The sequence below is a fragment of the Massiliimicrobium timonense genome (assembly GCF_002160865.1).
Taxonomy (GTDB): Bacteria; Bacillota_I; Bacilli_A; order Erysipelotrichales; family Coprobacillaceae; genus Allocoprobacillus.
Genome location: NZ_NFLJ01000002.1, coordinates 1 through 57671, shown reverse-complemented (window position 1 = coordinate 57671; position 57671 = coordinate 1). Strand labels below are relative to the sequence as shown.

54 protein-coding genes (1 of these 54 running past the window's edge) are annotated in these 57671 nt (G+C 31.5%); 22 read left to right on the top strand and 32 right to left on the bottom strand.

Features of this window, described 5'->3' with window-relative positions:
* On the top strand, positions 1 to 259 hold the 3' end of the coding sequence (locus tag B5E75_RS01030; protein WP_087356962.1) for a helix-turn-helix domain-containing protein. It extends 461 nt beyond the left edge of the window; 259 of the gene's 720 nt are visible here — the last part of the coding sequence; its start codon lies beyond the left edge, outside the window; the stop codon is at positions 257 to 259.
* A 16-nt stretch (positions 260 to 275) separates the two neighbouring features.
* Here the strand turns inward: B5E75_RS01030 and proS are convergent, their stop codons facing one another.
* The 5 genes from proS to B5E75_RS01005 form a co-directional block, all read right to left on the bottom strand.
* On the bottom strand, positions 276 to 1712 hold the full coding sequence (gene proS, locus B5E75_RS01025; RefSeq protein ID WP_087356961.1) for a proline--tRNA ligase: 1437 nt from the start codon (positions 1710 to 1712) through the stop codon (positions 276 to 278).
* A gap of 62 nt (positions 1713 to 1774) precedes the next feature.
* On the bottom strand, positions 1775 to 1975 hold the full coding sequence (locus B5E75_RS01020; RefSeq protein ID WP_087356960.1) for a DUF4177 domain-containing protein: 201 nt from the start codon (positions 1973 to 1975) through the stop codon (positions 1775 to 1777).
* A gap of 8 nt (positions 1976 to 1983) precedes the next feature.
* Positions 1984 to 5055, bottom strand: coding sequence for an AAA family ATPase (locus tag B5E75_RS01015; RefSeq protein ID WP_087356959.1), 3072 nt, complete (start codon positions 5053 to 5055; stop codon positions 1984 to 1986).
* Entirely contained in the window at positions 5042 to 6169 is a 1128-nt protein-coding gene (locus tag B5E75_RS01010) for an exonuclease SbcCD subunit D (RefSeq protein ID WP_087356958.1), read from the bottom strand. The genes B5E75_RS01015 and B5E75_RS01010 overlap by 14 nt, the downstream gene beginning before the upstream one ends.
* Before the next feature lie 50 nt (positions 6170 to 6219).
* Entirely contained in the window at positions 6220 to 6615 is a 396-nt protein-coding gene (locus B5E75_RS01005) for a GNAT family N-acetyltransferase (RefSeq protein WP_087356957.1), read from the bottom strand.
* 249 nt (positions 6616 to 6864) lie between these two features.
* On the opposite strand from B5E75_RS01005, the gene B5E75_RS01000 reads away from it, so the two are divergent.
* Complete coding sequence (locus B5E75_RS01000; RefSeq protein ID WP_087356956.1) at positions 6865 to 8178, top strand: hemolysin family protein; 1314 nt, start codon at positions 6865 to 6867, stop codon at positions 8176 to 8178.
* A 24-nt stretch (positions 8179 to 8202) separates the two neighbouring features.
* Here the strand turns inward: B5E75_RS01000 and B5E75_RS00995 are convergent, their stop codons facing one another.
* The gene (locus B5E75_RS00995) at positions 8203 to 8634 is read right to left on the bottom strand and encodes a hypothetical protein (RefSeq protein ID WP_087356955.1); all 432 of its coding nucleotides are present in this window, start codon (positions 8632 to 8634) and stop codon (positions 8203 to 8205) included.
* Positions 8635 to 8802: 168 nt separating this feature from the next.
* On the opposite strand from B5E75_RS00995, the gene B5E75_RS00990 reads away from it, so the two are divergent.
* Together B5E75_RS00990 and B5E75_RS00985 are read left to right on the top strand one after the other, a co-directional pair.
* Positions 8803 to 9516, top strand: coding sequence for a LytR/AlgR family response regulator transcription factor (locus B5E75_RS00990; protein WP_087356954.1), 714 nt, complete (start codon positions 8803 to 8805; stop codon positions 9514 to 9516).
* 2 nt (positions 9517 to 9518) lie between these two features.
* The gene (locus tag B5E75_RS00985; protein WP_087356953.1) at positions 9519 to 10796 is read left to right on the top strand and encodes a GHKL domain-containing protein; all 1278 of its coding nucleotides are present in this window, start codon (positions 9519 to 9521) and stop codon (positions 10794 to 10796) included.
* Positions 10797 to 10817: 21 nt separating this feature from the next.
* Here the strand turns inward: B5E75_RS00985 and B5E75_RS00980 are convergent, their stop codons facing one another.
* Together B5E75_RS00980 and B5E75_RS00975 are read right to left on the bottom strand one after the other, a co-directional pair.
* Positions 10818 to 11534, bottom strand: a complete 717-nt coding sequence (locus B5E75_RS00980; RefSeq protein ID WP_087356952.1) for a LytR/AlgR family response regulator transcription factor — start codon at positions 11532 to 11534, stop codon at positions 10818 to 10820.
* Positions 11531 to 12286 carry a LytR/AlgR family response regulator transcription factor gene (locus B5E75_RS00975; protein ID WP_087356951.1) on the bottom strand — a complete coding sequence of 252 codons (756 nt, stop codon included), beginning with the start codon at positions 12284 to 12286 and terminating at the stop codon, positions 11531 to 11533. The genes B5E75_RS00980 and B5E75_RS00975 overlap by 4 nt, the downstream gene beginning before the upstream one ends.
* Before the next feature lie 211 nt (positions 12287 to 12497).
* Here B5E75_RS00975 and B5E75_RS00970 point away from each other — a divergent pair, with 211 nt between their 5' ends.
* Positions 12498 to 12737: a helix-turn-helix domain-containing protein gene (locus B5E75_RS00970; protein WP_087356950.1), complete on the top strand. Its 240-nt coding sequence runs from the start codon at positions 12498 to 12500 to the stop codon at positions 12735 to 12737.
* A 342-nt stretch (positions 12738 to 13079) separates the two neighbouring features.
* Here the strand turns inward: B5E75_RS00970 and B5E75_RS00965 are convergent, their stop codons facing one another.
* From B5E75_RS00965 to B5E75_RS00930, 8 genes are all read right to left on the bottom strand, one after another.
* A complete protein-coding gene (locus B5E75_RS00965; protein WP_087356949.1) occupies positions 13080 to 13550 on the bottom strand; it encodes a LytTR family DNA-binding domain-containing protein in 471 nt (156 codons plus the stop codon).
* 195 nt (positions 13551 to 13745) lie between these two features.
* Positions 13746 to 16952, bottom strand: coding sequence for a DEAD/DEAH box helicase (locus tag B5E75_RS00960; RefSeq protein WP_087356948.1), 3207 nt, complete (start codon positions 16950 to 16952; stop codon positions 13746 to 13748).
* A gap of 73 nt (positions 16953 to 17025) precedes the next feature.
* Positions 17026 to 18945, bottom strand: coding sequence for a penicillin-binding transpeptidase domain-containing protein (locus B5E75_RS00955; RefSeq protein ID WP_087356947.1), 1920 nt, complete (start codon positions 18943 to 18945; stop codon positions 17026 to 17028).
* A 64-nt stretch (positions 18946 to 19009) separates the two neighbouring features.
* On the bottom strand, positions 19010 to 21163 hold the full coding sequence (locus tag B5E75_RS00950; RefSeq protein ID WP_087356946.1) for a penicillin-binding protein: 2154 nt from the start codon (positions 21161 to 21163) through the stop codon (positions 19010 to 19012).
* Positions 21163 to 21462, bottom strand: coding sequence for a hypothetical protein (locus tag B5E75_RS00945; RefSeq protein WP_087356945.1), 300 nt, complete (start codon positions 21460 to 21462; stop codon positions 21163 to 21165). Before B5E75_RS00945 ends, B5E75_RS00950 begins: the two co-directional genes overlap by 1 nt.
* Complete coding sequence (gene rsmH, locus B5E75_RS00940) at positions 21452 to 22396, bottom strand: 16S rRNA (cytosine(1402)-N(4))-methyltransferase RsmH (RefSeq protein ID WP_087356944.1); 945 nt, start codon at positions 22394 to 22396, stop codon at positions 21452 to 21454. Before rsmH ends, B5E75_RS00945 begins: the two co-directional genes overlap by 11 nt.
* Positions 22397 to 22405: 9 nt before the next feature.
* Positions 22406 to 22834 (bottom strand): division/cell wall cluster transcriptional repressor MraZ, encoded by a 429-nt coding sequence (mraZ, locus tag B5E75_RS00935; protein ID WP_087356943.1) that lies wholly within the window; start codon positions 22832 to 22834, stop codon positions 22406 to 22408.
* Positions 22835 to 23010: 176 nt separating this feature from the next.
* The gene (locus B5E75_RS00930) at positions 23011 to 24357 is read right to left on the bottom strand and encodes an MATE family efflux transporter (RefSeq protein WP_087356942.1); all 1347 of its coding nucleotides are present in this window, start codon (positions 24355 to 24357) and stop codon (positions 23011 to 23013) included.
* Between the two features lie 100 nt (positions 24358 to 24457).
* Here B5E75_RS00930 and B5E75_RS00925 point away from each other — a divergent pair, with 100 nt between their 5' ends.
* Positions 24458 to 25318 (top strand): PfkB family carbohydrate kinase, encoded by an 861-nt coding sequence (locus tag B5E75_RS00925; RefSeq protein ID WP_087356941.1) that lies wholly within the window; start codon positions 24458 to 24460, stop codon positions 25316 to 25318.
* A gap of 22 nt (positions 25319 to 25340) precedes the next feature.
* Here the strand turns inward: B5E75_RS00925 and B5E75_RS00920 are convergent, their stop codons facing one another.
* Positions 25341 to 26285, bottom strand: coding sequence for an L-lactate dehydrogenase (locus B5E75_RS00920; RefSeq protein ID WP_087356940.1), 945 nt, complete (start codon positions 26283 to 26285; stop codon positions 25341 to 25343).
* Between the two features lie 62 nt (positions 26286 to 26347).
* Positions 26348 to 27442 carry a MerR family transcriptional regulator gene (locus B5E75_RS00915; RefSeq protein WP_087356939.1) on the bottom strand — a complete coding sequence of 365 codons (1095 nt, stop codon included), beginning with the start codon at positions 27440 to 27442 and terminating at the stop codon, positions 26348 to 26350.
* Between the two features lie 175 nt (positions 27443 to 27617).
* On the opposite strand from B5E75_RS00915, the gene B5E75_RS00910 reads away from it, so the two are divergent.
* Positions 27618 to 29066 carry a L,D-transpeptidase family protein gene (locus B5E75_RS00910; RefSeq protein WP_087356938.1) on the top strand — a complete coding sequence of 483 codons (1449 nt, stop codon included), beginning with the start codon at positions 27618 to 27620 and terminating at the stop codon, positions 29064 to 29066.
* Positions 29067 to 29349: 283 nt separating this feature from the next.
* Here the strand turns inward: B5E75_RS00910 and B5E75_RS14495 are convergent, their stop codons facing one another.
* The 4 genes from B5E75_RS14495 to B5E75_RS00890 are packed head-to-tail and all read right to left on the bottom strand — an operon-like array spanning position 29350 to position 32255.
* The gene (locus B5E75_RS14495) at positions 29350 to 29502 is read right to left on the bottom strand and encodes a hypothetical protein (RefSeq protein ID WP_162607611.1); all 153 of its coding nucleotides are present in this window, start codon (positions 29500 to 29502) and stop codon (positions 29350 to 29352) included.
* A 3-nt stretch (positions 29503 to 29505) separates the two neighbouring features.
* Positions 29506 to 30828: a M18 family aminopeptidase gene (locus B5E75_RS00900; protein WP_087356936.1), complete on the bottom strand. Its 1323-nt coding sequence runs from the start codon at positions 30826 to 30828 to the stop codon at positions 29506 to 29508.
* Between the two features lie 39 nt (positions 30829 to 30867).
* The gene (locus B5E75_RS00895; protein ID WP_087356935.1) at positions 30868 to 31572 is read right to left on the bottom strand and encodes a restriction endonuclease; all 705 of its coding nucleotides are present in this window, start codon (positions 31570 to 31572) and stop codon (positions 30868 to 30870) included.
* Entirely contained in the window at positions 31569 to 32255 is a 687-nt protein-coding gene (locus B5E75_RS00890) for a TIM44-like domain-containing protein (protein ID WP_162607610.1), read from the bottom strand. The genes B5E75_RS00895 and B5E75_RS00890 overlap by 4 nt, the downstream gene beginning before the upstream one ends.
* A gap of 75 nt (positions 32256 to 32330) precedes the next feature.
* On the opposite strand from B5E75_RS00890, the gene B5E75_RS00885 reads away from it, so the two are divergent.
* A complete protein-coding gene (locus B5E75_RS00885) occupies positions 32331 to 34061 on the top strand; it encodes an ABC-F family ATP-binding cassette domain-containing protein (protein WP_087356933.1) in 1731 nt (576 codons plus the stop codon).
* On the opposite strand, the gene B5E75_RS14690 is transcribed toward B5E75_RS00885, so the two are convergent.
* From B5E75_RS14690 to B5E75_RS00840, 10 genes are all read right to left on the bottom strand, one after another.
* Positions 34058 to 34210 (bottom strand): hypothetical protein, encoded by a 153-nt coding sequence (locus B5E75_RS14690; RefSeq protein ID WP_164483528.1) that lies wholly within the window; start codon positions 34208 to 34210, stop codon positions 34058 to 34060. The two genes, B5E75_RS00885 and B5E75_RS14690, sit on opposite strands and share 4 nt — an antisense overlap.
* 9 nt (positions 34211 to 34219) lie before the next feature.
* On the bottom strand, positions 34220 to 36568 hold the full coding sequence (locus tag B5E75_RS00880) for a homocysteine S-methyltransferase family protein (RefSeq protein WP_087356932.1): 2349 nt from the start codon (positions 36566 to 36568) through the stop codon (positions 34220 to 34222).
* Positions 36550 to 37179, bottom strand: a complete 630-nt coding sequence (locus B5E75_RS00875) for a vitamin B12 dependent-methionine synthase activation domain-containing protein (RefSeq protein ID WP_087356931.1) — start codon at positions 37177 to 37179, stop codon at positions 36550 to 36552. The genes B5E75_RS00880 and B5E75_RS00875 overlap by 19 nt, the downstream gene beginning before the upstream one ends.
* Entirely contained in the window at positions 37172 to 38056 is an 885-nt protein-coding gene (gene metF / locus B5E75_RS00870; RefSeq protein ID WP_087356930.1) for a methylenetetrahydrofolate reductase [NAD(P)H], read from the bottom strand. The genes B5E75_RS00875 and metF overlap by 8 nt, the downstream gene beginning before the upstream one ends.
* Before the next feature lie 48 nt (positions 38057 to 38104).
* Positions 38105 to 38866 carry a C39 family peptidase gene (locus tag B5E75_RS00865; RefSeq protein WP_087356929.1) on the bottom strand — a complete coding sequence of 254 codons (762 nt, stop codon included), beginning with the start codon at positions 38864 to 38866 and terminating at the stop codon, positions 38105 to 38107.
* A gap of 70 nt (positions 38867 to 38936) precedes the next feature.
* The gene (locus tag B5E75_RS00860) at positions 38937 to 40034 is read right to left on the bottom strand and encodes a sensor histidine kinase (RefSeq protein WP_087356928.1); all 1098 of its coding nucleotides are present in this window, start codon (positions 40032 to 40034) and stop codon (positions 38937 to 38939) included.
* A complete protein-coding gene (vanR, locus tag B5E75_RS00855; protein ID WP_087356927.1) occupies positions 40027 to 40707 on the bottom strand; it encodes a VanR-ABDEGLN family response regulator transcription factor in 681 nt (226 codons plus the stop codon). Before vanR ends, B5E75_RS00860 begins: the two co-directional genes overlap by 8 nt.
* A gap of 88 nt (positions 40708 to 40795) precedes the next feature.
* Positions 40796 to 42190 (bottom strand): anti-sigma-I factor RsgI family protein, encoded by a 1395-nt coding sequence (locus B5E75_RS00850; RefSeq protein WP_087356926.1) that lies wholly within the window; start codon positions 42188 to 42190, stop codon positions 40796 to 40798.
* On the bottom strand, positions 42183 to 42698 hold the full coding sequence (locus B5E75_RS00845; RefSeq protein ID WP_087356925.1) for an RNA polymerase sigma factor: 516 nt from the start codon (positions 42696 to 42698) through the stop codon (positions 42183 to 42185). The genes B5E75_RS00850 and B5E75_RS00845 overlap by 8 nt, the downstream gene beginning before the upstream one ends.
* 82 nt (positions 42699 to 42780) lie before the next feature.
* Complete coding sequence (locus tag B5E75_RS00840) at positions 42781 to 43464, bottom strand: hypothetical protein (RefSeq protein ID WP_087356924.1); 684 nt, start codon at positions 43462 to 43464, stop codon at positions 42781 to 42783.
* 153 nt (positions 43465 to 43617) lie between these two features.
* Here B5E75_RS00840 and B5E75_RS00835 point away from each other — a divergent pair, with 153 nt between their 5' ends.
* The 14 genes from B5E75_RS00835 (at position 43618) to tet(44) (ending at position 57618) form a co-directional block, all read left to right on the top strand.
* Positions 43618 to 43971, top strand: a complete 354-nt coding sequence (locus B5E75_RS00835) for a helix-turn-helix domain-containing protein (protein ID WP_087356923.1) — start codon at positions 43618 to 43620, stop codon at positions 43969 to 43971.
* 259 nt (positions 43972 to 44230) lie between these two features.
* Positions 44231 to 44923 (top strand): iron-sulfur cluster assembly scaffold protein, encoded by a 693-nt coding sequence (locus tag B5E75_RS00830; RefSeq protein ID WP_087356922.1) that lies wholly within the window; start codon positions 44231 to 44233, stop codon positions 44921 to 44923.
* A 13-nt stretch (positions 44924 to 44936) separates the two neighbouring features.
* A complete protein-coding gene (locus B5E75_RS00825; RefSeq protein WP_087356921.1) occupies positions 44937 to 45935 on the top strand; it encodes a GGGtGRT protein in 999 nt (332 codons plus the stop codon).
* Positions 45936 to 46472: 537 nt separating this feature from the next.
* Entirely contained in the window at positions 46473 to 47294 is an 822-nt protein-coding gene (locus B5E75_RS00820; RefSeq protein ID WP_087356920.1) for a ParA family protein, read from the top strand.
* Positions 47295 to 47307: 13 nt separating this feature from the next.
* Positions 47308 to 48249: a ParB/RepB/Spo0J family partition protein gene (locus B5E75_RS00815; RefSeq protein ID WP_087305056.1), complete on the top strand. Its 942-nt coding sequence runs from the start codon at positions 47308 to 47310 to the stop codon at positions 48247 to 48249.
* Between the two features lie 262 nt (positions 48250 to 48511).
* A complete protein-coding gene (locus tag B5E75_RS14910) occupies positions 48512 to 48646 on the top strand; it encodes a hypothetical protein (protein WP_255376276.1) in 135 nt (44 codons plus the stop codon).
* A gap of 161 nt (positions 48647 to 48807) precedes the next feature.
* Positions 48808 to 52278, top strand: coding sequence for a SpaA isopeptide-forming pilin-related protein (locus B5E75_RS00810; protein ID WP_206413948.1), 3471 nt, complete (start codon positions 48808 to 48810; stop codon positions 52276 to 52278).
* Complete coding sequence (locus tag B5E75_RS14905; RefSeq protein ID WP_255456800.1) at positions 52271 to 52396, top strand: hypothetical protein; 126 nt, start codon at positions 52271 to 52273, stop codon at positions 52394 to 52396. The genes B5E75_RS00810 and B5E75_RS14905 overlap by 8 nt, the downstream gene beginning before the upstream one ends.
* A 75-nt stretch (positions 52397 to 52471) precedes the next feature.
* Positions 52472 to 53104 carry a hypothetical protein gene (locus tag B5E75_RS00805; RefSeq protein ID WP_087356919.1) on the top strand — a complete coding sequence of 211 codons (633 nt, stop codon included), beginning with the start codon at positions 52472 to 52474 and terminating at the stop codon, positions 53102 to 53104.
* Positions 53088 to 53813 (top strand): hypothetical protein, encoded by a 726-nt coding sequence (locus tag B5E75_RS00800; protein ID WP_087305058.1) that lies wholly within the window; start codon positions 53088 to 53090, stop codon positions 53811 to 53813. The genes B5E75_RS00805 and B5E75_RS00800 overlap by 17 nt, the downstream gene beginning before the upstream one ends.
* Positions 53803 to 54531: an LPD28 domain-containing protein gene (locus B5E75_RS00795; protein ID WP_087305059.1), complete on the top strand. Its 729-nt coding sequence runs from the start codon at positions 53803 to 53805 to the stop codon at positions 54529 to 54531. The genes B5E75_RS00800 and B5E75_RS00795 overlap by 11 nt, the downstream gene beginning before the upstream one ends.
* Before the next feature lie 224 nt (positions 54532 to 54755).
* Complete coding sequence (locus B5E75_RS00790) at positions 54756 to 55106, top strand: VOC family protein (protein WP_087302310.1); 351 nt, start codon at positions 54756 to 54758, stop codon at positions 55104 to 55106.
* Between the two features lie 12 nt (positions 55107 to 55118).
* The gene (locus B5E75_RS00785) at positions 55119 to 55646 is read left to right on the top strand and encodes a PadR family transcriptional regulator (protein ID WP_087356918.1); all 528 of its coding nucleotides are present in this window, start codon (positions 55119 to 55121) and stop codon (positions 55644 to 55646) included.
* Positions 55647 to 55695: 49 nt separating this feature from the next.
* Entirely contained in the window at positions 55696 to 57618 is a 1923-nt protein-coding gene (gene tet(44), locus B5E75_RS00780; RefSeq protein WP_087302314.1) for a tetracycline resistance ribosomal protection protein Tet(44), read from the top strand.
* Positions 57619 to 57671: the final 53 nt, after the last annotated feature.

The following is a 57671-nucleotide window of genomic DNA, read 5'->3' as shown; positions in this document are numbered from 1 at the left end:
AAATCGATTCCAAAATATCAAAAACTATCCTATGAATAAACTCATTCATATAGAACTGGTCACTTACAATCTTATATTTATCCCAATAATTTTAATTATAGGGGGTTTTATGCTTTATTTATGGACCAGTGTTCAAGGGAGTGCATTTGTTATTGCATTCTGTGGTCTATTTTTAAATATGACAGTCTTTCATCATTGTTATGTCATGAAAGGTCATAAGTATATCGATCAATTATGGTTACATAAAGAAAACAGTTGATTTTCATCAACTGTTTTTAATATGCTCTTGCAAAATAAACAATATGTTTCGCTTTCTTTCCACAAATTGGGCAAACACCATCAACATGAGCTTGTGTATCAATACAACGAGATGTTGCTGCAGTATCTTCTTTGATTTTCACTTCACAAGCTTCATCTCCACACCATGCCATTTTCACATAACCACCTTTAGAATCTAAAACTTCTTTAAATTCTTCATATGTTTCAACATCAGTAATGTGTTCATCCCTAAACTTCAAAGCTTTTTGATACATTTCATCATGGACTTCATCTAATAATGTAGCTAATTTTTCTGGTAAAGTTTCATCCAATGCTAAAGTTAATTTTTCACCATTGACACGTTTTGCCACAACACATTGACCATTTTGTAAATCTCTAGGACCAATTTCTAAACGTAATGGAATTCCACGCATTTCAGCTTCAGAGAACTTCCATCCTGGCGATTTATCACTGGCATCCACTTTGACACGAATACCTTGTGCCTGTAATTGATTTTGCAGTTCATAAGCCTTATCTAAGATACCTTCTTTTTGTTGCTGGATTGGAATAATCATCACTTGTGTTGGAGCCACTCTTGGTGGTAAAACAAGTCCATTATCATCACCATGAACCATAATAATCGCTCCTAGTAATCTTGTAGAAACTCCCCATGATGTCTGATGAACATATTTTAACTGATTATCTTTATCCAGGAACTTCATATCAAAAGCTTTCGCAAATCCATCACCAAAATAATGTGATGTTCCAGATTGCAATGCTTTTCCATCATGCATTAAAGCTTCAATCGTATATGTTTCTTCGGCTCCTGCAAACTTTTCTCTTTCCGTCTTTTTACCTGTCACCATTGGTATGGCTAATAATTCTCTGGCTGTTGTTTCATAAATATCCAGCATACGCATCGTTTCTTCTCTGGCTTCATCAGCCGTTGCATGAATTGTATGTCCTTCCTGCCATAAGAATTCTGAACCTCTTAAAAATGGGCGTGTTGTTTTTTCCCAACGTACAACAGAACACCATTGATTATATAACTTAGGTAAATCACGATAAGAATTCACAATTTTAGCGTAGTGTTCACAAAATAATGTTTCAGATGTTGGACGAATCACCAATTTTTCTTCCAGTTCATCTAATCCACCACGTGTGACAACAGCACATTCAGGAGCGAATCCTTCCACATGATCTGCTTCTTTTTGTAGTAAAGATTCAGGGATCAACATCGGCATATAAACATTTTCGTGTCCTGTTTCTTTAAATTTTTTGTCCATGTAGGCTTGAATCATTTCCCATAAAGCATAACCATATGGTCGATAAATGATAAACCCTTTGACACTTGAATAATCCATTAATTCAGCTTTACGACATACATCTGTATACCACTGTGCAAAGTTTTCATCTCTTGATGTAATCGCATCATTTTTTACTTTATTTGCCATTTTTCTATACCCCTTCTTTAATATTTACCTTACTATTATACAAGAATTTTACCAAAAAGCAATTATGACTTTTCTTTTTCAAAAATCAGCTCTATTTCTTCAATATATCCATTTCCTCTTTGTAAAACAGGCACAAAACCAACATAACGCCATCCATCATTGGCATATTTATCTATAACATCACGCATATTCTCAAAACGATATTCTGTAATTCCTATTCCAGACACTTTTGTTGTCATACGATGATATTTGTATATAAACATATTTTCAGCTACCCTCTTTCTATATGTAGTGTACTTCCTTGATTTGTTTTTTCCACAATGATCTGTGTTTCAATTCTTTCTTTTAATTCATCAACATGTGAAATAATACCTATTGTCTTATGATCATTTTTTAAGTCCATTAAAACAGATAATGCCTGATCAATGGATTCATGATCTAAAGTTCCAAATCCTTCATCAATAAACAAAGTGTTTAATTCAATTCCTCCAGCATAATTTTGAATCATTGAAGATAAACCTAAAGCCAATGATAAAGCCGCTTTAAAAGATTCTCCACCTGATAAAGACTGAATATCACGCATCACGCCTGTTTCATAATCCAAAACACTCAAATCCAGTCCCTGCTGTTTGACACCTTTAACATCTTTTTTACGATACAAGGCAAAACGTCCCTGTGTCATCTTCATCAACTCAATATTGGCATATTCTAATATCTGTTCAAAATAAGTCGATAATACATATCTTTCAAAAGACATACGTAAAGGATTCTTTCCAACTGTCTGATCATATAAATCTTGGTAGAGTGTATACTTTTCAAAAATATCCTGATTGTTTAGATAATCTTTTTCTAACTGTTTTAAGATTTTATCGTTTTGTTGAAAAACATATAAAGTTTCATGATACTTTGTATAAGCCTGATCACGTTTTAATAATAAATCATCTAATTGTTGTTTTTCTTGAGCCAGATCATATAACTGATAATCTTTTGTTTTTTCTTCTAAAAGTGTTTTTTGTTTGTCTAAAGCTTCTAACTGTATAAAATAATTTTGATATGCCTGTTTTTGACTTTCAATATCTTTTATATGTTCTTGATAATAGAGATATTGTTTTTCATCTTCAAAACAATCTTGAATAAACTGCTGATATAATAATTGAGCTTTGTCTTTTTCTTCTTTTAATAATTGAAGCTGTTGTGTGATTTGAGTGAACTGATGTGTATAAATAGAAAGATTTTCTTGGCATTGATGATATTGATTCTCTATTGTTTCAATGTGTTTTTCTAATTGTTTGAAGTCTTTTTGTTGTTGTGTTAAAACAGATGAAATATCTTGATGTTGATCAAAATGATAGTCTTTCTCCAATTGAAGATATTGTTGTTGTAATAAAGATATACTTTTTTCTTTATCCATTAATTGTTGTTGCATATCTTGTAAGTATTGATTTTGTTGTTTTAATAAAAGTGTATCCTGTTCTAAACTACGTTGAATCTTCTTTAAATAAATCACATCATTATACTTTTTCTGATATGTTTTTTCCTGTTCTTCAATAACTTGCACAATATCTGATAATAAATGAATAAAGACTTCTTTTGATAATTCCTCTTGAATATTGAGCTGTTTTTTCAACATTTCAATACGTGTCTGCATCGTTGTCACACGTTCATTTTGTTGATAAACTTCCTGATAAGCTTCCTGCTGTTCAATATTCTTCGCTTCAACCTGTTGTGAGAGTTGTTCTAATTCACGAGAAGAAAGGACCTGTTTTTCAAGTTCTGCCAGATGAGGATGATGGGTAGAACCACAGACAGGACAAGGTTCATTGTCTTTAAGGTGGCTAGCTAAAATACCCGCCTGTTGACGACGAAATAATTCATCTTCATGACGATAACACTGTAAAATCTTTTCATATTCAGCTTGTTTTTGTTGATAGATAACTGATAAATCATAGTGGTGATCTTGTAAAGATTTCCATTCATCATAGAACTGGCTTAATTCATGAATCATGACTCTTTTTTGATTGATTTCTTTAACATTTTTTTCATTCTGTTCTAATTCCAGTTCCAGACGTGGTAAACGATTGACATTGTCCTGATCACGCCCAATACGATTTTCCATTTTTTCATATCGCACCTGTAAATCATGATAATCATTTTGTAAAGCTTGATATTGTTTGTATTGTTGTTGATAAATTGTTCGTTGTTTTTGATATAACTGATATTGTTCTAAGGCTTTTTTGGTATTGTCTATATCTATGAATAATTGATCTTTTTGGTGTTTATCTTCATCTAATTTTTGATATTCTTTTTTTAATAAAGAGAATTGTTGTTGTAAAGAGGAAAGTTTGTGTTCAACCTCCTGTTTTTGGAAACAGGCTTGTTGATAAGATGTTTGACTTTGTTTGTATTGATGAATACAAGATTGATGATTTTTGATATGTTCTATTTTTTCAAAATCCTTTTCCAGCAACAACATTTTTTCTTTTTGAGCTTGTAGTTGATGATATTGTTTCATCACTTCTTCTAATTCTAATAATTGTTGATTGTGTTCTTGTTTTTGATAGTATTGTTGAGAAAACTTATCATATTCATTTTTGGCTTTATGATAGTTGTGTTTATCTAAATCAAGCTGTTCATTAATTTTTTGATTTTCTATTTGGGCATCTTGAATATAAGAAGGGTGAAATTCTTGATGTTGTTGTATAAAATCAGATGATAACTGCAACATGGAAAAACGAGAAGATAAATCCTGATTCGACATCATAAATTCATCTTTATAGTGTTTTACCTTGTCTTTTAATAGATTTTCAAAGATAACAAGTGGTTCACTATGAAAAACATGACGTAAAACACGTTCTCTTTCTTCACTACTGGCATAAATCAGTTTTGTAAACTCTCCTTGAGCAATCATTACAATTTGTTTAAATTGACGCACATCCACTCCCAACAATTCTTTAATCTTTGCATTGACTTCTTTAATTCCTTCAATAATCTGTTGACCATCATCAAAATAGGCTTGAGCCATTTTGGGCGTTTTATAACCTTCACGATAATATGTTGGTGAACGTTTCACTGTATAACGATGCTGATGCAATTCAAATGTCAATTCCACATATGTTTCTTCTTTTGCATCAGCAAAATCACTACGAAAATAGGAAGTTTGTCGATGAGAACCACTGGCTTCTCCATACAATGCAAAAGTCATCGCATCAAAAAGTGTTGTTTTTCCTGATCCCGTAGGTCCACTAATTAAATACAAGCCATGATCTTGCATATTTTCAAAATCAACAACTGTTAAATTCTTATAAGCCATAAAAGCATTCATCGTCAATTTAATAATCTTCACTCTTTTCACCTGCCTTTTCTAATAACTCCTGCACAACATTCTTTGCTAAATTGGATAACTCCTGATTTTTCACATCATGATAAAACTGTTGAAATAAAGATAATGTATCCATTTGTTCAATAGATTGCATAGGACGAAAAGTGGATTGTTTGGCATCCTTCATTAAATATTGATAAGTCAATTGTAAAAGATGAGGATAAAGGACACGCAACTGTTCAATCGCATGAGGAATAATCTTTTGATCTAACAGTTCAAATGATAAATAATCGTCCTTTTTTTCAATAAAATTGACATCCATCAATTCAGCAAATGTTCCTTGATATTTTTGTAAAGTCTGAGATGGATGCAATGAAAAGGTTGTGATTTCCATTGTATCTGTATCCACCACAACAACAGACTTCTTTTGCTTGACTTCATCAAAAGAATAGCACATCAAAGAACCACTATAACGCATCGTTTCACGTTTGACCTTTTGAGGAGCATGAAGATGCCCTAAAGCTACATAATCAAAATCATCAAATAAAGAAGCATCAATAATTTCACTACCACCCACACTTAATGGCACTTCTGATTCACTGGTTATGCTTGAATGTCCAACAAATTGATGTGTAACAAGAATATTTTGATAATCATGGTCAAGACTTTGCTTGGAGAGATAATAAGCCAAAGCTTCTTGATAAGTATGAATCTCCTGATCAGGATATAACATTCTCACTTGTGATGGTTTAACAAAAGGCAACAGATAAAATCTGACATTCTCTTTTTCAACATACACCATCTTTTCTTTTAAATAAGTTTCAATATGTAATCCATTTTTCACCAATAAAGAACTAGCGAAATGTAAACGGTCAGAGCTATCATGATTTCCACTAATCATCAAAACTTCAATATGATAAGTCAATAAGGCTTTCGTTAAAAATTCATCCAACAAATTCACTGCTTCTTGACTAGGAATCAAACGATCATAAATATCTCCCGCAATAACCAATAAACGAATATTTCTTTGGTCCATCTCATCTAATAATTCAAACAACAATTCACGTTGAATAGATAGTAAGGAACACTGATGAATGACTTTCCCTAAATGTAAATCTCCAATATGTACAAACTTCACAAAACACCCTCCTTTTTTCTATTATAACGAAATCAATACAAACAATGAACTTAAACTTCCCATAAAAAAATCATTTTTTCCTTTTCATCTTGGTGAAAGAAACGACGTTGACTTTTAGGAATTGTTTTTGTTTCAAGATACTTTGCATGAAGCTTTTGAATCGTTTTAAGTGATGCCTGATTAGATGGATCACATGTTAAAATCACTTGATGAAAATCACGTTCTTTTTGTAAAAGTAAACAAGCCTGATAAGCATAGTGATGTCCTCTATATGCTTCTTCAATATGATAACCAATATGTCCATCAAAATAATGTTCCTGCAATGACCCTTCTCTAAAAGTGATTCTACCAACTTCCTTATCATCTACCATAATTCCATAAATATAATAAGGTGTAAACCCATCTGGTAAATCATGACTGACATATTCTAATAACTGTAAATACATACATCTTTTTCTCCTTTTTTACATACTCTTATCATAACAATATTGACAGTTACGTGCAATATGATAAAATAGAACACATAAAAGGGAGTAGTTAGCATCATTTTTATGATGTTATATAATCGACATCACGCTAAGTTTATTAGCCGGTTTTATATATGAAATAACGAGACTTTTATTGCAGTGTTGTGGTAGTTGTCTTTTTTTATATCACAAACATATAGAGCCAAAAAATAAAAGGAGAGTGAAGTTATGGACTCTATACCCTCGCAATTATTATTGCAGATTATTTTAATTTTATTGAATGCATTCTTTGCAGCAACAGAAATTGCTGTCTTATCATTAAACAAGACACAATTAGAGAAAAAAGCTGAAGGTGGAGAAAAAACAGCCAAACGTTTATTAATTCTTCTACAAGAACCTTCTGGATTCTTATCAACCATTCAAATTGGAATTACGTTAGCTGGATTTTTAGGAAGTGCCTTTGCGGCTGATAACTTTTCAGAGTATCTTGTTCAATGGGTATCACAGGATTTAGGAATCACAAGTATTCCATTAAATGTTCTTGATACATTATCAGTCATTATCATTACGATTATTTTATCTTATTTTACTTTAATCTTTGGTGAATTAGTTCCTAAAAGAATCGCAATGCAAAAACCATATGAAGTATCTAAAATCTCATGTGGAACAGTTTTAATGATTGCAAAAATTATGAACCCTGTTGTTAAATTTTTATCCTTTTCAACCAATGCTGTTTTAAAACTATTACACTTAAAAACAGAAGCTGAAGAAGATAACATTACCGAAGAAGAAATCCTGACAATGATTGAACTCGGTGAAAAACGTGGTGTTCTCAACGAAGACGAAAGCGAATGGTTACAAAATATCTTTGATTTCAATGACACAGATATATCAGAAATCATGACTCCATCTGTTGATGTCACAATGATTTCTGCTGATGCAACTCAAGAAGAAATTATCAAAATAATTCAAAGTTCTGGTTTATCTCGTTATCCTGTTTATCAAGATGATGAAAACAATATCATTGGTGTTCTACATGTTAGAGATTATCTATTAAATCTTCAAACCAAGAAAAAACCATTTGAAAAGATACTTTCAAAACCATATTTCATCCCAGATTCAATGAGAGCTGATCTTCTATTTGCAGATATGCAAAATAAAAACATTCATTTTGCGATAGCTATAGATGAATTTGGTGGAATCAGTGGTATTATTACATTAGAAGATTTAGTTGAAGAAATCTTTGGAAACATCTATGATGAACACGATTCACGTGAAAGACCTGATATTCAAAAAATCAATGAAACACAATGGAGAGTCAACGGAAATGCTGATCTTGATGAACTTTCTGAAGCCATCAATATTCCATTTCCACAAGATGAAGACTACAACACCATTGGTGGTTATATATACAGTCATTTACGTTCCATCCCTAAAGATGGCACAACCAAAACACTTCATATTGACAATCTTACCTTCCAGATTACCAAGATTCAAGATCGACGTATCAAGGAAGTTATTATCACAAAGAAACCTAGTTGAAACAAATCAACTAGGTTTTTTTATTTACAATAAATCATCTGCACTAAATTTTAAAGTTACATCACAAGTATTACTTGGTTCTAATCCATGAGAAGATACCCCTGTAAAATAAACAGTTCCCTTATTACAGCCATGCTCACTAACAAGCACTGCATAATTCAAAGGAATTCCTTCAGCCATTGTTACTGATTTTTTAGAAGAAGTAATTAGTTCTGCAAAGTTACCCAACGCAGCATCCCCTTTTGTTTTTTTAAACGTACCAATTTGACTTGTCATCGTTTTTTTACTCCCATAATTTGTATCATAGTGGGTATTTCCCCACGCAGGAATATCTTTATGAGTTACAGTCTGATACTTCGTTCCAGATACATAAGTATAAGCAAAAGTTGATGCCATTGTCCCTCCTAAGACAAGCAAACTTAATGCAATGGCTGTCATCTTTTTTTGTATTGTCATATTTTCCACCTCCTTTCAAAAAAAACTCTATCATATCTATCAAAAAAGTTATCATTTATGACGAATTTGTGCATATTTAAGCTTTAAAAATGCACATTGAAAGAAGTTTTTTGATATAAAATCCTTTGTCATATAATGTAAATAGTTGTCAAAAAGGAGGTAGAAAATATGCGTATTGCAATATGTGACAACGAATTATTTTATGTTGAAGATATTATGGAAAGGATTGAGAAATATGAGTTTCATGACACGAAGCCCGCCATTATTGATGGTTTTATACAAGGCACCCAGTTATTAGATGCTTTTCGGATTGAACCTTACGATATTGTCTTTTTGGATATTGAACTTGGTGAAACATTAAATGGTATTGAACTAGCGAAAATGATGTTAGATATAAAACCAAACTGTATCTTTGTTTTCATTACTGCATATCATTATTATTTACCAGAATCTATGTGGTTAGGTGCAGATTTATTTATTGATAAACCTATCGACTATGATTTACTCGACAGAGAACTTGAACATGCTTTTCAAGTTTATAAACGTTTAAATCGTACAGTAACATTTTCCACAACAGAAGGAAAAATCCATATCAAAACAAATGAAATCATCTATTTAGAAACCAGTTATGGAAAATACAAACTCAAAACAACTAACCACCATTATTATGGCAATCTCAAAACAATCAAGAAAGCAAGACAACAATTATTAGATTATCATTTCTTTCCACTCAATAGGAGTATCATTATTAACTTTAAGCATGTCAAATCATTTTATTTTGACTATGTCGTTATGTCCAATGATGACATGCTTCCATTAACGAAACGTATTCGTAAAGAGTTCAGAGAAAAATATTTTGATTACGTAGAAAAGGAGATGTAATTATGATTATTAATTTATTATGCAAAGCATTTATCGCTATTTTAGATATTTTGTTACTTGATTTTTATTTAAAAAATATTTATCCAGATGTATATAAAAGAAAATTTAAAAATATAAAATATATCATGTATTTAATTATTTTTATATGCTTACAATATATTTACAATTTTACAAGTTATTTTTTGATGCAACTTTTTATTACTTTCTTGTTATTTATTATATATTGGTATTATAGTATTAATAAATTAGATTTTGCAAAAGGAATTCTTAGTTATAGTTTTGAAAAAATCATCATTCAAATATTTGCAGCTTTTATACTCACATGGATATTTAATGTACGATTTTACATTTTTTACACACCCAAGATTTTTAATTATTTTATACTAAATTATGTTTTTGCAGATTATATTTTATATACTTTTCTTTTAATTAAATATAGAAATATAATATTTATTAATTTAAAATATTATAAATTGTTAACTATCTTTATTTTAATATATTTTTCTTTTGTTTTCATTTTTAATAATCCCATTTTATTTCGTACTGTCAGTATCGCCCGTACTTATATCTTTACAGTCGTTATTAGTATTATTGCGTTAATATGCTTTGATAGAATGCAGACAAAATATGAAACAGATAAACACAATAAAGAAGCAATTATACAAAATATGGCTAAAGAAGAAGAATTTGTACAAGAATTAGAAAAACAACAGTTAGAAATTAGAAAAATTAATCATAATCTCAATCATATCCTTATTATCCTGCAATCTCACTTAAAACAAGGAGAATATAAGGAAGCACTTGAATATATTGATAAAAACTTAGATATTCATATCAAGGCATATCAAGCATTAACACATACAGGTATGACTATGATTGATAGTACAATTAATCATCAAATATATCAAATGAAAGAACAGAATATTGAATATGATGAAGAGATTACTAAGATTTTACATTTAGGAAGTATTGTGCCAGATGACTTATCTTTAGTATTAGGTTTAGCTTTTGATAATGCAAGAGAAGCTTGTGAAAAAGTAAAGGATCAAAGAAAAATATCTTTAAAACTACAAAGTAAACAAACTCATATTATTATTCATATCACAAACTCTATTCCTCGAGGTAGTCACCCTTATTTTCATAAGACAAGTAAAAAGGATAGTGTTGCTCATGGATATGGTGTCAAAGGCATCAAAGAAATCGCAAAGAAATATCATGGTGATGTGAAATATGATGTTAAAGATGATTGTGTTGTTTTAAGGATTATGTTGCAGAAATAAAAAATAAGACAGAAATTTGTCTTATTTTTTATTCTCTAAGAATCTATAAAATATTCTTTTGAATTCTTTATAGCGTTTCTTAGAAACAATTAATAAACTCCCATCTGACATATACAATAATATGTTTTCTACTTTTACAATATGTTCCATATTGACAATAAAACTTCTTTGTATTTTCACAAAGTTATAATCTAGTAATGCTTTTCTAAGTCCATAGGCTGCTTTTAATGAACCATAATATACACCTCTTGTGGTATGTATTTTATAGCTTTTATAAGCTGTTTCAAAATAAATAATTTCTGATAAACGAAAGACAATCTTTCCTTGTGAAGTTGGAAATACAAAAGCTTTATTCATATATTTATAATGTTTTATAGCTCTTTTTAATTCATATGAAAATAATGGTTCTTTTAATGGTTTGGTTAGATATTGAAAAGCATTTACAACATAGGACTGATGGAAATAGTTCATATGACTCGTCATAAAGATAATCATTGTTGAAAGACTTTGAAGGTGAATCTGATGAGCTAAATGAACACCATTAATATCAGATAATTCAATATCTAAATAAACAAGATCATAAGGCTTTAAACGAAATGCCTTTAAAAAATCTTTTCCTTGATGAAATGTATCTACTTCAATATCAACAATTTCATCAAATGATTGTTTCAATTTTTCTATCTTTAAACAGACATCCTGAAGATATAATTCTTCATCATCTACAACTGCAATTCTCAATTTTTACTCTCCCCATTCTTTAATAATTCTTTTTCTTCTTGTTCCTTTAAAAATTTCTCAAATAAAAGATGATTTTGAAATAATGTTTTACGACTTGTTGGAAAAACTTCTCTTGATTTCAAAATAACATTACGATCCGTTAAAAAATCAATACATTTCATATTCACCAGAACACTTTGATTAACCTGCATAAACCATCTTGATTTTAATACTGGTCTTAGCTTATAACGATTCTTGACATGAGCCATGAAATGCTGATCATCAACAGTCACAATTTCCAAATCATTATAGTAAGTTTCAAAATATTTGATTTCATCTACATTAAAAATACGTTTACGTCCTAATTCCCTAATTGGAATCACAAACTTTACATTTTGATGTAAATACCAATCCATCAGATAATCAAAAACGCTTTGAAATTGTTTTGTATCAATCGGTTTCAATAAATATTCTCTTGCTTTTACTGCAAATGCTTCATGAATATGATAATACTGATCACTAATAAATACGACTTGACAGGCACGATTCAGCTTTCTCAATCTATAAGCTGCCTCAATACCTCGATCTTTTTCCACTTTCATTTCAATAAAAGCAAATTCATAACAGCGAAACCTTGTACTATTGAGCATATCTTGAATGGTTGAAAAAGTATACACATTCAATTCCATCTCTGGTTCATGAAAACATTCAATGATTTTCTTTTGAATTAAATTCAAATAATCAAGTTGATCATCACATACTGCAACATTCATAGTTTCCTCTCCCTTATCTTATTATGATTATATTTTTATTGTAGTCAATTTGCAGTTTGTTATCAGTCCACTTTTCTCCCGTTTTTGGTCACTTTTATGCCAATTTTTGGAAATATGTCGAATGACAAATGATTGGAAAAGATTGTAAATTCTTATCAATTTCCCTAAAGCAAATCTTCATAGTGTATAATATTTGTAAGGTGGTGAAAGCATGAGTATTGGGCAAAGATTAAAAACGTTAAGAAAAGAAGCAGGATTATCACAAAAACAAGTTGCGGAAGCATTAAAAATGTCTAAACCTATTGTTTCTCAGTATGAATCTGATCAAAGAACACCTTCAGTTCCTAAGCTTATTCGTTTTTCACGTTTTTATAAAGCTTCTTTAGATTATATTTGTGAAAACGTAGAAAAGAAAGATGAATTTTATGGTATTAAGGATTTAGACCAATAATAACAAGAAATCTTACAGTTTGACAAAACTGTAATTTTTTTTATTTATATTTTTTGACGAATCGGTAAAATGATTACTCTTTTCTTGTCTTTTTTTCATTTAACATCGTTTTTTATTAAAAGATTCGTTATAATGAACTTGTCTTTAAAGAACACCTATTCATTTCTATATGAAAATGAACTCAAAAATATAAAAGAAAGGGATTTTTCTCATCAGCAACTCATAGAAATGAATAGAAGATATAAATCATATTGTGACTTAGCCTAAAAGAACTTGGCTTCTTACATATGTATTTATATATGATGCATCAAAAAAGAACGAAGGAGTTTTCTTTCGTTCTTTTTAAATATGAATTTTTTCTATTTTTAAATGATCTGCGAGTCGATCAAATTCTGGTTTATAATGTCGACTGGAAATCAAAATATCATCATTATCTAAAACAATTCTTCGCCGACTCCCTCTTTGTATTTTATATGTTTTAACATGTTTTATATTTACCAATGTACGAACATTAATTTGATAAAATCCATAGTCCTGCACCCGCTTTTTTAAAAGTTCCATTTTCATACAGGAAATACGATAAACATCTTTTTCAGTATAAGCATAAAATTTTTGATCAACCATCTCAAAATAATAAATAGCTAAAAGAGGGATATAGTATTTATTATGATATTCATCATAGAGTTCTACTTCTCCTAAATTTTCTGTAAATTGTTTTAATAGTAATTGTGCCAATTTTTTATTTTTGGGATGATACACGAGTTTTAATTCATGATGATTCATATGTTCATTTTCATCATAGATAATCTTCATGCCTTCATCCCTCCCATATAAATATATGAAATGCATTTTCTTTAAAAAACACAAGATGAATCTGTTATGTTCACCTTCTATGACAAAATCAAATGCATATTTGCCTAAATATTGTATATTTTTCTACAAAATTCGACGCATTTCTACACGTTTTTTGCCCAAAATTGGGCATTTTTTGCACAAAAAAAGATCTCACTAAGAGATCTCAAATAAAGATTTCATATCTTCTAAGCTCATGCTTGTAATACTTCCTTCATTGCCCTCTACAAAAGTATCGGCTAAGTTTTTCTTTTGCATCTGTAATTCCATGATTTTTTCTTCAATCGTATTTTTCATAATCAAAGAAAAGACTTGTACGGTTTCCTGTTGTCCAATACGATGAGCACGATCTGTTGCCTGATTCTTTGCTGACATATTCCACCATGGATCATAATGTATAACAGCCTGTGCACTGGTCAGATTCAAACCTGAACCACCCGCTTTTAAAGAAATCAAAAACAAGGTTGTATCATCATTTTGAAACTGATCGACCATCTTTTTACGCTTTTCCTTAGGTGTTGAACCATCTAAAAGATAATAACTCACATGTTCTTTTTGACATTGTTCTTCAATTAAATGTAATAAAGATGTAAATGAAGAAAACAATAATATTTTCTTATGATTATCTTTTAATGAATGAATCAATTCCATACATCCTTTCAGCTTTGACGAAGGCCCTTGAAACTCTGGATATAATAAACGCAAATCTTGGCATAATTGTCTTAAACGTGTCAACATAGCTAAAATATCAATATGTCCTAATTTTTGAACATCTAGCTTTTGTTGGAGAGATTGATTCACTTGAACTAAATTAGCAAGATATAATTTTTCTTCTTCCTCACTCAAATGCATATATAAAGTTTGTTCAATCTTTTCTGGTAACTCATATAAGACATCTTTTTTATTTCTTCTTAAAACAAAAGGTGTAATCATTTGTTTTAAACGTTCTTGTTTTTGTTCATTATGTTCTTTAACAATAGGACGTTCAAATTGTTCTAAGAAATAACTGTAATGATAAAGATAATAAGGCATCAAGAAATCAAAGATAGACCATAATTCAGCTAATGAGTTTTCAATCGGTGTTCCCGTTAAAGCAAAACGCTGTTTAGCTTTTAAACGCTTGACACATATCGCATTTCTCGTTTTAGGGTTTTTAATATTCTGGGCTTCATCAATCACAACTGTATGAAAAGACAATTTTTCATACCATTCAATATCCCTTCTTAAATAATCATAAGATGTAATCAAAACATCATATTGTTCTTGATTTTTTAAATGTTCTTCTCTTTCTTCTTTATTTCCATAAACACAAAGGACGTTTAAATCATTTGAAAACTTCATCAATTCATCCTGCCAGTTTAAAATTAAACTCGCTGGAGCAATAACCAAATGTGTTCCCTGTCCTTTTAAGCTATCAAAATAAGTAATCATCTGTAAGGTTTTCCCCAACCCCATATCATCCGCTAAAATACCTCCAAAATGATAATGTTCCATCAACCTTAACCATTGATATCCTTTCTTTTGATAATCCCTTAAAATCGGTTGATAATGTTCAGGCACATCAAATTCATGTTCCTTTGTTTGAAAATCTTCTATCCATTTCTTTAATTCTTCACTTCTTTGATAATGTAAAGATGTATCATCTTGCATCATCTGATCAATTTCAAATAAACGATAAGTTGGGATTTGAACCTCTCCACGCACAATATCCTGCACTGGCAATGATAACGTATCTGTTAGATGGTCTAAATCCTGTAATTCCTGATTATCTAATGAAAGAATCTGTCCATTTTTTAATTTATAAAATTTTCTTTTTTTCTTATATGCTTTTAATATATCCATCAGTTCTTCTTTTTGAACATGCACACTTTGAATATCAATCGAAAGCAAACCATTTTGCAGATGAACTCCGACACGTATATCAACAGGTTTAGCCTGTGAAAAGCTATTTAAAGCATCACTAACAAAAACTTGACAATAATGGGAAAGATAAGGCAGACTTTCCTTTAAAAACTGATAAGTAAAATCATGGTCATATTGTAAATAAACCATGTGGTCATCAATATCTTCAATATAAGGACGTAAATAGTCTTCAATTAAATCAGCTTGTTTCGATTTATGAGTATTGTGTTCATCAAAACCATAACTCATATGATCATCATATATATATTCCAGCTGTATACAGATTTGATCATCTTTGGTCATATCTGCATAAAGATTAATCATATCTTCTTGATGATAAGTATCAAAAAGATGGGTATCTAAAAGAATATCATCATTTAAATCATAAAGTACGTATTTATAAAAATCCATCAAAGATGATTGTGGGATATAGAAACCGCCTTTGGTTTCCATCCATTTTTGAATAAAAGTGAGTACTTGTTGGGGTGCATGAAAATCATAACGATATAAAACATCGTTTTCTAAACGATAAATATAATGAGAAGTCATCAAAACATTTTCAAATTGATGATAATCAGAAAAATCTAAGACATAACTTTCTTCTTTTAAGGTTATTTCTAGAGGAATCTGTATATTTTTCTTATCAAAGGCGATATCACAATAAGAAGATGGTAAAACACTCATGATTTGATAAAATTCATCCAGTTCATCATTTAACATAAGTGTCTTAATGATTCCTTGTTGGAGATATTGATTGTTTAAAAAACATTTTTTCATCAATGTGATAATTTCTCTTGAGTCTTCATCAAAAGCTTCTAAACTATGAATAAAACCAAAATTTTTACTATATTGGACATTTTCATGATGATCAATGGCTTTTAAAAAAGATTCAATATTTTTAATAATATAGCTTTGATGAGGTGCTAAAATCTTAAAAGCAATCCATAAATGATCTTTTTTTTGTTGTACAAAAACTTTAATTTGATATTGTTTTGAAATCAAAGGAACAAAAGATTCTCTTAATAACTGTTCTTTATATAAATGAATTAAATCCATTGATTCCTGTTGCTTTTTTTGTAAGATTCGTTCTTGTCTTTGTTTTTCTATTTTTGCTAATTGTTGTTGTTTATTCCATTGATCATCTTTTTCATAAAAATAAGGAAAAGATGTCACCGTCAATGTCTTTAAAAAGAATAAAATAGCTGCAATATGACGACATTGTCCTTTTAATGAACAACTACAATGTGATTGAATAATCTCCCCATCCTGTGATATTTTCATAGAAACAATAAATTTCTCATCACGAATTGACATTCTAGCATTCATTCTATAACAATGATTGCCTTCATCAAAAGAAATTGTCATTCTTTCCAAGACGTCTCGTATATCCATAAAACGGCCATAACGATATTCCTTTTCATCCTTAACAACACGTCTGATTTCTCTTTCCTGTATAAGCATTATGATTCCTCCAATCAATGCTTTATTATAACATATTCTTCTTCAACAAGCTATCATCAGACGTGTTTTCTTCTTATCGTATATCCTGTTTATTGCCTAACATAATCTTGACTTTTTGACCTTGTTCTATTTGTTCACCTACACGTGGCAATTGATCAATCACATAATCTCCTTCTCCTAAAAACTCAAAACCATAATTTTCATTTTGGACTTCAGATTTTTTCTTACCAATATAATTTTCTACATCATAGGCAGGAACATCTGTCCAGACATAGGCTTTTTCCCTCTGTTTCGTTACTTTTGGTATTTCTAAAGCAGGTAAAACATCCATAAAAATCTTTCTGGCAATAGGAGCAGCTGTTGTCCCACCATATTGGACACATTTTTTTGGATTATCCATAGCCAGATACAAAACAATCTGAGGATTATCAATAGGCGCAACACCCAAAAAAGATAAAATATATCCATTCCCTGCATATGTTCCATTCATAGCACGTTGAGCTGTTCCTGTTTTTCCACCAATACGATAGCCATCAATATAGGCATTTTTACCTCCACCATCTGTCACAACACCTTCTAAGGCATCTCTGACTTTGGCAGATGTTTGCGCTGTAATCACCTGTTTTATCATTTTTGGTTTTGTTTCACTGATCACTTCATGTGTTTTGCTATTATATATTTTGTTGACAATATAGGGCTGATAAAGTTTTCCTCCATTGACACAGGCACAAACAGCTCTTACCAGTTGAATCGGTGTGACAGATATTCCTTGACCAAAGGCCACTGTCGCCTGTTCTACTTCATTGAACTTATCATAAGCAAACATGATACCACTTGATTCTCCCATCATATCGACACCTGTTTTCTTCGTTAAACCAAAATCTTGTATATACTGATATAAACGTTCTTTCCCTAACCTGCGACCAATTTCCACAAAACCGGGATTCGATGAATTTTGTAATACTTCACGAAAAGTCTGTAAGCCATGTCCTCCTTTTTTCCATGATTTAATTCTTGCTCCACCAACAATTTCATACCCTTTATCATAGTAAGTATCCTTATCCATATCAAATAGATTTTCATTCAAGGCACTACTGAAAGTGATAATTTTAAAGGTTGAACCCGGTTCATATGACTTCCATATGGGCAAATTACGATTATAGATTTCACTATCAGCATTTTGATAGTCATTAGGATCAAAATCCGGTTTGGAACATATAGCCAGTATTTTTCCATTACGAGGGTCCATCGCCAGACATAAAATAGAATCGGGATCATAAGTCGCATAGGCATTATTCAATTCTCTTTCTACAACATCCTGAACACGTGTATCAATCGTTAATTCTATATCCATTCCTGTTGTAGGATATTCATATTTTGCTGGATAGATATTTAAATTTTGTCCTTTAGCATTCATATAATAATGAATGCTGCCATTGACTCCAGAAAGATATTGATCATATTGTCGTTCTAATCCTACCAGTCCTTGATTATCTATCCCAACAAATCCCAATGTTTGAGCCAGATAATTTTGAAAAGGATAATAACGCAATGTATCTTGTACAAGATATACACCCGGTAATTTTAAACGATCAATTTGATAAGCTTTATTTTCATCTAACTGTCTGCCTTCAGGTTGAATTCTTTCTACAGAAACCTTTTTTTGAATTTTTTGCAGTAATGTCTGCTCATCACATTTTAAAATACGTGATAATTCATAAGCTGTATGAATTGGATCATGAATTTGGCTTGGTACAACAATTAACGAAGATGTTGTTAAATTATCAACTAAAGTGACATGTTGAGAATCATAGATTTTTCCACGTGATGCTTCTAATGGAAAGCTACGTTGCCATGATTCTGTTGCTTTTAAGCTTAATTCCTGATAAGCAAAAAATTGACTATATCCTAAACGCAGTACAATACATAAAATAATGATGGTCATGACAATATTAACCCATTGAATCTTTTTGATCATACGAGAAAAAATCATTTTTATCACCATCATATTGTATGATTTCTTTTATAAAATATGAAAATAGGAACTTCAAAAGTTCCTATTTTGCAGTCACTGTAATTTTTTGATTTGATTTGAGTTTTGTTCCTTTCGTTACACTCTGTTTATAAATTGTACCTTCGCCTTTAAACTCAATATCCACATGAGCCATCGTACCAAAGGCTTCTGCTTCCTTTCGTGACCAGCCCGTCATCGAAGGCATGGTTATATTCGTTCCATTCGTCTGTAAAAATACACGAGATTTCGATGAAACTTCAGTTTGAGCTTTTGGATATTGACTCATGACAATATCACCATCTCCAATGACAAGCGATGAAAGCTGATGATTAGAAAGAACTTCTTTAGCGTAATCAACACTTTGATTCATATAATTATCTAAAACAAATGTTGATGTTTCCACAACTTGTGATGGCTGTGTATTTAATTTATTCAAAGCTGCACGAATACCTCCCTGTACAACCTTTGCGGCAGATGTCGTACTTGATGAACTTCCCTGATACCACATAACTAAAATCACTTGAGGATCATCATAAGGTGCCATTCCTACAAAACTATGTGTATAATAACCACTTCGATATCCACCTGACTCAGAAGCTACCTGCCCTGTTCCCGTTTTTCCAATCAAACTCACATCATCCATGCGATAATTGTATCCGGTACTTCCTTCTTCATTAATAACACCTTTCAACAATTCTCGAACTTGTTTAACTGTATCTACTGAATAAATCTGTTTAGAATACTGTGTTTTGGCTTCATAAAGTGTTTCTTGACTATCACTATTGACAACTTTTTCAACCAGATATGGCTCTACCATTTTTCCATCATTCGCAAAAGCACTATAAGCACGAATCAATTGTAAAGCAGTAAATGTAGAACCTTGACCAAATCCTGTTGTTAAATATTCTAGAGTTCTTTCACCTTCACGCTTATATCCTGCAAAACCAGCCGCTGAAGTTAAGCCATCAATACTGCTTTCTTTAAAGAATCCTAAATCTTCATAATCTTGAAGTAAAGATTGTTTATCTGTTTTTTCACTCAAGATATGACAAATTCCTGTATTACTTGAATAATAAAATCCTTTTTTATAACTTATTGTTCCCCAACCACGACCACTATTATGGTCATTAATTGTAGCAACCGTTTTCCCATTGACTTTATAATGAAACTTTCCAGATTGATATGTATCATCAACATCTAATTTTTGATCATTAATCGCATTTCCATAAACAAATGATTTAAAAACTGATCCCGGTTCTACTGGTTCATTTAAAAATAAATCCACATAATTTTTAATATCACGTTTATTAGGATCAAAAGATGGATAATTAGAAATCGCCAACAATTTCCCTGTCTTGGCATCCATGATACCACATGTTGCTTTTTCCGGTTTTAATTCTTCAATCATCTTTTCCATCTGCATATCTAATTCTGTTTGAACATCTGTATCAATCGTTAAATAAACATCATTTCCAGCAACGGGTGCAGTTTCACTTAAAATTCCATTAGGTAAAACATTATTATTGTTGTCGGCGAGATAAGTTCTTTCTCCATCCGTTCCAGATAATTCATCATCAAAAGCTTGTTCAATACCCATTTTTCCTACCAATGTCTGTACTGTTTTTCCTTTGATTTCATCTGTAACAGCTTGCGCATATCCTACCTCATAAGAAGCAAAATCACCATAACGATAATTTCTTGTTGTAATTTCATCAAACTCCAGACCCGGTAATTTTAAAGCATCAATTTGATCTTTAACGAGTGAAGAAAGATTATTTCCATAACTTCCAAATTCAACTTGATAAGTGTCTTTCTTTAATTGCTTCAAAATATCTTCTTCATCCATTCCAATAATTGGTGCCAATGCTTTTGCTGTTGCTTCTGGATCAACAACATAATCTGGCTTTTTATCCAAAGTTAAGTGGGTTTTTGATAAAATAGCATAAAGCTTATATGTTTTCATATCACCCGCAATGACTTCATTATCACTTGAATAAATCGTTCCACGTTTGGCAGATAAAATATCTGTCTTACTTTCACCACGACTTTCAGCATATTCTTCAATATCATTTCCACTGACAAAATGTTTACCAGTAGCTCCCAGATAAATGACATTGCATACCATACAAACAATAACCACCATAATAATGCAATAAACAATTTTAGCACTTTGATTATTATTTTTTTTCATTGCCATTATTCTTCAGGAACTCCTACAACGGCAGCTGTGGCAGTATTTTGTTTATATGTATATCCCTTCGCTTGAGCAACTGATTCCAGACGAGAAAAAGATGCTAATTCTAATTTTTTCATATCTAACCCGTCAATATCTGATTCAATTGTCTTAATGTCTTTTTCTAATTTATTACATGCAACATTGATTGTTGATTCATAAGAATTTAAAGCAACAATTCCCACAACAAAAACAATAAAACTCATCACTAATAAACGTTTTGAAAATCTTAAAAATCTTGGTTCTCTTTTCTTATTTCTCATCTTCATATATCCTTTCTATAATTCTTAATTTTGCTGAATGTGAGCGATGATTTTCTAATAATTCCTCATCACTTGCTACAATTGGTTTCTTTGTTATTTTTTTAAATCGAGGTTTTAAATATTCTGGAACAACCGGCATTCCTCTTGGTAAATCCGGTTGTTTCGTTACTTCTTGAAAAGTATATTTACAAATCTTATCTTCCAAAGAATGAAAAGTAATCACTGCAATACGCCCATGAACATTTAAAAGTGTCAAAGCATCATTTAAAGCCTGTTCAAAAACATTTAGTTCGTCATTAACTGCAATCCTTAAAGCCTGAAAAGTTCGCTTGGCTGGATGTCCCCCTTTTCTTCTGGCTGGAGCTGGTATTGCTTCTTTAATAATATCGACAAGCTCAAAAGTCGTTTCGATAGGTTTTTGTTCACGATGACGTGCAATGGCTCTGGCAATCTGTTTAGCAAACTTTTCATCAGAATATTTATATAACCATGTGATTAAATCTGACACTGGTGCCTGATTGACCAGTTCATAGGCACTGATCTTTTGATTTTGATCCATTCGCATATCTAAACGAGCATCATAGTTATAACTAAAACCACGTTCACCATCATCAAACTGTGGCGAAGATACACCCAAATCAAAAACAAATCCATCCACGTGGCCGACACCACGTTTTGCCAGTTCTTCTTTTAAATTTTTAAAATTGGCATAAATAATAGTAAAACGATCAGAAATCTGTGCCAGACGTTCTTGAGCCGCCGCTATAGCCGTTTGATCTTGATCAAAACAATAAAGATGTCCCGTCGTTAAACGTTTGAGAATCTCCTGACTATGTCCACCACCACCCAGTGTACAGTCTACATAGATTCCATCTTCTTTGATATTTAAACCATCAATCGTTTCTTGAAGTAATACACTGATATGATGAAACATAACATCCTCCTAATCTAAATCATCAATATTTTCTGAAATGTCATCAAACTGATCCATATTCTCATCATAGAAGCAATCCCACATTTGGCTATCCCATAATTCAATGTGATCTCCTGCCCCTACAATCACGCATTCTTTTTGAAGCTGACCTTCATTTCTTAAAACCTGAGGAATATTAATACGTCCTAATTTGTCAAATTCACATTCCGTTGCTCTGGAAGTGACCAAACGAATAAATATTCTGGTTTTTTTCTTTGTTTTTGGTAATTTCATGAGTGATTGATAATATGTTTGCCACCCTTCAACAGTATAGACGGCTAAACAACCTTCATTACCACGAGTGACATAGACTTTTTCACCACATTCAAGACGCATTTTGGCTGGAATACTCAAACGTCCTTTTGCATCTATATTGTGCCTATATTCACCTATGAACACTTCAAAATCACCCACTTTTATACATTTCTATACATTTTTTAACACTTCATACCACCATTATATACTATTTATAAGATGATGTATAGAAAAAACATGCTTTATTTTTTGATTTTTTATAATAAAAAAGTGGCTTATTTTCGCCACTTATCGTTAATTTTCCATATTTTAACAAATTATCAAAAAGGTTTTGACTGATGATTTGGTAACCACGAAGAAAAAAGATAAAACCATAGAAAAACAATCGAACTACATGTCCATGTGATAGGATATGCCCAAAAGACAAGATGAATATCATGAATAAAATATAAAGCAACACTCATATATAAAACACGCACAATACACCAGAAAACCATCATGACAAGCATCGGTACCATTGACTTTCCTGCCCCTCGTAAAATACCAGCAATACAATGTGAAAAAGCTAATAAAAAATAAAATAATGTCACTGTTCTAGCTTGCGCTGTTCCAAATCCCACAACATCCACCGTAGAATCAAATAAACTGATTAAAAATGGTGCTGCTATAAAAATCACAATCCCGATGATTTGAGCAAGTATTAATGAACATATAATCCCAAAGCGTGTTCCTTTTTTCACACGATCATATTTTTTGGCCCCCATATTCTGTGATACAAAGGTCGTCATGGCTAAGGCAAAGCATGTAATTGGTAAAAAACCAAATCCTTCAATTTTAGAATATGCTCCACATCCTGCCACTGCCATTTTTCCAAAACTGTTAATATAGCTTTGAACAACCACATTAGCTAACGCAATAATGGAATTTTGAATTCCTGCTGGTAATCCGTTTTGAATAACTTGTTTCAACATGGGTATATCGAAACGAATGTCTTTGATTACGAGTGGATAAGATGGATGTTTTAAAAGATATAAAAAGCATAAAACAGCACTGACAACTTGTGATATAACAGTCGCTATCGCAGCTCCATCTACACCCATATGAAAAACAGTAATCAATACAATATCCAAAACAACGTTAATTACTGAAGAAATAATCAAATAATATAAAGGATGTTTACTATCTCCCAGTGCCTGTAAAATACCGGTAAAAGCATTATATAAAACAAAAGCTAGTGAACCCATAAAATAAATACGAAAATAAATAATAGAATCAGGTAAAACATCTTGTGGTGTTCCCATTAAAACAAGTATCTTAGGTGCAAAAATCACCCCTACCCCAGTCAAAACAAGTCCACAGATAATTCCTAAGGCGACAGTCGTATGAATGGATAAACGAACACGTCGATGATCATGCGCACCAAAAAAACGTGCAATGACAACACCTGCCCCTACTGAAAGACCATTAAAGAATCCAACAAGTAAAAAAATCAAATTACCAGAAGAAGCGACTGCTGCTAAGGCACTTGACCCTAAAAAATTTCCCACGATTAAAGAATCTGCAGTATTATATAACTGTTGAAATAAGTTTCCTAAAAATAAAGGAATCGCAAAATAAATAATTTTCTTTGCTATTGAACCCTCTATCATTGTATTTGTATCTTCCATATATTTCCCTCCCCTTTCACTATTTTAGCACTAATGCTTTTCTAAATATACAAACATCTGTTATAATCATGAAAAATCATCAAAAAAAAGGAGAAACATTATGAAATCGACATTAATCATTGGTTCAAGTGTCTGTGATGTCAATATCTATGTTCAACAATTTCCACAAATCACAGGCGATGAAAATATTATAAAACAAGAAATGACAATGGGTGGATGTGCTTGGAATGTAAGTGCAGTTTTTAGACAATTACAACTTCCTTATACTCTTTTTTCACCCATTGGCAAAGGATTCTATGGTGATTTTGTCAAAGCCCAGTTTCAAAAAAATCATGTTCCTGTTTTCATTGAAACATCACAAAAGAATGGATGTTGTTATTGTGTGGTAGATAAGCAGGGAGAACGTACTTTTCTTTGTGAACATGGCGCTGAATATGTTTTTCATAAGGAGTGGTTCACACAATTAGATATGTCTTTATATCAAGCTATTTATATTTGTGGATTAGATATTGAAGAAGATCACAAACAAGTGATTTATCAGTTTTTAAAACAATATCCTCATCATACTTTATATTTTGCTCCCGGACCTCGTCTTTTCAAAATCCCTCAACAAGCCATGCATAACATTCTTTCCCTTCATCCCATTTTACATCTCAACAAGCAGGAAATCCTTACCTATACCCATCAAAATGACTTAGAAAATGCCTGTAAGATACTTTATACAAAGACACAACAACCAATAATTGTCACACTTGGTCAGGAAGGATGTTATTTCTATAATCAAACACAAAACTTTTATATTCCAACTCAAAAAGTTCCCGTTTTTAATACCAATGGTGCTGGTGATACCCATTTGGGTGCTATTATGGCTTATCGTATTCAAGGCGTTATCTGGGAAGAAAGCTTACAAAAAGCGAATGATATGGCGGCTATGAAGATATCAAAAAACTCTGTAAAGTAATCCACCTTACAGAGCTTTTCTTTTATAAATCCAAACCATCTAAAACATCTTTTAAAGCTTTAGCACTTGTTTGTAATTTTTCATTTTCATCATTATTCAAGTAAATATCTACAACTTTTTCAACACCATTTTGTCCAATGACAGTTGGAATACTTAGACAAATATCATTTAATCCAAATTCTCCCTGCATTAAACTTGAAATTGGCAAAACAGCATGTTCATCTTTCACAATTGCTGTTGCAATACGTTTGACAGCTACTGCTACACCATAGTAAGTTGCACCTTTTCTTTTAATAATTTCATAAGCACTATCACGAACTTCTTGAGCCAGTCTTTCCATAGATTCTTCATGATTAAAATGACCACGCAATTCACAGAAATGATTAATGTGAATACCTGCAACCTGTGCCCCTGACCAAACAACCAGTTCACTATCACCATGTTCACCAATAATATAAGCATGAATATCTCGAGGATCGACTTGTAAATGTTTACCTAAAACATATTTCAATCTCGCTGTATCAAGAACTGTTCCTGAACCAATAACACGATGAGCAGGGAATCCTGATAATTTCAATGCCACCTCAGTTAAAATATCAACAGGATTAGAAACAATCAATAAAATTCCTTCACAATTTCTTTCTTTAATTTCAGGAATAATACTTTTAAAGATTTGAACATTCTTTTTCACTAAATCCAATCTTGTTTCATCTGGTTTTTGATTAGCTCCTGCGGTAATGACAATTAATCCCGCATCAACAATATCATCATATGTTCCAGCATAAATATTCATTGGTGTCAAATAAGCACTTCCATGACTCAAATCCATAGCTTCACCTTCAGCTTTTTGCGTATTTGCATCAATCAATACCATTTCAGAAAATAAACCTGTCTGAATCAAACTAAATGCAGATGTAGCTCCAACAAATCCACATCCAATAACAGCAACTTTTTGCATATTAACCATTTTTTATCACCTTCCATCTCTAGTATACCCCAAAATCTAAAGATTTCAAATTATATGCACAATCATTTTTTTCGAGGCGTATTCAAAGCATAATGTTTTTCAAAATATTCAAACCCACTCATTTCATCCTGTTTATAAAAACCTATTGTATAATCATCTCCAGTGATGGGAATATGTTTAGCTTTGATGATTTGATAAGCCATTTTGCTGTTTTCATCAAATGCCAATCCTGATTTGATTGTATAAACTTGTCCATCATCAAATGTAAAGGTAAAACGTGGTAAATAGATCTTAGATAAACCATATCTTTGTGTCATGGTCGATATAACGATATCAATAGAAACATTTTTTAATTGTTGCCATTGATAATGTTGATTTCTACGTTCACTTTGTTTCAATAAGAATCCTATAAGGATGGAATAGCGACTTTGAAATTGACGAGAACAAATTTGTATTCCCTGATCCGTCAATTCAATATAATCCTGTTTTGTTATAGCGATGTGATACAATGAAAGTATCAAAATCAAACTGATAATCGTCATCAATACAAACATCTTTAAATGAGGTGAATACCCTGTCAATAAAGACAGATGATATTGTGAATTTACCCTGCCAATCATGCGAGGTAAAACATCTCCAAAAACAAAACCTAAACCTATAGACAAAGCAATCATGATAAGTAAACCTGTCAGATAATCAGCAATCTGGATTCTTGTTCCTATGACAGTCGTATGTTGACTACGTAAATAATCCCCTAATTTTTTTAGACCTTGCTTGACCAATGTCTTATCAATATGTTTCTGTTCCTGTAACTGCTCCTGTGTTAAAACATCTAAAACAGGAATACCTTTATCTTGAAACTCTTGACATATCTGTTGGATATATTGTAAAGAAGTAATTTTTGTATCTAACTTTTGAATATGATGTTCTAAAACTGTCTGAAAATTTGTTGATTGGTCTAAAATAGCTGCAATATCCTCAATCGGAATTTCTAATTCTCTTAAAAAACGGATTTTTTTCAGTCTATCTATATCCTGCATATTGTAATCACGATAACCATTTTCATCTCTATGAGGATGAATCAAATGCATTTTTTCATAATAACGTAAAGCATGTGAACTGATAGATAATTGCTTTTCTACTTCCTTAATTTTCATCTTTTCCACCTTCCTCGCTTACATTGTAAACCTTAGAGTCACACGAAGGTCAATATATTTATGAAAAATCATATAAAAAAATTGATTTCAAGCATATAAAATGTTGGATAACTTGACTTTTATGGTAAAAATACCTATACTTCTAAATGAAGTTTAAAAATGAGGGGTATGTTATATGGAGGAAACAAAAAAGCAAGAAAAACAGACAAGAAAAAAGGTTCGCATAAGAAAAGATCATGTTTTGAAAGCACTGCTTATTTTAGGGGCACTCATTATTGTTGTTTATCTTTTTGGATGTTTCTATTATCATGACAAATTTATGAGTCGTACAGCTATTAATGATATTGATGTTTCAGGAATGACTTACAAACAAGCCAGTGATACGCTTGAAAATGCACTGACAAATCAGACATTGTCATTGACTTTTGTTGATAATCAAAAAGAAACTTTAAAACAAGATCAAAGTGGTATCACTTTTAATCCTAATAACAGCATTCAAAAGGAAATGGATAAACAGAATCCTTTTTTATGGTTTACACATTTCTTTCAATCTACAGATATCAATTTAAATGATTTATTAATCACAGATCAAAAACAATTAGAAAAAGCTGTGACATCTTTAAAACATGTACAAGATGAACAAATTGCACCAGTGGATGCAAAAGTAGAGTATAAAGATGAACAATTTGTGATTACACCTGAAGTTTTTGGAACAACTATTCAAAATGAACAATTGATTGACGCTGTAGAAAAGGCATTTCAGACACGTCAAGATACGATTCATTTAAAAGAACAACATATTTATAAAGAACCAAAACTGACATCTCAAGATAAAATCATTACAAATTTAGAGAAACTTGCTAAAGAATATTGTGATGCGAAAATTACTTATAAAACTGTTTCTGGTAATGTTGTGTTAGATGGTAATGATTTGATTCAATGGTTATCTATTGATGAAAAAGGAAATTATTATTATGATGAGGATGAATTTAAGAAACAGGCAACAGCTTTTGTAAAAGATACTTTAGCTCCTAAAATTAATATTATTGGAAAATCAAAAACATTTAAAGGAGCCAATGGCACAAGAACTGTATCTGGTGGTAATTATGGTTATAAATTAAATCAAAGTAAAGAAGTCACTGGTTTATTAAGTGATATTAAAGCACATAAAAAAGAAACAAGAAGTCCTTCTGTAACTGGTGTACAGGCTTCTTATAGTAATGGTGGTTTAGGTAATACTTTTGTGGAAATTGACATGACAAAACAACATATGTGGTTTATCAAAAATGGTAATGTTGTTTTAGAATCTGACTGTGTTACAGGATTACCTACACCTGATCGTATCACTCCTGGTGGAACTTATTATGTTTATTTTATGCAACGTAATCGTGTATTAAGAGGGCAGATTCAAGCTGATGGAAAACCAGAATATGAAACACCTGTCGCTTATTGGATGGCATTTAATGGTGGAATAGGTTTACATGATGCAACATGGCAATCTTCTTTTGGTGGCGACCGTTATAAAACACATGGTTCTCATGGTTGTATCAACTTACCATTGAATGTTGCTGCTTCATTATATAGTCAACTGAAAGTGAATATTCCTGTTGTTTGTTATTATTAAAAGGCTGCAAAGCCTTTTTTATTTTATGGATGTATGCTAGTATAAAGATAGGAGGAGGATTTTATGAATACTTTTTTAAAAAGATTTGTACAAATCATATTTTTTCTAGCCATTTCATGGCTTTATTTCCATATCATTCAAAAGATTATTTTTCTGTTCTCACCTTCATCTTCTCTGACATTTGATAATATCTTAGGCCTGATATGTATCTTTATTTATATCGTATTCATTATACCCTTAGCTTTAATCATCACTCATAAAATATCTATTCAATAAAAAATCCTTACTTTTTTGAGTAAGGATCTTTTTTGTTTTGTTCAAAAGGCATACGTAAAATCTTTTGTTGTTTCTCTAATGGTAAAATAGAAGCCAGACATGTCACTATGAAAAATGAAAAAATAGAATAAAATCCAAATTTAAATATACGCTTAAACATTATTTAATCACCTTCTATTAAAATATTTCCATCACTTAATACCTGAATATGACTATTAAAAAATGCTTTTGTTAACTGAATCATATCATAAGAATCTTGAACCCCTGCTGTTTCATAAGCTGAGTGCATCGCTAATTGTGGTAAACCAATATCCACACAATTCATAGATACTTGTGACATGGCAATATTTCCTAAAGTACTACCACCTACAGTATCAGAACGATTCGCAAAGAACTGTAATGAAACATTGGCTTTTTGACATAATCCCTTGATCACCGCAATACTTAAACCATCACTTGTATATTTTTGTCCGGCATGAGATTTGACGACAACTCCCTGATTCATATACACGCAATTATCTTGATCTGTCTTTTCAACATGATGAGGGTGTACAGCATGTGCATTATCTCCACTTAACATAAAACTATTAGCTAAAGCACGATAGAAATCTTCACTGTCTTGGAAAAGATGATGATGAATGCGATATAAAGTATCATACAAAAATGTTGAGGCAGCACCTTGTTTTGTTCCTGAACCCACTTCTTCGTTATCAAAACAAGCAAAAACCTGAATAGATTGAGGATGTGATCCTTGTAAAAATCCTTGTAAAGATGTATAGGCACATTGTAAATCATCTAATCGAGGGGCAGAAATAAATTCTTCATGAGCACCCCATAAAGATGGTGCAGTGCGATTATATAAGTAAAGATCACTGCCATAGATAGCTTCTTCATCTACTTGTAATTCTTTTGCAATCATTTTTTTCAAATCACCTATTTGACCTTGCTTTCCAGCAAAAAGAGGCAACATATCAATTTGTTTATTATAGGCATATCCTTCATTAACTGTACGATTCATATGTATAGCCAAATGAGGAATCAAAACCAGATCACGATCAAAACTTAATAAACGTGTCTGATAAGTGTTATTTTGTTTAATCATCACACGACCGGCAATCGATAATGGTCGATCAAACCATGATGAACAGATCATTCCACCATATCCTTCTGTATTCAACATCAGATAATGGTTTTTCACTTCCATCTCTGCCTTTTCTTTTAATTTAAAAGTAGGTGAATCACTATGTGATGCCACAATCTGAAAATTATAATGATCTAATTTTTCACCAATATGAAAAGCAATTAAACTTGACTGATTACGTGTCACATAATATTTTCCACCTTTTGTCATAGACCATTTTTGACTTTCTGATAATTCTTGATATCCTGCTTCATTCAACATTTTTTTCATTGTATCTACAGCATGGAAAGCTGTTGGACTTTGTTGAATAAAAGACATTAACTGTTGAGAAACTTCTTTATACATTTTTATACCTCCGTTTTTATTATTGTATCATAAATGATATCAAATAGGACTTTTTTCTAATAATTTTATGCCTTCCTCTACTGAAGAAATATATACTTCTCTTAAACCATATTCATCTTCACATGATACAATATCATAAAATTCTAAATCATCTAAAATATAATCAATTCGTGAAAGAGGAATTTGGAGCTGTTGATAAAGCAAATCTTCAGAAGCATAATTCGCATTTATAATGACCTGCAAAATATCTTCATAAGGATGATGATCAGAATGATGAAAACGATAAAATAAAGCGTGACGATTCGCACGACGACGCATTAAAGCCAATTTTTCTCCATCCCATAAAATGACACCATTATTTTTTGCTAGAGCATAAGCCTGTCTTGTAAAAGTCTGATTAGTAACAACGACTGCTTCATCATAATCATAATACTCACAACCACTATAAGCCTGTTGAATCGCACTGACACCTACTGGCTTACTATAATACTTACATTGAAAAGCATATCTAACACCTCGATAACTGGCTAGAATATCAACCCCATAATCCCCACTTTGACGTGTTAAACGCAAATGTTTATAACCTAGTCGTTTCAATATTTCATAAACATATTGTTCAAATTCAATGCCAGTCATATGCTTTTTTAAACGAGGAATCCAGCCAAATATCCAACCTAACAATGAACCACATAAACGTCCTAACAAATGAATCAGCCATCGAAATAATTTCCAAATCCACTTCATGACTCTACCTCATCTTGTTGTTTAATTTCATCCAATAAAATGTCATCTCCATAACGTATAAATTTCCAATATTCTACAAAAGTATCATGATGACTCTCTATGATTTGTTCATCTTGAACCATCGTATCATTCATCTTTCCTTCAATATATACCCAGAAATAATCTTGATGATTATCTATATCATCATATAAATCAACAAGAATCACCTTAAACAATTGAATATTATCTAAAACATTCTGTTGATTTTGATATTGTTGCCATTCCATCTTTAATTGCCATCTTTCATAAAGAGCGTCACTTAAACATAGCTTGAGTGTTGTTAAATCCTGTTTTGACCAAGCCTTCTGGATTTTAAAATATTGTTCTTCTACTTTTTTCTTTAAGACTTTTTCATCCCAGAATGTATCCTGCTGATATGCTGTTTTTATATCATCTACAATCTCCTGATGCATTTTTTTGGCTTTATGACGCTTCCAGTACAGCATCATCATCAGACAGCCACCTGCACCTAAAACACCTGCAATTGGCGAACCACCTTGACGAGTTGAGCTTGTATGTGGTGATGAAGTATGACTGCTATGTCCACGACTTCCTCCACCACTGCTGCTACCTCCTCCAGCACGTGCAAAAACAGGTTGACACATGAATATGAAAATGAATAAAATAATGATGACTTTTTTCATGAACATCACTTCCTACGAAAATATTTACAAAATAAAAAGTCATGATACAATAAAACAATAAAGGAGAATATGAATATGTTAATGAGTGTATCACATCTTGAAAAATATAACAATTTAAAATGTATCGCAAAAGATATTTCTTTTTCTATTCATGAACATGATAAAATAGGTTTGATTGGTCTTAATGGAGCTGGAAAATCAACTCTTTTAAAAATTTTAGCTGGTCAAGAAGATTATAAAGGAGAAATTATCAAAAAGAAAGATATCCGCATTAACTATCTTTCTCAGCATCCACAATTCCAGCCAGAAAACACCGTTCTACAACAAGTCTACCAAGAAGTTGGTCATGATATTGCCGAATATGAAATCCTTTCCATTTTAAATCGTTTTCAGATCACTCACCATCATCAACCTGTCGGTCAATTATCAGGTGGTCAAAAAAAGCGTGTTGCTTTAGCAATCGCCCTCATCAAACCTTGTGATTTACTCTTATTAGATGAACCAACCAATCATTTAGATCATGAAATGATTGAATATTTAGAAAAATTTCTTATCAAATTCAATAAAGCTTTAGTTATGATTACCCATGATCGTTATTTTCTAGAACGTATTACAAAGCGTATGATGGAATTAGACTATGGACAACTTTATTTCTATGATGCGAACTACTCACTTTATTTAGAACAAAAAGCTTTGCGAGAAGAAACACAACAAAATACACAACACAAAAGAAAACAATTTCTCAAAAAAGAACTCGAATGGGTTCGTGCTGGTGTTCAGGCACGTACAACTAAAAACAAAGGACGTCTTCAAAGATTTGAAACTTTAAGTCAACAGGAGGATGTTCCTGTTCGTCAAAACTTAGAAATGATTGATATTGCTTCACGTTTAGGTCATAAAACCATTGTTTTACATGGTGTATCACATGGTTATGATTCCGTTTTGTTTGAACCTTTTGATTATTTATTAAAAAGAAATGAACGTGTTGGTATTATTGGTATCAATGGTTCTGGCAAATCAACTTTACTCCATATTATAGCCAGAGAATTACAGCCTACAAAAGGATATGTAGAATATGGTGAAACCATTCGTATCGGTTACTTTAAACAGGGTCACGAAGATATGGATTCTCAACAAAAAGTGATTGACTATATTCAAGATGAAGCCCGATATCTCCAGACACGTCAAGGTGAGTTTTCCGCTAAACAAATGTGTGAAAAATTTCTATTTGATAAAGATATGCAATATACGCCTATTGGTCGTTTATCTGGTGGTGAAAAAAGACGCTTATATTTATTAAAAGTCTTAATGAGTGCTCCTAATGTCTTGTTATTAGATGAACCAACTAACGATTTAGATATTACGACATTACAGATTTTAGAAGACTATTTAGATAGCTTTCAAGGAATAATCATCACTGTATCCCATGATCGTTATTTCTTAGATCGTCTTTGTGATACGCTTTGGGTGTTTAATCATCAGCGTATTGAAATTCATAATGGAGGCTATAGTGATTATATGTTGAATGCACAACCTGTTCAACGCAAAGTCAAAAAGGCAGTGAAACCTCAAAAAGAACGTGCTGTCAGATTAACATATCATGAAAAAAAGGAACTTCAAACATTAGAAGAAACACTTCCTTTACTAGAACAACAGCTTCATGAATTAGATGAACAACTTCATCATGTCAGTGATTTTGCTTCTATCCAAGCTCTTTCTTGTCAAAGAAATCAATTAGAGGAAGATATTGAAACCAAAAGCAATCGTTGGCTTATTCTATTAGAAAAAGAAGAACAGTCACATTAAGACTGTTCTTCTTTTTCTTTGACTTTAATTTTAATTGTCATTTGTTCATCAACTTGAATATCTTCACTTTCTTCTTGTGTTGCAAACAAAGGAATCTCTGTTTCAAGTTCATCTAAATCGGTTGCATTCATTTTAACTTTTAATGCCATAAGACCCTCCTATAAAATATCCTGTAATAATGTGACTGTTGCCATTGCATCTTGGCAATAATAATCAGCCCCTATTTCTCTAGCAATATCCGCTGTGAGTACAGCTCCTCCTACCCAGATAGGACAATCACAATGAGCTTCTTTTAATGCCTGAATCGTTTTTTGCATATGGACGACTGTTGTTGTCATTAAAGCACTCAAACCTATCGCCTGAGGGTGATATTTTTGATAGGCTTCCACAACACGTTCTTTTTTCACATCTTTGCCTAAATCAATAACTTGATAACCATAGCTTTCTAAAATAACCTTAACAATATTCTTTCCAATATCATGAACATCTCCTTCAACAGTACACATAACAACTGTCGCTTTTGCAGCATCTTGTTGATGAAACGTTGATTTAATGACTTCAAAAGCAAGTTTTGTTGTTTCTGCTGATTGAATCAGTTGTGGTAAAAAGATACGATTGTTTTCATAATCATCACCCACTTGATTCAGTGCTGGAATAATAATTTGATCAATGATTTCTAAAGCTTGTTTTGTTTGTAAGAGTTCCTGTGTTTTGGCTTTCACCTCATCTTTTAAACCATGAATAATGATATCATGCAATGTAAAATCCGTTGTAGGAAAGACTGGTTGTACGGTGTGCTGGGATTGTTTTTCAATGTATTGAATTGCATCTTTATCTTGATAAGAGAGAACACGATAAGCATCAATCGTATCCATTAATTGTTGATCTAAAGGATTAATAATCGGTAAATTTAATCCTGCCTGTAATGCCAGTGCTAAAAAGGTACGATTAAGCAAAGGACGATGAGGTAAACCAAAGGATACATTAGATACACCTAATGTCGTATAAAGAGATAATTCATTTTTAACTAATGATACAGCTTTTAATGTTTCTTGTACTTCTTTTTGTTGAGCTGAAGCTGTTAAAGTTAAACAATCAATAATGATATCTTTTGATGGTATTTGATAAGTTTTTGCTTTTTGTATAATTTTTTTGGCAAGTGTTAATCTTTCATCTGCATATAAAGGAATTCCATCTTGTAATGTTAATCCAATAACAACACCACCATATTTTTGAACAATCGGAAAAATAGCTTCCATAACTTCCTCTTTAGCATTCACTGAATTAATTAATGGCTTTCCATTATAATAACGACATGCTTTTTCAATGACTTCTGGCGAAGAAGAATCAATCTGTAAAGGCAAATCAATCACTTCCTGCAACATTTTGAGAACAGTGACCATCACCTGTTTTTCATCAATACCAGGTAAACCCACATTAACATCTAATATATCTGCGCCAGCTCTTTGTTGTTGAATGGCTTCTTTCACATATTCTTCATAGTTTCCTTCTTTTAAAGCCGCTTTCAATTTCTTTTTCCCAGTCGGATTAAGTCTTTCACCACAAACAACCACTTGTCCTTCAAATAAAACTGTCTGATGAGCACTGGACACAGCAGTATAAGGTAAGACTTCTCGGGGTTGACTATATGAAGGCAAATGCTCTTTTAAACCAGCAATAAATTCTGGTGTCGTTCCACAACATCCACCAATAATATTAACACCAAGCTGTGCATATTCTTTCATAGCTTCTACAAATTCATCACTTTTCATTGGATAACATGTATGACCATGTTCTAAACAAGGTAATCCAGCGTTTGGTTGAACAATGACTGGCACAGAAGCATATTTTAAAATCGTTTTGACAATCGGTAATAGTTCAACTGGTCCTAGTGAACAATTCACACCAAGAGCATCGACCTTTAATCCTTCAACTACATTGACAAATGTAAGAGGATCTGTTCCTGTTAAAGTTCGCTGATGACTTTCAAATGTCATTGTCACAAACACAGGTAAATCACTATTTTCTTTAACAGCTAAAATACCTGCTTTGACTTCATATAAATCCGTCATTGTTTCTAGTAAAACAGCATCAACATCATCTTTTACCATTAAAACCTGTGAAGCAATCATTTCATAAGCTTCATCAAAGCGAAGTGTCCCTAGTGGTTCCAATAACTGGCCTATAGGTCCAATATCTAAAACAATATAAGCATCTGGATTCACTTCATCTCTTGCTTTTTTAGCATTTTTCACAGCGGCTTTCAATAAATCACAATAACAATATCCACTTTCCTGCATCTTTAAAGGATTACACCCAAAAGTATTCGTCGTGATAAAATGAGCCCCAGCCTTAAGATATTGCTTATGAATATCAATAATCATCTCAGGGTGTTCTATATTATAAACTTCTGGTATCTCCCCTGCTTTCATTCCATACTTTTGCAACATTGAACCCATAGCACCATCAAAAATCAATAATTCTTTCTTTAATCTTTCACGTAACATCTTTGTCCCCCTTTCCTTAATTCACAACTTTCTTTGCGAATACACGATAAACATGTTTTTTTCATATTTTTTCCAATCCCTATAAGACCAATCATCGACTTCATTGGAATCAATAAGCCCGAACTATTCATACTGACACCTAATTTTTTATCAATCTGCAACAAAGTTGCGAATGTTTTATTGAGCTGCATTGGTATATCTCCATAACCCGGTGCCAAACGAAATGTTCGTTCTTTAAAATCTAAAGTCTTTTCAAAATCATCACAACATTCCTCTAAATACGCATTACTCACGGCATCAAATACAACAGCTTTATGCATATCAATATGTTCATAATACTTCAATTGACGATCAATCATTGTTGAGAGCGTACAGGCAATAATACAACATTCATGACAATCTTTGAAATAAAACTTTAAATCATCTGATACCAAAGGAATATTCACTTCTTTCAACATCAAGGGATGATGGGATAAATGATAAATTTGATAGACAGCTTTAAATTGTGCAATCGTCTGGACTTCATGAATACATTCATCTATGAATTGTTCAGTTGTCTGGTCCATTACCGTTTGGGCTTGAAGATAATGTCTGATCAGTTGTTTATTCATGATTCAACTCTTTTAATACAGTAGGAATATTTTGAAAAATAGCTTTAGCTATTTCAGGTTTATTCATTGTATAAATATGAATACCATCAACTCCATTTGTGATTAAATCAATAATCTGATGTGTTGCATAATTAATTCCTATTTCTTTCATAGCTTGAGGATAATGATAGTAAGATTCAATCATTGTTGATAATTCATATGGAATTGAACATCCACATAATTTGGCTGTTCTTAATAATGATTTAGAATGTGTGACAGGCATAATTCCAGCTAGAATCGGTACTGTAATACCTCTTTTTCTAGCCTCTTTAACCAAACGATAGTAATAATGATTATCAAAGAAAATTTGTGTAATCAGATATTCAGCTCCGGCATCCACCTTTTCTTTTAAAGCCTTTAAATCTTCTTCTAAACAACTGGCTTCTTGATGCACTTCGGGATAACAGGCTCCAGATAAACAAAAATCATCTGGAAAATGAGATGAAATAAATTGATTTAAATCTTTTGCATAATGAAAAGCAAGTTCATGTTGAAGACCATCTTGAGGATAATCTCCACGTAAAGAGAGAATATTTTCTATATTGTTGTCTTTTAATTGTTGACAGATGTCTAATATTTCTTGTTGTGTTGAAGAAATACATGTCAAATGAGCAACTGCTTCAATATGGTATTGATTTTTAATCGTAGATGCGATTTCAACAGTTTTTCCTTTTGTTGAACCACCAGCTCCATAAGTGACACTGATAAAATCTGGATTTAAATGTGATAATTCTTCAATTGTATAATAAATAGATGAAATATCTCCTTCTTTATTTTTAGGCGGAAAAACTTCAAAAGAAATAGTTGCTTTCTTTTTTAATATTTCAGAAATTTTCATATTGTTACCTCCATTTTTTGTTTATTTTATAACACAAAAAAAGAATAGTCAAAAACTATTCTGGCTATATGCCCATAAATTTCTAATTTGGTAAGATAGATCATCAAAAGAATAATATCCACTTTTCTTTTGACTGTTAGGATCAAGCACTTTTATTTGATGATTTTTATATTCAGATAAAACAATAAAATGACCTGTAGATGTAAAAGTCCCTTTAGAAACACTACAAATAATAGGATGTCCTTCTAACAGATTTGAAACAACTGTTTTTTCATCCAAAGGAATTTCTTTAACATCAATACCACATGCCTGTGCCCCTCTCACCATCAATGGCCACGCTGTTCCTGCTTCACTATAATAACCATTTTGTTCACTATACTGTGCCATATAATAAGGATGATAACGTCCATTTTGAGTAAGATAACTGACAACCATTGATAAACATGTCGGTCCACATCCATCAATAGCCATCATCTGATCCCCATACATCTTATATCCCCAACGTTTATCCCATTGCATAAATAAAGGCATACTTTCACTTTGAATCTCTTGTTGAATATTAATAGCAATGTCTTTCTCATGATCTTCAGGATAATCAGCTACAAAAGGAATGGTTTCTTTATTTCTTAATGCCAGATCAATCAATTCTTGAGGATAAGCATCGGGGTTATCAACAATTTGATGCCATTTGGCAGATATATCATAATCATAAGATAAATGAATATCTTCTTTTAAAATAAAATGATCCGCTAGTAAAATAAGGATAGGAATCACCAATACTGCTATAAATACTAATATTTTTCTTCTCATAACATCTTCCTCCATGAAAACATTATAGAGGAATAAAAAATATATTTTTTTAATAAATACTTAAGATTTTCTAAAGTTCATGACGTGGTAACATCACATCAAAAGATGTTTTTTGATTTTCGCTCTTGACTTTAATAAAACCATGATGTTGTTCCACAATTGTTTTGGCGATAGATAATCCTAGCCCTGAGCCTCCTGTTGATGAATTACGTGATTCATCTAAACGATAAAACTGCTTAAAAATATTTTGAATTTTATCGGGTGGAATTGTATCTCCCTGATTTTCAAAAACCACATGTGTATAGCTTTCATCTTGATATGCTTGGATATGAATGATTGTATGTTCATAACTATAATGAAAAGCATTTTTTAAAATATTATTAAAAACTCTTGCCATTTTTTGAGCATCAACACAGACAATCAAATTTTCTGGAACTTGAATATCTATTTTCTGATCTTTTTGAGAAGTTAATGGATAAAATTCTTCTTTCATTTGTTCTAAAAGATAAAGAAGATGGATATTTTCTAGATGTAAAGGAGAATATGTCTGATTGAGTTTTGCAATATCAAAAAATTCATTAATGAGTCGTTCTAAACGATAGGCTTTTTCTAAAGTAATATGAGTGTACTGATGACGTAAATCCTCTGGTAAATGAGGCGTTTCATCTAACAGACATAAATAACCTATTACTGAGGCTAAAGGTGTTTTAATATCATGAGCCAGATATGCAATCATATCTACTTTATGCTGAACTTCATCAATAGCCTTTTTTTCATTTTCAATACTTTCTCTTTTTAAGGCATTTAAATCATTTTCTAATTCATATAGAGATTCATCTAAAACAATTCTTTGATCATCTTTTTGAAAAAGAATTTGAATCTGTGAAAAAACACGAGATATTTTTTGAATGGCATAAATTTCTACGATAATAGAATTTAATAAAATAACCATCATAATAATCATAAAGATAATCGTTCTTTGATTTCTTAATGCAAAATGAGCAAAATCCCAACCAAAAAACTCTTGTAAAAAATTAATAAAAGCACCATTATAAAAATAATCCATATAAAAATAAAGACAAAGAATAAAAACAAAACAACTTGCTGTAATCAATATATGTATTTTAATAATTTCATGTTGAAATTTCTTTGTATAATCTTTATTCAATTTTATAACCTACTCCCCATACAGTTTGAATATAACGTGGATTTTCAGCAGAATCATTCATTTTTTCTCTTAAATGTCGAATATGAACCATAATTGAACTACTAGAATTTGTATAATACTTCTCACCCCATAAATCGTGAAAAATCTGATCAACACTGACAACTTTTCCCTTATTGGAACATAGCAACCATAAAATAGAAAATTCAGTTGGAGTCAATGACAATAATTGATTATCTAAATAACAATGATGATTATCTTTATCAATAGTTAAAGCCCCTATTGTTAAAACAGATTCATCTTTTTTAGGTGACATCATTGCATATCGACGTAATTGTGCCTTAATTCTTGCCATCAGTTCTAATGGTCGAAAAGGTTTTGTGACATAATCATCAGCCCCCATTGTTAAACCGGTAATCTTATCTATTTCCGTTTCTTTGGCAGTCAACATAATAATAGGGAAAATTTTCGTTTCACGTATTTTAGAACATATTTTTAAACCATCAATATCAGGCAACATAATATCCAATACAGCCAAATCAATATCCTTTGTTTCAACACAACGTAAAGCATCGCAACCATTATAAAATTTAAAAACATGAAAGTTTTCATTTTTTAAATATAATTCTACTAAATCAGCAATTTCTTTTTCATCATCAACAACTAAAATATTCATATTCTCACCTCATTCATCATTATATTACATTATTCATGTGAATGTTTTAAGAATTTATTAAGAAAAAAGAAGAAGCTTGTCACTTCTTCTAATCGTCATAGTCTTTTTCATGTGAAAGAATAGATCCATTTTCAGCACTGATTTCATATTCATATTCATAATGTCCAGATTTAAAAGAAACTTCATAGTGATGATCATCTAATTCAACATCGACATCATAAACATTTGATGATGAAACACCTGCATGTTGGAATGCTTTTTGTTTCGCATCATTGTGATTGATTTTCACTTGACCAACATATTCCTTTTCATGCTTTAAGATTGAACCTGTTGTTCCATTAATCTTATATTCATATTTATAATTGCCACTGACAAATTCATACTCATATTCATAAATACCATCATCATAATCTTTTTCCATCTTTTCTTGACTTACTGTGCTGACTCCGGCATGATTTTTCGCAATTGATTTTGCCTGTTCCTGTGAAATCTGGTTGTTTGATGAAGATGTTGTCTGATTTTGTTGAGTTGATTGACTTGATGATTGTGTAGAATGTTCATTGTCTTTTTCTTTTTTCACAATCGCTCCTGTTGTTGCATTGATTTCATAATCATATTCTACTTGATTCTTATAGAATTCAACTTCATATATCATCACACCATCATCATAATCCATCTCTACCTTTGCCATCTCTGGATTTGATACATTGGCATCTGTCAATGCAATCTGCTGTGCTTTCTCTTTTCCGATATATCCACTTTCACTGGCATTGCCTGTAATGGATACCTGATCAACCTGATTGCTTTGTAATAAGAGATTCAATTCATGAATAGACAGATTCTTCAATGAATCAAATGTATATAATGAATTCTTAGAAACAAGCTGTTGAATAATTTCAGCTTTTCCTACAGAAATCTGATATTGCTTAGCCAGTGCTTCAATATCCTTATCACTGATTGTCTGTGAAACAATGGAACCATTAATATCACTGGCTTTCAATAATTCATCAATATTCAATGAAAGCTGTTCTCTGAGCTTTTCATTTTCCTGTTCATTATCGCCAGTCACAGAAATCAATAATGAATTTTTCAGTTCATCAATATAGCCTTCCTTCAACATGGCACCAATCAAAGCATTGACACCCACTTCAATATCACTACCTTTTAAATTCATATCACCAACGATTTTTTTACCATCTTCATTGTTTGTCTTGACTTCAACAATTTTATAATCATTATCTAGATTCAATTCCACACTAGGATTGACATCTAAACCAACAACTGTTTCCACAGCATGTGTTGAAGGCAACAACATTAATACCATAGCCATACATACAGCAGCCACTGGAACTGCAAAGAGATAATGTCTTTTTTTCTTTTTGGTTTCTACTACAATATTTTCATCTCGATATTTTAATTCTTCTTTAATTTCATCTAAGCGATGAGGTGTTATTTTCTTAAAAGCCTTTTTGATTTCATTCATAAGTCTTCTCTCCTATCTTTTTCATTTTCTTCATACCACGATGATAGCTTGATAAGGATGTCGCTATAGGAATATTTAATAAACTTGCTATTTCATGATGTTTCAATCCCCATAAAGAATGCATAATAATGACTTCTCTTTCCTGATCATTTAAACTTTCAAACAAATGTTCTAAAATCATTTGAGTATGCATATCTGTTTCTGGAGGACAATACAAATGATCTTGATATTCCTGTGTTACATTTTGTCTTCGTAAATGAAGATAACTTTCATTTCTTGCGATTGTATAAATCCATGCAAGTGGTTTTTTCTGTGATTGATAATTTTTAGCCGCTAAATAAATTTTCACATATACTTCTTGTAAAATATCACTACTATCATCGTAGTTTTTGATAATGCTCATAATATAGGCAAAAACACTTGTTTTTGTTTTTTCATATAATTGATCTAAAGCATTATCAATATGGGGAATCTGAAGAATGAGATCATCTATTTCTTTTTGATTCATATTTTTTCCCCCTTTCACTATATTAATGAGATGATTAGTTATATTATTGCATATTTTTTATTTTTTGTTAAAAAAATGATTCCTAAGAATCATTTTGAAATGAATGTATATATTGATCAAGGATAGGATTATCTAAAAAAGTTAAATCTTGAATATGTTCTATTGGTTTAGCTTTTAAATATTGTGTCAACTTATTTTGTACAAGAATATCAAAATGATATGGGTGTGTTAAGACAAGATGTTGTTGACACTGAAAACGAATATAACAATATTGAATAATAAAATAATAAAAACGAAGAATATAGAGTTGTTGTAGACACTCTATATGATAAGTTTGTGGATAATCATTTTTATTATTTTGCGGACATCCACAAAAAAGATTATCAAGATAAGATAATGGTGATAATAGATGAGAACAGGAATTCATGAAAGGGTTTGACAAAAGATAATCATACAAATAAATGGCTTCAAGAATACCAGCTTCTAAATAAATAGCCTGAGAAGCAGGAATTGTAATTTTCATCAAAGATAACTGCTTTATATATTGATATAAGTTATCCAAACTGTAGGCATAAAATTTTTTTGAATGTTCTTGTTTTGTATAAATAAGATAGAAGTTTGCTTTTTGATGATAGGAAACATTTTCAGTGAGCTGACTATGATGAATCACTTGAACATGATATTTATCAGCTAAAAAATCTTCATCAAAAAATTGATCAGATGGTTGTAAAAAGGTTAGAGAATGAAAAAAATCATATATATACATAGGAACATCTCCTTATATAGTTACTTTTTTATCTATTATTTTTTTCATTATAACAATAGTTTAAATGGATATCAAATATAAATCAATTATTCATGAATATTCCACAGATTTTCCTAACTCTCCGATATAATGGTAAAAGACGAGGTGAGATAAATGTTAAAAATTGGCAAAATTTTAGCAACCAGATTAGAAGAAAAGAATATGACACAAAAAGAGATTGCTAAAAAATTAAATATTTCACCCGGTGCCTTTTCAGCATATGTAACAGATACGAACTTTCCACGTCTGGATATTCTTAAGGATATTTGTCAGATTCTTGATATTGATTTGAATCATCTCTTGCATTTGAATAGTCATGGCAACCCTGATTTGTTAATTCAAGGTAAAGATGAAGAAAAAGTTATTCAATATATGAGAAGTCTTTCTCCTAAAGAACGTGAAATATTGTTGGAAGGTATTCAGTCGCTTATGAATATTATTGAAAAGATGAATCATTTAAAGGAATAGTCTAACTATTTCTTTTTTTATTTGGGTATTTACTTAAAGCAATTCTATTATATAAAATATACAAGACATTTGCAATAAGTAAATATTTATATTTCACATTTTTTGATAATTTTTTCACTATGAAAGTGCTGTCTACATTGACTTTAGAGGCTATTTGACTTATAATCACAGTAGGTGAATTCCTTCACCACAATCAGAAAAAAAGTACAGTTTTCTGATTTGTCTGGCTAATCATTTTGAAAATGAAAGGAGTAAAAAAATGATTTATACAAAAGAAGTAGAAGAAATGTGTACTGTTGCACGTGGTGCAAGTCATGGATGTGCTCCAATTCCTGAAGAAGGAAAATGGGTATATTCAAGAGAAATCAAAGATATTTCTGGATTAACACATGGTGTTGGTTGGTGTGCTCCTCAACAAGGTGCATGTAAATTAACTTTAAACGTGAAAGAAGGAATTATCGAAGAAGCATTAATTGAAACACTTGGATGTTCAGGTATGACTCATTCTGCTGCTATGGCAAGTGAAGCTTTAGTTGGTAAAACTTTATTAGAAGGTTTAAATACTGACTTAGTTTGTGATGCTATTAACACTGCAATGAGAGAATTATTCTTGCAAATTGTTTATGGTCGTACTCAATCAGCTTTCTCTGAAGGAGGACTTACTATTGGGTCTGGTCTTGAAGATTTAGGTAAAGGATTAAGAAGTATGTTAGGTACTGCTTATTCTACAAAATTAAAAGGACCTAGATACCTTGAATTAACTGAAGGTTACATTAATAGACTTGCTTTAGATGAAAACAATGAAATCATCGGTTATGAATTCATTAATCTTGGAAGAATGATGGATATGATTAAATCTGGAAAAGATGCTAATGAAGCAGTAAAAGAAGCTACTGGTACTTATGGTAGATTTGATAGTGCTGCAAAATACATCGATCCAAGAAAGGAATAATGGAGGTACGAAAATGGCATTATTTGAAAATTATGAACGTAGAATTGATCAAATCAACGCTGCATTAGCTAAATATGATATTAAATCAATCGAAGAAGCTAAAGCAATTTGTGATGAAAAAGGTATTGATGTTTATAACATCGTAAAATCAACTCAACCAATCTGTTTTGAAAATGCTTGCTGGGCTTATACAGTTGGTGCTGCTATGGCAATCAAAAATGGAGATACAAAAGCTGTTGACGCTGCTAAAACAATTGGTATTGGTTTACAATCATTCTGTATTCCAGGATCTGTTGCTGATGATCGTAAAGTTGGTTTAGGACATGGTAACTTGGGATCAATGTTATTAGATGAAAAAACTGAATGTTTTGCTTTCTTAGCTGGACATGAATCATTTGCTGCTGCTGAAGGAGCTATTAAAATTGCTGAAAAAGCAAACAAAGTAAGAAATAAACCATTAAGAGTTATCTTAAACGGTTTAGGAAAAGACGCTGCAAAAATCATCTCAAGAATCAATGGTTTCACTTATGTAGAAACTCAATTTGATTATTTCACAGGTGAAGTTAAAGAAGTATCAAGAACTGCTTACTCAGATGGTCCAAGAGCAAAAGTAAACTGCTATGGTGCTGATGATGTTCGTGAAGGTGTTGCAATTATGCACAAAGAAGGTGTAGACGTTTCTATTACTGGTAACTCTACTAACCCTACTCGTTTCCAACATCCAGTAGCTGGTACTTATAAAAAAGAATGTGTTGAACAAGGTAAAAAATATTTCTCAGTAGCTTCTGGTGGAGGAACAGGACGTACTTTACATCCTGATAATATGGCTGCTGGTCCTGCTTCTTATGGTATGACTGATACTATGGGACGTATGCACAGTGATGCTCAATTTGCTGGTTCTTCTTCAGTTCCTGCTCACGTAGAAATGATGGGATTAATTGGTATGGGTAATAACCCAATGGTTGGAGCAACTGTTGCTGTTGCTGTAGCGATCGAAGAAGCTTGTAAATAATTAGGTATTTTCTAAATATTGCGAAAAACTCTGATTTAATCAGAGTTTTTTTGTTTTTATGACACAGTAAAAATTTCGTATTATATTAAATAAACGTGTTAAAACTTTATGAAACTCCTAACGATTTTTTCAGTTACTAACAGGTTACTAACAGGTTACTAACACAGTTACTAACAAATTACTAACACGTTACTAACAAACTAAAATTTAAATTTCTTTCTGTTCATCGATACTTTTTTAATCAACAATAAGTCTGTTGGTGCGTGGTGGGAGCATTTCAGACTTAGTGAGAGTTTTTCAGTTACTAACACGTTACTAACAAATACATTTTTTGATACTTATACGTCGCTATATTTTTCTTCAAAATTTAGCACTCACGTATAAGTTTTTTTATTCCGTAAATTATGATTTCTTAGATATTTTTCTTATATTTTAAATATACTAATAATCAATTTATTATTAGTAAGAAAATGTATCCATCATCAAAAATTACATAGCCAGTCTTAGCACTGGCCATGAGAAAGGAGGTAAATTTATATGACAAAGAAGTGCAATGTAATAGTAGTTGCAAATCAAAAAGGTGGAACAGGAAAAACCACGACTACTGAAAATGTAGGCATAGGTTTAGCTAATCAAGGCAAAAAAGTATTAATGGTAGACTTTGATCCACAGGGAGATTTATCAGCTTGTTTAGGATTAAAGAATGCTGATGATATGGAAAACACTATATCCAAGGCAATGAATGATATTATCTATGATAAGGAAGTTGATTACAATAATCTAATCATTCACCACGAGGAACAGATTGACTTAATCCCAAGTAACATTGAACTTGCTGACTTTGAATTAAAGCTAGTGAGTGTCATGAATCGTGAACGTGTTCTTGATATGTGTCTTAGCCCTCTCAAACAACACTATGACTATATCTTGATTGACTGTCCCCCTTCTCTTGGGATGCTGACAATCAATGCGTTATCTGCTGCCGATAATATTCTGATACCTGTACAAGCTCAGTATCTTCCAGCTAAAGGAATGACTAAATTACTGAATACAATCAGCAAAGTAAAACATCAAATCAATCCAAAGGTCGATATACTTGGTGTTGCTATCACTCTTGCTAATATGCAGACCAATTTGGGAAAAAGTACAGTGGACACAATTAGAGAAAATTATGGAAAACATATCAAAGTCTTTAATTCGATTATTCCTATTGGTGTTAAAGCTGCTGAAGCCAGTGTATCCGGAAAAAGTGTATATCAGCACGCAAAAGACAGTAACGTGGCTAAAGCTTATGAAGATTTAACTAAGGAAATCAGAAAAATTGAAAGGTCAAAACATAAAGGTACACCAGAAAGATAGGAGTTGAAATATCATGAACAAATTTGATTTAGGACTTCCTAAATTTGAAGATACTCTTTTCTCCACTGAGGAACAAAGACAGGAAGCCAGACTTGAAAAGGTCATGAAAATTCCTATCAGTGAAATTCATGACTTCAAACAGCATCCTTTTCATGTCCGTATGGACGAGGACATGGTAAAACTGATTGACAGCGTAAAAGAAAATGGTGTCTTAATGCCTGCTCTTGTCAGACCAGATAAAAATGGTGGATATGAGATGGTATCAGGGCACAGGAGAAAATTTGCGTTAGAGCAAAATGGGATAACGGAAATCGACGCTATTGTAAGAGAACTTGATGACGACCAAGCAACCATCATCATGGTTGATAGCAATATTCAACGTGAGCATATTCTGCCAACTGAACGTGGATTTGCCTATCGTATGAAATTAGAGGCAATGAAACATCAAGGAAAACGTAATGATTTAACTTCGTCCCAAGTTGGGACAAAGTTAAAAAGAGCCGATGATATGTTGGCTGAACAGGTTGGAGAAAGTAGAAATCAAATTCAACGATTTATTCGATTAACATACTTGGTTAAAGAATTAAGAAATATGGTTGATGAAATTCATGAAGATGGATTTACTATCGCATTGAATCCAGCCTATGAACTATCATTTCTTCAAATCAAGGAACAAAACGAACTCGTTGAAGTCATCAAGGAAACTTTAGCTACCCCTAGTCTTGCTCAGGCTCAGGAATTGAAACGTAAAAGTCAAAATGAAGAGTTATCTAAAGATATGATGATGGATATGTTACTGGCGGACAAGCCAAACCAAAAGGAAAAAATAAGTCTCAAGATGGAGGAAATTAATAAATATTTTCCAAAATCCTATACACCTAACCAAAAAAAGGAGATTATTCTCAAATTATTGGGTGAATGGCATAAAAAAAGAGAAAGAGAACATTCTAGATAATTTATATTCACACATGTGAATGATAAAATTGCAGAATTATTAAATTTCAGCGTATTCATGGGGGTAGTACGCCTTTTTTCGTTGCCAGTCGTGACTGTTTTTCCCCCTAAAACCCCCTTAACATTCCGAAAGGAATCACCTTTGAACTCTTAAATTCACTATATATTATAACTAACTAATTATATATAGAAATACTTATATAATTTCATACATTTGTTATAAAAAATAGAGTTATCTATAATCATAACAAGAGGTGATTGTTATGAAGAAAATATTAATAGCATTATTTATCATAGGTTTAGCTGTTTATCTAACTTCAGATAGTGAAGAAAAGCAAAAACGTAAAGAATATAACGTTGAACAAATAGAAAAGAATATTGCACCATATATAAATTAAATCAAAATTAAATAAGCAAGATATTAAAGGCATCTCAAACATGAGGTGTCTTTTTTGTTGGAAAGGAAATATAAATATGAAGACTAAAATAAGATCTCCATGTTCATTCTTTTTATTTAAAACACTACAAATAAAGAATAAAAATACAAAGGAGAAGAAAAATGTTAGATAAAATAAAAACAATGACAAAGAAATCAGTTCTGTGTATAGCAAGTGTCATGATGTTAATGAATGGACTTGTTACAAATGCGTTTGCATTAACTGGAACAACCAGTTCAATTCGATATAACGATTGGATTCTTATTGACCCTACTGATGGTAGTGAACATGGAACAGAGGGATACTTGTTGGTTGACAATCAGCCTGTGTTCTGTGTAGACTACTTTACAACTTTTCGTAACAACAAGAAAGTAACAGCTGGAACATATAAAGATATTGGTATCAGTGAAGAAAAGGCAAAGAGATTGTCTTTGATAGCTTACTATGGAACGAAAGTTGCAGGAAGAACGGATAAGGATTGGTACGCAATCACTCAGGGACTTCTTTGGAGAGAAATTCATGAAAGAGATGATCTGGAGTGGGTGAGAACCCCAACAGCCTACACTTATGCAGAGGTTCAGCAAAAGTGGAAAGAAATTCTAGCTGATGTTGATAAGTTTTATGTGGCTCCATCATTTGCCAATAAGACACACAACATTGATGCAGATAAAACATTGACCTTGACTGATACAAAAGGTGTCTTGGAAGATATGGTAGTTGTAGACGATGGTGGTCTAGATGTTAAGATCAGTGGAAATACGTTAACTGTAAAAGGTACATCATCTATTACCAAAGCAAATATTGTATTGAAGAAAGACATTCCTGCAAGTGAAACTGGAGTCAGCATTTATTATACTGCTGATGACTGTCAAGCAGTTGCAAGTTTCAAAATTGATGATGTCATGCAGACTTCAATGAAAGTGACAGTCAATCAGTTTGGAAAGCTTGTACTAACAAAATACAATGATGATAAAACATCTACAATTGCTGAAACATCTTATCGCATTACTGGACCAAATGATTTTGATGAAACACACACAACTGATAAAAATGGAAAAATCAAATTAGATAGATTAGTTCCTGGTGAATACAAAGCAGTAGAAACAAAATCTGCTAATGGATATCTTATCAATGTAAGTGAGAAATCATTTGAAATAAAACCAAATGAAACAACTTCTATTGAATTTACCAATAACGAACCAACTGGAAAGATAGAATTAACAAAATCCATTGATTCTTCTAAAACAAATGGCTTAACTGGTGATGCAACATTGGAAGGCAATACTTACGAATTGCGTGCCAAAGAAAGAATCACAAATAAAGCTGGAACAAAAACATATTATGAAAAAGACGCTTTAGTATCAGCAAAGAAAACAAACAAAGATGGAAAAATCACTTGGAATGATCTTCCTTTAGGTAATTATTACATCAAGGAAACATCATCAAATGATTCATTGGTTTTAAATACTTCTATTATCAATGTTTCTCTTGAGTATCAAGATCAGACAGTTTCTAAAGTTGTCAAAGAAGCAGATACATCAAATCGTGTCAACATGCAAAAAATTCAGGTGTTCAAATCAGGTGAAAAAGATGGAATTTCTGGTATTGTAAAAGGACTGCAAGGAGCAGAATTTACATGGAAATTGAAAAGTGAAGTCAATCATGTAGGATGGGATAATGCTACAACCTATGCAGTAATTACTACTGATGAAAATGGTCGTGCAACAACACCGTATCTTCCTCATGGAGAATATCTAGTCAAAGAAACAAAGACTCCAAAGGACTATATTACTGCTCCAGACTTTACAATCAGTGTGACTGATGATTATACCGAATATGAAGATATTGAACAAATCAAGATTATTAATATCAACAATAGACCTTTCACTTCACAGGTTAAATTAATTAAAGTTGATGAAGAAACAGGAAAGACAGTCACTTTAAATGGTGCAAGTTTCAAGATTAAGAACAGCGAGGGTAATTATGTTGTTCAAAAAGTTGCTGGACAAAAAATTGATACTTTTACAACGAATTCTAAGAATCAAGTAATTACTTCTTTTGGTAAATTAGGAGAAGTGACTTTACCGTTAGAATTGGATGCAGGAACATACACGGTGGAAGAAATCAAGGTTCCTGATGGTTTCCTTGAATTGGAAGAACCAATTACCTTTACAATTACAAATCAGCACGACTATGACATGGATGAAGATGAAACTCCTATCTTAACAATTAAGGTAGCCAATGCTCAGCCTAAAGGAAAAATCATCATCAATAAAACAGATAAGGAAACTGGTAAAGCCATGACAGATATTGAGTATCTGTTGACTGCAAAAAATGATATTGTTTCTGGAATAGATGGCTCTATTCTTTTCAAAAAAGGAGAAACTGTTGCTAAAGGAAAAACGGATGTCAATGGACAAATTATTATTGACGATCTATTCATGGGTGAATATGAATTAAAGGAAACATTGACAAATGAAGGGTATGTTTTAGATGAAACTGTTCATGACATTATCTTCAAGGCAGAAGATACAACAACTAAGGAATATACTCATGAAATCAATGTCACTAATATTGCTCCATATGGACAGATTGATTTATATAAAACTGATAAAGATACAAAAGAACCATTAGGAGGCATTACATTTGAATTAACAGCAAAAGAAGATATTTATACTCTTGATGGAAGAAACTCATTGCTGTATAAAGCTGGTGATAAAGTATCCGTAGATATTTCTGAAAATGGATTATATGTAACCAACGAACTTGGAGAAATCCATATTGGAAATCTTCCATTAGGAAAATATGAATTGAAAGAAGTTCATACTCTTGAAGGATATGTACCAAACGATACTGTCTATGATATTGATTTAAGCTATGATCACAGTGACAAAATTATCTATACAAAAGAAATCAATATAGAAAATGAAAAAACAACAACTGAAATCTCAAAGATTGATGCAACAAATAATCAAGAACTTGAAGGTGCTCACTTATCATTGAAAGATAAGAATGGAAACATCATTGAAGAATGGATTTCTGGTAAAGAAGCACATATCATCAGAGGGCTTTTGGCTGGTGAAAAATATACACTTCATGAAGATTTAGCACCAATCGGATATGCAACTGCTTCAGATGTCACTTTTACAGTTAATGCTGATGGAACTCCAACAAAAGTGACTATGAAAGATGAAATCACAAAAGTAGATATTTCAAAGGTCGATGCAACAAATCAAAAAGAAATTGAAGGTGCAAAATTAACTTTAACAGATAAGGAAACTGGAAAAGTTGTTGAATCTTGGACTTCAAAGAAAGAACCACATAGAATCGAAGGGCTGGAAGTAGGAAAAGTTTATATCTTGCATGAAGATCTTGCCCCAGCAGGTTATGAAGTTGCCAGTGATGTGGAATTTACTATTGCTGATACTGGAGAGGTTCAAAAAGTTGTCATGAAGGATCAACCTAAGACAACTGTTGTGAAAACTGGTGACAATTCTCAAACAGGATTATATCTAGCAGTCATGGCAATGGCAGGAATTGCAGTCCTAGTGATATCAAGAAAATCAAAGAAAGATGGTGACATGAATGAATAATGCCTTATGGATTGCAACAGTTACATTATCAATTGTTGCAATTGTTTTAAACATCAAGATATATATAAAAATCAAAAGACAAAAAAGAAAACTCATCGAAATGAAACAAAAACATTAACAATTAATTATTAAAAGCAGGTGGCATCATTGCTGCCTGTTTTTAAATAATTAAATAAAGAAAGGAATGAAAACTATGATTTTTAAAACTAGAGCAGAACATATAGAAAAAGTCATCAATGAAATAGGAAATTCAAGTCTATATGAATATCCACATATTGATTTTATTCTTGTCAAGGAAATCAATGGAAAGGATTATTATGCAGCTGGTGTTTCAGATCAAATCAATCCAGATGAATCTTTTCTATTTCGCCCAAAAGCGAGAAGCAAATCAATTCCTATTCAAAACATTCGTTATGACAAACAAAAATATAGAGAGTTGTTTGATGAATGTGTTGAGGGATACGTGCTTCAGCAATTGAATAAAGGATACAAGATTGTCTATATATCAATCGCCTTTCATATTAAATTGTGGGGATTTATAGACAATTATTATCACAGCATTGATATTTTTGATGTTGGTCTCATTTATTATATGTCTTTCTGTTATGAAATAGGTCTCACTTCTACTTTTTTATCGCACTATAGCTGTGGATATTTTCCAGATTTCATTCATGATTTTTTAGGTGAAGTTACATTTGAATCATCTAAGGAACTAGTCAAAACTATGATAGAAAGTAACAATCGTATGATAACTTCCCTAGAACTCAGAAATGAACTATGCTACAAGATTCTTGACGGGAGAACAGAAAATGAAGAAAGTAGTTAAAGATTTCATCAATAACTCTTATCAAATATTAAGGGATAAGGAAGAATTTGATATGGTCATCAGTCAAGTATTATCATTTAAAAACGGAGATGGTACAACTGGATTTCAGGCAATAGCTGTATCTCAAAGTAATCTTGATGAAATAAGATGCATTCGTGAAAATATTCAAGGAAAATCAGAATATATGAAAATTCTTGAATGGGACTATAACATTGAGGACTATCTATTGGATGATCTTGAAAATGGGTTTGAGATAGAATATATGACATTGGACGAGCATTGTGGCATCTGGTACACTATTGATAACTGGCGCGAAGATATTTCTCACATGAAAGGTCTTCAGAAATATCTATCCTACTGCCAACTACATGAAATCACTTCACAAGTCATTTCATTATATAGTTCAGATCATATAGATATTTCTGATCTTTATCAGGAGGCAAATGGACCATATAAAATTATTGCCGAAACAAGTATTGGGAGTAGATCGATTGTTCTAGGACACAGCTCTATTTCCCCATCTCCCTATGTGACATGGGATACTACACCTAACAGAAAACATGGATATTATGCTGGTCACTATTTTTCAAGTTACACAGATGCTTTCAAGGATTATAAAGAGCGATGTCAAGTCATCATGAGCAAACATCTTGAATTTGAAAGAAATAAAACAAAGCCTAATAAGGTGAAAAAGGAATATGAAAGATAAAAATTCATTCAAGATGGTATTATGGACTGATGATAGGAAAGTATATATCGACCTTTCAAAAGGATATGATCATGTTTCTAATTCCCTACACAAGTTAGGATATTATCCTTATGATATTAAATTTTCCCATGTAAGATTCAAGTTTACACATCAAAGTAACGAAAATTTAAAATATCTAGCCCATGTTATTACTAAAGATGATTACATCATGGACGTATTTAGAGCATATCAATACCTTAATCGTGTAGAAGGGTTTGATAAACATTTAAGTATGCTAATAAAGACACAGCATGTTCATTCAATTAAAGATATACTGATTCAAGGAAATCTATATCAACTCTATAACAATAATAAAAACAATAATATACCCAACACACAGAAGATAAAACTAGAAGATATAAGATTTCAAGAAATAACAATTTTCAGTAAGCATGCATTATTTACACCTTATCGAATCGATAATAAAGATTTGCCTAAAGGGTTATACAGATATGAGTGCCAGTGCGATGATAATCAAGATGGAATAATTACAATGATAGGAAAATGTATTCATGTCAATTTTTGGGGAACCATATTGACTACAAAGAAGATAGGATTACATCATGGTTATAGAAATGTAGATGAAATTAAAGATATGTTATTTGCAGATGCTAGAAGTATCTCACTCCATGATTATCTTAAGAAATATCCTATTGTGAAATCTAATCATTCTCGTTAATTTATCTTGTAAACAAAATTTCTTCATGAGATAATTTAATTAAATAAATAGTAATTTACCAAAAAGATTGTCAGTAATGACAGTCTTTTTTGTACGACAGGCAGTTATACAAATAAATTAGTTCAGTGCAACTAATCTATTTTTTTATTATATATTGACTTTTAACGATAACTACTATAAAATATAGTAGTGTAGTTTATAGTAGAAAGGAGGACATTAAATATATGAAAAATTATGACAATTATTTTCTTCCTGTAGATAATATGGAAGAAGCAAAAAGATACTATGAGGAAATATTGGGGTTAAAAAAGAAATTTGATTTCTCTGATAAGGGAATGGTTGCTTATAATATTGGAAATGAAGAACCTGCAATAATTTTAAAAGACAAAAATAAATTTGAGAATTTAAAGCCTACAATATGGTTTGAAGTAGAAGATGTTGCAATCTTCTATAAAGAAATGTTGAATAATGATATAAAATTTTTGAGTGAGCCTTTTAAAATTGGAACTGGTAATGCAGTCGAGTTTGAAGATCCATTTGGAAATAGACTTGGCGTTACAGATTATATTAAGTAAGGAGTAGAGATTATGTCAAATATAGATTTGGTATTATTAGGATTTATTAAACAAAAATCACAAAGTGCTTATGATATTAAAAAAAATATAGAATATCGTAATATACCAAGATGGGTAAAAATTAGTGAACAGTCTATTTATAAGAAAGTATTACAATTAGAATCAAAAGAATATATTGTTAGCCATAAAGAGAAAGAGGGAAATATGCCAGATAAAGCAATATATACTATTACTAACAAAGGTAATGATTATTTTAATAAACTTATGAATGATATTTCAAATTCTGATGTTAGTCTATATTTGGATTTTAATGTTATTATCACGAATTTAGATTTAGTAGATGATGAACAAAAACAGATTCTTGTTTCTAATATAAAATCAAAGATATTAGAATTAAAAGAATTACTAAATGAAAGACGTTCTCATAGACAACATATTCCTAATGTTGGAAAACAAATGTTCAAACAACAATTAGCATTAGTAGAAACATTAGAAAAGTGGATAATTGATTTTGAGAATAGTTTAAAAGAACAAAATTAGCAAATATTGATTTTAAGTTAAAAGATAAATTTGTAGGGAGGGAAATTCCATGAAAATAATCAACATTGGTATTCTTGCTCATGTAGATGCAGGAAAGACGACCTTAACGGAAAGTCTGCTTTATACAAGTGGAGCAATTTTAGAATTAGGCAGTGTAGATAAGGGAACAACAAGGACAGATACTATGTTTTTAGAACGTCAGCGTGGAATCACAATTCAGGCAGCAGTTACTTCTTTTAATTGGAATGACTACAAAATCAATATTGTAGATACTCCTGGACATACAGATTTTATAACAGAAGTGTATCGTTCCTTATCTGTTCTTGATGGAGCAATTTTAGTAATTTCTGCTAAAGATGGTGTACAAGCACAAACCCGAATACTATTCCATGCACTTCAAAAAATGAATATACCAACAATTATTTTTATAAATAAAATAGATCAGGATGGAATTAACTTAAATAATATTTATCAAAATATCAAAGAAAAACTTTCAAATGATATTATTGTTATGCAAAATGTAACATTAACTCCAGAAATATCAATTAAAAATATCATTGATTTAGATGATTGGGATCCTGTAATTTCCAAAAATGATAAACTTTTAGAAAAATATATTGTAGGAGAAAAATTGACTATACAAGAATTAATGTATGAAGAATATAGGTGTGTTAAAAAAGGTTCGTTGTTTCCTATATACCATGGAAGTGCTAGAAATAATATAGGGACTCAACAACTTATCGAAGCTATTTCAAATCTTTTTTGTTCTGAAATGAATGAGAATGATTCAGAACTATGTGGAAGAGTTTTTAAAATTGAATATACAGACCATAAGCAAAGATTAGTTTATTTGCGTCTTTATAGTGGAACATTACACTTACGAGATACAATTATGTTGCCAGAAAAAAAGAAAATGAAACTTACAGAAATATATATTCCTTCAAATGGGGAAATGATACAGACAAAAATAGTTTGTTCTGGAGATATTTTTATTATACCTAACAATACATTAAGATTGAACGATATTATAGGAAATGAAAAGATTTTGCCATGCAATGTATGGAATGACAAGACTGTACCAATACTACGAACAAGAATTGAACCGATAAAAATAGAAGAGAGAGAAAAATTATTGGATGCTCTTACAGAAATTGCAGATACTGATCCTCTTTTACGTTATTATGTTGATACGATAACACATGAAATCATCATTTCTTTTTTAGGAACAGTGCAGTTAGAAGTTATCTGTTCTCTGTTGATTGAAAAATATCACATAAACATAAGAATCGAAGATCCAACCGTAATTTATTTGGAAAAGCCATTACAAAAGGCAGATTATACTATTCATATTGAAGTACCACCAAATCCATTTTGGGCATCAATTGGATTATCAATAACTCCACTTCCAATTGGCACTGGAATACAGTACGAAAGCAAAGTTTCACTCGGTTATTTAAATCAAAGTTTTCAAAATGCAGTAAGAGAAGGTATTAATTATGGACTGGAGCAAGGATTGTATGGTTGGAAAGTGACAGATTGTAAAATATGTTTTGAATATGGTGTTTATTATAGCCCTGTTAGTACTCCCTCGGATTTTCGCTTTCTTGCCCCAATTGTACTTGAACAAACATTGAAAAAAGCGGGAACGCAATTATTAGAGCCATATCTTTCGTTTATACTTTTTACACCAGAGGGATACTTTTCTCGTGCATATAAAGATGCACAAAAACATTGTGCAATAATTGAAACAAGTCAATCAAAAAATGATGAAGTTATTTTTACAGGACATATTCCTGTACGTTGTATTAATGAATATCGTAATACTTTAACTCTATATACAAATGGGCAAGCAGTTTTTTTGACAGAATTAAAAGATTATCAAATTGCTACTTGTGAACCAGTTATTCAATCACGTAGACCAAATAATCGAATAGATAAAGTACGCCATATGTTTAATAAAAAAGAAAATTAAGTTACTATTCACTAAAATTACAATTTAGTGATTTGTTTAATAAATAGTAATTT

Excerpts from the sequence above, each read along its gene's own strand:
- proS (WP_087356961.1), bottom strand. The coding sequence starts at position 1,712 with ATGGCAAATAAAGTAAAAAATGATGCGATTACATCAAGAGATGAAAAC.
- B5E75_RS01020 (WP_087356960.1), bottom strand. The coding sequence starts at position 1,975 with ATGTTTATATACAAATATCATCGTATGACAACAAAAGTGTCTGGAATA.
- B5E75_RS01005 (WP_087356957.1), bottom strand. The coding sequence starts at position 6,615 with ATGTATTTACAGTTATTAGAATATGTCAGTCATGATTTACCAGATGGG.
- B5E75_RS01000 (WP_087356956.1), top strand. The coding sequence starts at position 6,865 with ATGGACTCTATACCCTCGCAATTATTATTGCAGATTATTTTAATTTTA.
- B5E75_RS00995 (WP_087356955.1), bottom strand. The coding sequence starts at position 8,634 with ATGACAATACAAAAAAAGATGACAGCCATTGCATTAAGTTTGCTTGTC.
- B5E75_RS00990 (WP_087356954.1), top strand. The coding sequence starts at position 8,803 with ATGCGTATTGCAATATGTGACAACGAATTATTTTATGTTGAAGATATT.
- B5E75_RS00985 (WP_087356953.1), top strand. The coding sequence starts at position 9,519 with ATGATTATTAATTTATTATGCAAAGCATTTATCGCTATTTTAGATATT.
- B5E75_RS00975 (WP_087356951.1), bottom strand. The coding sequence starts at position 12,286 with ATGAATGTTGCAGTATGTGATGATCAACTTGATTATTTGAATTTAATT.
- B5E75_RS00970 (WP_087356950.1), top strand. The coding sequence starts at position 12,498 with ATGAGTATTGGGCAAAGATTAAAAACGTTAAGAAAAGAAGCAGGATTA.
- B5E75_RS00965 (WP_087356949.1), bottom strand. The coding sequence starts at position 13,550 with ATGAAGATTATCTATGATGAAAATGAACATATGAATCATCATGAATTA.
- B5E75_RS00960 (WP_087356948.1), bottom strand. The coding sequence starts at position 16,952 with ATGCTTATACAGGAAAGAGAAATCAGACGTGTTGTTAAGGATGAAAAG.
- B5E75_RS00955 (WP_087356947.1), bottom strand. The coding sequence starts at position 18,945 with ATGATTTTTTCTCGTATGATCAAAAAGATTCAATGGGTTAATATTGTC.
- B5E75_RS00950 (WP_087356946.1), bottom strand. The coding sequence starts at position 21,163 with ATGGCAATGAAAAAAAATAATAATCAAAGTGCTAAAATTGTTTATTGC.
- B5E75_RS00945 (WP_087356945.1), bottom strand. The coding sequence starts at position 21,462 with ATGAGAAATAAGAAAAGAGAACCAAGATTTTTAAGATTTTCAAAACGT.
- rsmH (WP_087356944.1), bottom strand. The coding sequence starts at position 22,396 with ATGTTTCATCATATCAGTGTATTACTTCAAGAAACGATTGATGGTTTA.
- B5E75_RS00930 (WP_087356942.1), bottom strand. The coding sequence starts at position 24,357 with ATGGAAGATACAAATACAATGATAGAGGGTTCAATAGCAAAGAAAATT.
- B5E75_RS00925 (WP_087356941.1), top strand. The coding sequence starts at position 24,458 with ATGAAATCGACATTAATCATTGGTTCAAGTGTCTGTGATGTCAATATC.
- B5E75_RS00920 (WP_087356940.1), bottom strand. The coding sequence starts at position 26,285 with ATGGTTAATATGCAAAAAGTTGCTGTTATTGGATGTGGATTTGTTGGA.
- B5E75_RS00915 (WP_087356939.1), bottom strand. The coding sequence starts at position 27,442 with ATGAAAATTAAGGAAGTAGAAAAGCAATTATCTATCAGTTCACATGCT.
- B5E75_RS00910 (WP_087356938.1), top strand. The coding sequence starts at position 27,618 with ATGGAGGAAACAAAAAAGCAAGAAAAACAGACAAGAAAAAAGGTTCGC.
- B5E75_RS14495 (WP_162607611.1), bottom strand. The coding sequence starts at position 29,502 with ATGTTTAAGCGTATATTTAAATTTGGATTTTATTCTATTTTTTCATTT.
- B5E75_RS00900 (WP_087356936.1), bottom strand. The coding sequence starts at position 30,828 with ATGTATAAAGAAGTTTCTCAACAGTTAATGTCTTTTATTCAACAAAGT.
- B5E75_RS00895 (WP_087356935.1), bottom strand. The coding sequence starts at position 31,572 with ATGAAGTGGATTTGGAAATTATTTCGATGGCTGATTCATTTGTTAGGA.
- B5E75_RS00890 (WP_162607610.1), bottom strand. The coding sequence starts at position 32,255 with ATGAAAAAAGTCATCATTATTTTATTCATTTTCATATTCATGTGTCAA.
- B5E75_RS00885 (WP_087356933.1), top strand. The coding sequence starts at position 32,331 with ATGTTAATGAGTGTATCACATCTTGAAAAATATAACAATTTAAAATGT.
- B5E75_RS14690 (WP_164483528.1), bottom strand. The coding sequence starts at position 34,210 with ATGGCATTAAAAGTTAAAATGAATGCAACCGATTTAGATGAACTTGAA.
- B5E75_RS00880 (WP_087356932.1), bottom strand. The coding sequence starts at position 36,568 with ATGTTACGTGAAAGATTAAAGAAAGAATTATTGATTTTTGATGGTGCT.
- B5E75_RS00875 (WP_087356931.1), bottom strand. The coding sequence starts at position 37,179 with ATGAATAAACAACTGATCAGACATTATCTTCAAGCCCAAACGGTAATG.
- metF (WP_087356930.1), bottom strand. The coding sequence starts at position 38,056 with ATGAAAATTTCTGAAATATTAAAAAAGAAAGCAACTATTTCTTTTGAA.
- B5E75_RS00865 (WP_087356929.1), bottom strand. The coding sequence starts at position 38,866 with ATGAGAAGAAAAATATTAGTATTTATAGCAGTATTGGTGATTCCTATC.
- vanR (WP_087356927.1), bottom strand. The coding sequence starts at position 40,707 with ATGAATATTTTAGTTGTTGATGATGAAAAAGAAATTGCTGATTTAGTA.
- B5E75_RS00850 (WP_087356926.1), bottom strand. The coding sequence starts at position 42,190 with ATGAATGAAATCAAAAAGGCTTTTAAGAAAATAACACCTCATCGCTTA.
- B5E75_RS00845 (WP_087356925.1), bottom strand. The coding sequence starts at position 42,698 with ATGAATCAAAAAGAAATAGATGATCTCATTCTTCAGATTCCCCATATT.
- B5E75_RS00840 (WP_087356924.1), bottom strand. The coding sequence starts at position 43,464 with ATGTATATATATGATTTTTTTCATTCTCTAACCTTTTTACAACCATCT.
- B5E75_RS00835 (WP_087356923.1), top strand. The coding sequence starts at position 43,618 with ATGTTAAAAATTGGCAAAATTTTAGCAACCAGATTAGAAGAAAAGAAT.
- B5E75_RS00830 (WP_087356922.1), top strand. The coding sequence starts at position 44,231 with ATGATTTATACAAAAGAAGTAGAAGAAATGTGTACTGTTGCACGTGGT.
- B5E75_RS00825 (WP_087356921.1), top strand. The coding sequence starts at position 44,937 with ATGGCATTATTTGAAAATTATGAACGTAGAATTGATCAAATCAACGCT.
- B5E75_RS00820 (WP_087356920.1), top strand. The coding sequence starts at position 46,473 with ATGACAAAGAAGTGCAATGTAATAGTAGTTGCAAATCAAAAAGGTGGA.
- B5E75_RS00815 (WP_087305056.1), top strand. The coding sequence starts at position 47,308 with ATGAACAAATTTGATTTAGGACTTCCTAAATTTGAAGATACTCTTTTC.
- B5E75_RS14910 (WP_255376276.1), top strand. The coding sequence starts at position 48,512 with ATGAAGAAAATATTAATAGCATTATTTATCATAGGTTTAGCTGTTTAT.
- B5E75_RS00810 (WP_206413948.1), top strand. The coding sequence starts at position 48,808 with ATGTTAGATAAAATAAAAACAATGACAAAGAAATCAGTTCTGTGTATA.
- B5E75_RS14905 (WP_255456800.1), top strand. The coding sequence starts at position 52,271 with ATGAATAATGCCTTATGGATTGCAACAGTTACATTATCAATTGTTGCA.
- B5E75_RS00805 (WP_087356919.1), top strand. The coding sequence starts at position 52,472 with ATGATTTTTAAAACTAGAGCAGAACATATAGAAAAAGTCATCAATGAA.
- B5E75_RS00800 (WP_087305058.1), top strand. The coding sequence starts at position 53,088 with ATGAAGAAAGTAGTTAAAGATTTCATCAATAACTCTTATCAAATATTA.
- B5E75_RS00795 (WP_087305059.1), top strand. The coding sequence starts at position 53,803 with ATGAAAGATAAAAATTCATTCAAGATGGTATTATGGACTGATGATAGG.
- B5E75_RS00790 (WP_087302310.1), top strand. The coding sequence starts at position 54,756 with ATGAAAAATTATGACAATTATTTTCTTCCTGTAGATAATATGGAAGAA.
- B5E75_RS00785 (WP_087356918.1), top strand. The coding sequence starts at position 55,119 with ATGTCAAATATAGATTTGGTATTATTAGGATTTATTAAACAAAAATCA.